We start from the raw sequence: 57,671 nt of genomic DNA on the forward strand, positions 1-57,671 counted from the left end.
TGATATCAGAATTTATATCCTTTTGTACTTAGAGAACTGTCTAGCTTTAGGTGCCCTAGGCTTTTCTTATGGTTTCGAAGTAAATTAGTACTCTGCAAATTGAGCGGTTTAGCGATTAAATTCAGCAAATAAGCGAAGAAATCTATAAACTAGCAAACACACTCAAAGTGTTGTATATAGTGAGATAATAATTAAAATCCTTTAATAGTCAAGGTGCTTGAAATTGAAAAATATTACTCATCTAAAAAAAGAAAAGAAAAAAGATAGTTTTAGCAATATAAATTTTCAGAATAGTCTAAAAGTACTATCCGACAGTCTCTTTAGATTGGAAGTTTTTAACTAGAACAGGACTTATGTGGTATAGACAACTATACTCAAATTCTATTAAGCTAAAAGTATGTAATGTAAACCTTTTCAAACGCAAAGGAGGTTATTGTATGGGCAAAAATCATAAGAATAAGGGAGGAAATATGAAAAAAACATATATGCATATTGCGCTTACTGCAGCAATTACCACATCACTCTTTATTCCAGCAGAATTTCCAGTAGCTGCGCAAGGCGGGGAAGGAGCTGGATCAACGATGGAAATGAGAGATAAAAAGAGTCCGCATCACAAAGTACATCCGGTATTTTCATGGGATCGCCCTGGACCGATTTCTCCAGTACTGCATCCTGGGTCTGCAACAGGTGCTGGAATGGTTCAGCAGCCGCTTAATAAAATCGATTCAATTATGGAAGGTATGATCGAAGATGGCGTCATGTCTGGGGCTGTAGCTTTTGTTGCAAGAAGGGGCCAAATCGTTAAACAGGATGCCTATGGGTATGCTTACCGTTATAAGGATGATAAATTCACCGAAGCAGAAAATCAAATTGAAATGACAGAAGATACAATCTTCGACCTGGCTTCGATCAGCAAAATTTTTACCACTACCGCTGCTATGCAGTTATATGATGAAGGTTATTTTAAGCTTGATGAACCTGTAGCAAAGTATATACCCGAGTTTGCTGAAAACGGCAAAGAGAGTGTTACAATTCGTCAGCTGATGACTCATACATCAGGTTTCACTGCCTGGATCCCTTTACATTCACAGGGCGGCAGCCGAAAGGACCGTTTGCAAATTGTCTTTAACTATCCATTAGCCAATGAGCCGGGACAAAAGTATTCATACAGCGATCTGAATATGATTACGCTGGGAGCCATGATCGAACGCCTATCAGGACAAAGACTTGATGAGTTTGTAAAAGAGCATATTACTAAACCGCTGGGCATGAAAGATACTATGTATAACCCGCCTGAATCTTTGAAACACAGAATTGCAGCAACTGAATATCAGCCTGCCATAAACCGCGGACTCGTATGGGGCGAAGTTCATGATGAGAATGCATGGTCACTCGATGGTGTCGCAGGCCATGCCGGTGTCTTTTCAACCGCCTCAGATCTTGCGAAATTCGCACATATGTATGTGAATAACGGGCGATATGGCGGAAACCAAATTTTAAAAGAAGAAACAGTTAAAATGCTTATTGAAAATCAAATTCCGCAATTTCCTGGAAATGATCATGGTCTCGGCTGGGAGCTGGGCCAGGGGTGGTTTATGGATGCATTGTCTGAAGGGAATTCGCTTGGGCACACAGGGTATACGGGAACTTCCATTGTAATTAACCGAAATAACGGCACAATTGCGATTCTCCTAACAAATCGTGTACACCCTTCAAGAAATACAGTTACAACGAATATTGCTAGAAGAGCCTTTGCGAGGCAAGTAGCCGATGCCATTCCGGTATCCATTCCTGGAAAAGGCGACGCCTGGTTCTCTGGATATGGTGATAAAGCCCAGCACCTTTTAACAGCTAAAGTGGATGTTGAAAAAGATGCGGTCCTGTCTTTCGAGACATGGTACAGAACCGAAACCAATTATGATAAGGGCTATGTAGAATTTTCTGAGGATGGCTTTAATTGGACAAAAGCTACAGAACCAATCACAGGAAGCAGTGTTGATTGGAAAAATGAAGAAGTGGAGATTCCTGCTGGAACAAAACATGTTCGATTCAGATACGAGACAGATGGTTCCACAAACGGACGAGGATGGTATGTTGATAACATTAAAGTGAAGAGTTCAGAAAGCCAAACAGTTGAACCAGAGTTCACAGGAAATGGCTGGCAAGAGAGAAATTACTAGGGTTCCATGAATTGGAGAAAGGTAAGCATAAGGGATTCGAAAAAATGCAGTTAGGAAGGTGTAAGAAATGATAAAAGCGCGGAAAGGAATCTTTCTTTCTCTTCTCGCCTTAATGCTGGCAGTCTCGCAGCTCTGGTTAGGTGCACAAATGAAGAAGGTTTCGGCGGAAGGAAACATTAAGGATCTAATCATCCTGCAAAATGTGCCGCAAATAGCCGCTGATGCGAGTGGCGAGAAAATTGAGTTAAATGCCATTCATGTCTTTAAAGAAGGACATTTCATGAAAGTCTCTTCTGGTGTTGAATGGAAGTCTTCCAATAAAAATATTGCGACCGTTGATCAGAATGGCCATGTGACCTTAACCGGTCACAACGGCAGAACGTTCATCAGTGTGAAGGATGGCCAGTTTAAAGACCGGATCGCTATTGATTACAAAGTGGATTCAAACCGAACTGTCAAAGGCAAGCCAGCTTCAAAAGCGACTGTGATCAAGCAACAGGGAGATCGTTATAATATTATCAGCCATGCAATCAGCAAACTTTCAATTGAAGAAAAAGTTGGCCAGATGCTGATGCCTGATTTCCGCAATTGGAAGGGCAACAATGTAACTGAAATGCTTCCTGAGATTGAACAGCTTGTACAGGATTATCATTTAGGCGGAGTCATACTATTCCGTGAAAATGTTGTTACAACTGAGCAGACAGCGAAGTTAGTATCCGGCTACCAAGCTGCTTCTGAAAAGTTCGGTTTGTTAATGACAATTGACCAGGAAGGCGGTATCGTTACTCGTCTTCAATCCGGAACAGATATGCCGGGGAATATGGCACTTGGAGCGGCCAAATCAGAAGAAATTTCCCGTAAAGTCGGGAAAACGATTGGTGAAGAGCTGGCTTCCCTTGGAATCAATATGAATTTTGCACCTGTCATGGATGTAAACAATAATCCGGATAACCCGGTAATTGGAGTGCGATCATTTGGTGAAGACCCTGAGCTTGTCGCAAAAATGGGTGTCGCCTATACAGAGGGACTGCAAACAGCGGGTGTAGCGGCAACAGCCAAGCACTTTCCAGGGCATGGAGATACAGCAGTAGACTCCCATCTTGGTTTGCCGGAAGTACCTCATGAAAAGGATCGCTTAAAAGAAGTTGAATTATATCCTTTCCAAAAAGGGATGGAAGCAGGAATTGATGCCATCATGACTGCTCATGTAACCTTCCCTAAAATCGATGATACAAAAGCGATCTCACAAAAAACAGGTGAGGAGATCGCGGTTCCTGCCACACTTTCGTATAAAGTGCTAACCGAATTAATGAGAGATGAAATGGGCTATGAAGGTGTCATAACAACAGACGCCATGAACATGAAAGCTATTGCAGACCATTTTGGTCCGATTGATGCTGCTATCCGTGCAGTAAAGGCAGGAACAGATATTGTACTCATGCCTGTGGGACTCGAAGAAGTTGCTGATGGTCTGCTCGACGCAGTGGAAAGCGGTGAGATTACAGAAGAACAGATTGAGGCTTCCGTTGAAAGAATTCTAACGCTGAAACTCAAACGCGGAATTATTAAAGAAGAAACACCCCTCCCGATTGAAGAAAAAATTGCACAAGCACTTGAGGTTGTTGGATCTCTAGAGCATAAGCAAGTGGAAAAAGAGGCAGCTGAGCGCTCCATTACATTAGTAAAAAATGAAGGAGCTGCATTGCCGTTAAAGGTTGAAGAAGCTGATGAGATTGTAGTCGTCGGGAATACGTACATTGCAAGCCTGGGGGAGGCAATTAGTAAGCGTCACAAAAATACAGCTGTTATGCAAACATCAGAATATATATTAACGGACGCTCAGCGTCAGCAAATAAAGGATGCCAGTGCAGTAATTGTTGGATCCTACACTTATAATGTATCGGGCCGATCACCGAACAGCGATCAAATGAAACTGATTAACTCCATTATAGATGAAACCGACGCACCGGTAATAGGTGTTGGCATCCGCAACCCATATGACATAATGGCATATCCGGAAGTTGATGCCTACCTTGCACAATACGGATTCAGAACAGCAAGCTTTGGGGCAACGGCAGCAGCCATCTTCGGCCAAGTCAACCCTTCCGGTAAATTGCCGGTGACAATTCCCGGGCAGGATGGCAGTGGTTTATATAAATTTGGACATGGGTTGCGCTATTAAAGTTTGAAGTTCTTTCTGTTTAGATCAGTGAAGAAAAGTGATATCAACGGAATTTCCAATATATCTATTAAATTTAGAGATATATCATCGAAACCGAAATGGACTGGACAAGCCTTTTTCAGGTTTTGTCCAGATCCCGTTTTCAAACACGGAGGGAAATCAAATGAAAAAGTGGTTTATGTCTTTCTTGACAATGATTCTAGTACTCTCTTCTTTATCTGTAGTGCTTGCAGACAATGGAAATGGCAAAGCGAAAGGCAAGGATAAAAAGTTCCAGCTGGGTGTTGAAGTGCTTTTAAAAGAGCAAAAGCATCTGATTGAAGGAAAAAAAGTAGGGCTGATTACAAATCCAACTGGGGTGGATCAGGATCTTAACAGCATTGTTGATCTCTTGCATAATGACCCGGATGTTGAGTTGACTGCTTTATATGGACCGGAGCATGGAGTCCGCGGAAGCGCACAGGCGGGGGAATATGTTGAATTTTATATCGATGAAATAACAGGCGTGCCAGTATACAGTTTATACGGGAATACAAAAAAGCCTACACCGGAAATGCTTGAAAATGTAGATGTGCTTCTATTTGACATCCAGGATGTAGGAACCCGTTTCTACACATACATTTATACAATGGCTAATGCAATGGAAGCTGCCGAAGAGAACGATATTCCTTTCATCGTCTTGGACCGTCCAAATCCCCAGGGAGGGACAAAAGTTGAGGGACCTGTGCTTGACATGAAATATTCTTCATTTGTAGGAAACTATTCAATTCCGCTTCGCCACGGCATGACTGTAGGTGAGCTTGCAGAGTTGTTCAATAAGGAATTTGGTATAGGCGCAGATTTAACGGTTGTAGAAATGAACGGATGGAAGCGCAATATGTATTATGACGACACGAATCTCCCATTTGTCATGCCTTCACCCAATATGCCAACAATAGAGACAGCGTTGGTATATCCCGGTGCTGCATTAATCGAAGGAACAAATGTCTCTGAGGGACGTGGAACAACTAAGCCATTCGAATTAATCGGTGCACCGTTCATCAATGCTGATGATTTGGCATCTCACTTGAACAGTCTGAATCTGCCTGGTGTGGCTTTCAGAGCTGCTTCCTTTATGCCGAGCTTTTCAAAACATGCTGGGAGACTCTCACATGGTATTCAAATCCATATTACACAACGCAATGCGTTCAAGCCGGTAGAGACAGGACTTCATATCGTCAAAGCGATTCATGATATGTATCCGGATCACTTCCAATTCCGTGCTGAAAATAATGCAGGCATTTCATTTTTTGATAACCTCATGGGGAATGGATGGATCCGTGCTGCAATTGAAGATGGGCAATCTGTAGAGGAAATCTCTGTCCGATGGCAACAGGAATTGAACGAGTTCAATCAAACACGTGAACAATACTTGCTCTACTAAACTAGCAAAAAGAAAAAAGAACTTGGTGAGGAACCTCACCAAGTTCTTTTTTCCTATTCTGTGACTTTCGACATATTTCGGGTGGTGCCTGGTTCTGAAAAATAAAGCCTGTTCATAGAAATTATAAAAATGTAAAAAGAAAGAGGTGTTTGGAATGTTGGAGTTTTTACAAAGGATTGGTAAGTCTTTGATGCTTCCGATTGCGATTATGCCGGCTGCGGCACTATTGCTGAGGCTTGGACAGGATGACCTTTTAGGAATTCCGTTTATCTCTGCAGCCGGGAATGCGGTATTTGGCCACTTGGCTCTTCTGTTTGCGATAGGGATTGCTATTGGGTTCTCGAAGGATGGCAGCGGAGCAGCGGCGCTTGCCGGCGCAGTTGGCTATTTCGTGTTGTCAGAAGGTGCTGTTGCTATTAATGACACAATCAATATGGGGGTTTTCGGAGGGATCATTTCCGGTATTATTGCAGGGCTATTATACAATAAATATCATAATATTAAACTGCCGGATTGGCTTGGATTCTTTGGCGGGAAGCGATTTGTTCCGATTATTACATCGCTTGTGATGCTAATCATCGCGTTCCTGTTTGGCTATGTTTGGCCGCCGGTCCAGGCAGGGATCAACAGCGTCGGGGACTGGATTATCGGCGCTGGAGCTGCGGGTGTAGGTGTTTTCGGCTTCATGAATCGCCTTTTAATTCCAATTGGTCTGCATCATATTCTAAACACACTAGTATGGTTTGAGTTTGGAGAATTTACAAATGCAGCAGGGGATGTCATTAAAGGAGACTTATGGCGCTTCCTTGCTAAAGACCCATCTGCCGGTATTTTTATGGCCGGATTCTTCCCAATCATGATGTTCGGATTGCCTGGAGCGGCGTTCGCAATGATTGCAGCAGCTAAAAAGGAAAGAAGAAAAGTGATGACCGGTGCATTGGCGGGCCTCGCATTTACCTCCTTCTTGACTGGTATTACAGAGCCGATTGAATTCTCATTTATGTTCTTATCGCCTGTTTTATATTTCATTCATGCTATATTAACAGGTTTGGCTATGTCTATAGCATATATTCTTGATATCCATCATGGATTTGGATTTTCAGCAGGGGCATTGGATTATTTTCTGAACTTTGGTATTGCAGAGAAGCCGATACTCCTGACTGGAATCGGCCTCATCTATGCACTTCTCTATTTTGTGATCTTCTATTTCCTTATAAAAAAATTAGACTTGAAAACGCCAGGACGAGAAGATGAGATAGAAGGCGAAATTGAAGAGAACTCCTCTGTTAAAGACAACTACGTGGAAGCAGCAAATCAGTATCTTGCTGCACTGGGCGGAAATGATAATCTTGTGGAGGTTGACAACTGTGTCACCCGCCTTAGGTTAAAGGTCAGAGATATGTCGCTGGTGGATGAAGCTCGATTAAAACAGCTCGGTTCAAAAGGGGTCATTAAACTGAGCAAAACCAGCCTCCAAGTCATTGTTGGGACGGATGTTGAATTCCTTTCAAATGAATTAAAGAAAATATAAAGTGAAAGCTGGCACTCTTTATTTAAGGGGCCAGCTTTTTGCATCCTAAGGGTAATACATAGAAGGAGTAAAAGTTCTTTTGGTTTAGTTACTTTCGTAAAATTAGTTGCTTTCGAACTAATATTAATCAGCGGTAAAAAATTTTTAAGTGAAAAAAGCAATCTACGAGAAAAGAGCCTTTGATTTTTAGCTAAATGGGAAAAAATTCTTGTCATTTTCTTCAGATGATTAATTAGAAATTTAATAGAGAAATAAAAAAACTAATGGACAAGCGCACTTTTTTACTGGACTATGATGTTCGCTTATGCATGTCCACACATTATACATAACATGACTACGTAAGGGTTCCCTTATTAAATGACTATAGAGGGGGGATATGACCATGCTAGCACCTTTAACAATTTTGGTTGTTATTTTATTGGCTGTCGTTTTATTATTAGCAAGTATTCTAGCACCTTCAACAGCAGGCGCGATCAGAAACGCAATCTGCTCACTCCTGGAGTGTGCCTAGGACAGAAAGGATATTTGCGAGAAACCCCGGAAGCACCGGGGTTTTTCCTATATTAGGGACATTCCCCCAATTCATAATCCAAATAGATGTTTGTCCACTGCCAATAGGGCGCAGATTCATAGAATGATAAGAGAAAACGAAAAGGCGGGCTTAAATTATGAAAGAAAAAAACAAGGAATATAGAAACAATAACAAAAAAATATCATCTGAGAAATCGGAAGCTGTGCAAAAGCTGGCGGCAAACTTAATTGAAGACGAGAAAAATCTTGATTTCGGGTCTATTTTCAAGATGGCCAACAAATTATTAAAGGATGATTCATTAAAGGAATTAGTAGAAGAAATCAATAAAGAGCCTAGGGGAACTATAAAGGATTTAGTGGAAGAGGCAAACGAAGATAACACTGATCTTACTAATTTGAGAAAAGAAATAGGTCAATTAAAGAAAGAACTCGAAAAAACACAAATAGAAGTAGCCGAATTAAAAAAGCAAAATGCTTCTCTATTAGGCCTATATCTAAAGGTAGTAAATGCTGCAAATCAAGATTTTAAAAAGGGTGTTGGGCTTATTACAGGATTAAGCAAACTGTTAAAATAGGAAATAAATAAAAGCAAAAGCCACGTATGAGATTGCAGATAAAAAAATCCCATAAGCCTGGTTTGTAAAGTAGAATTACTGTTAATTAAAAAGTTTCGTAAAGCGATAAAAAGGTATTGTGCATTGAAGAGAAATCAGTGATAATCTTTTAAAGATAGAGTATGACTCATCTATAATTTTGCTGATGAGGGGGAGTACAATTGAAAATTCGTGTTTCCGCAGTGCAGTATCATTTGCACACCATTCGTTCATTTGAAGACTTTGCAAAACAGTGCGAGCATTATATTAAAACAGCTCAGGAATTTAGATCGGAATTTGTTTTATTTCCGGAGTTTTTTACAACCCAGCTTCTGTCAATCGGGAGCGAGCAGGGAACCAGTTTGACAATAAATGAGCTGCCTGGATTTACAGATCAATATCGAACACTTTTCTCAAAATTTGCTCAAGAAACAAATATGCATATCATCGGCGGCACCCATGTTATTAATCGAGATGGCCGCTTGTTTAATGTTGCCCATTTATTTTATCCAGATGGCCGAATTGAAGAGCAGGCTAAGCTGCATATTACACCCACTGAGGTTCATGAATGGAATATGTCATCGGGTGAAGGGCTGCATGTCTTTGATACTGAAAAAGGCAGAATCGCCATTTTGACATGCTACGATATAGAGTTCCCTGAAATCGTCCGTATGGCTAAAGCAAAAGGCGCAGACGTTATTTTCTGTCCTTCCTGCACGGATGACCGCCATGGCTTCCATCGTGTCCGATACACAAGCCATGCACGTGCCATTGAAAACCAGGTGTATGTGGTGGTAACCGGGACAATCGGATCTCTTCCTACCGTTGACTTCATGCGTGCCAATTTCGGCCAGGCGGCTATTATCACACCTAATGACATTCCATTCCCGTCTAATGGGATTATGGTGGAAGGTGAGCTGAATGACGATATGATAGTAACCGCCGACCTTGATTTAGGCTTATTATATGAAGTTCGTGAACGCGGCTCAGTGACAACCTGGCGTGACCGCAGAACCGATTTATATATAGATTGGGAAAAAAGGAACATAGAAGGATAAAAAATGGGGTACAAAAGTGATTTTTATGTATTTGATGCAGATAACCGGTGCCTGTTACCATTCGAAGCTATACAAAGGCGGATTTTGATGACTTGATTGAAATTCAGTCTGAATGTTTTCCTCCTCCTTTTCCATCTGAACTTTGGTGGAATAAAGAGCAATTGAATAATCACACAGAACTATTCCCTGAAGGTGCACTATGCATTGAAGTGGATGGAATATTGGCTGGATCCTTAACAGGGCTGATAGTTGATTTTGATCCGTAACATCCTGCACACACATGGGAAGAAATAACAGATAATGGCTATATCCGAAATCACGACCCTCATGGAAACACGTTGTATATCGTGGATATCAGTGTTCCTCCAAAGTTCCGTAAGCTTGGACTTGGAAAACTAATGATGCAGTCAATGTATCAAGTTGTGGTGCAGCTAAGGCTTGAACGGATGCTTGGAGGGGCCGCATGCCTGGATACAGTAAAGCAGCTCAAAATTTATCACCACTGGAATATTTACAAAAGGTGATTGACGGGGGGATGAAAGATCCTGTTATCACATTTTTATTAAAATGCGGTAGAACCCCTGTGAGTATTGTTGAAAATTATCTAGAAGATGAGGAGTCACTTAATTATGCTGTTTTAATGGAGTGGAAAAATCCATTTAAGCAGTAAAAGGACCTGATTTCTGCTTTATGCCCTCTGACATCTTCAGAGCTAGTAATCAACTTCCTATCAGCATACTACGCCCTGCTTTCAACTAAACAGAAAGAATGGGTTACAAAGATTGATCGATTACAAAAAAAGAAAAGATTGGATTATTACTTTTATAAATTCCTCTCAGGCCTTTGTTTTTCAGAATCTATTTTTATGCAAGGTTTAGGCGGCCTCAGGGAAAGGTATAGATAAAAAAATACTGCAAGAGGAAGAGAGGATGTCCAATGGTTATAAAAAGATTAATAAAAGCATTTATTTTAAAAAATGGGGCCACCTTAGTAAAGCGGTATGTTGTCCCTGCAATAAAAAGAAAACTGAAAAGCAGAAGATAAAAAGTTTAAAGCATTTTCCGCAACAGGAAGATGCTTTTTAATTTTCATTGTTAACTGCAGGATGGAGATTTAACTTCAAGCATTAGGAGCAAAGGACTATCGGAGAGCAGTGAACGCCTTGATTGGTATCAACGAATTAAACCAGAAATTGTTTTTTTTATGATATCAGAATTTATATCCATTTGAACTTAGAGAACTGTCTAGAGCAAGCAGCCTGCCCCCTGGAGGTCACAAGCTTGTCTAGTTGCGGCTCCTAGGGACTCGGGATCATAAGCCAATCCCTTACAGAAGGAAAGAACACCTTCTTACAGGGCTTGTCTTATGCCTGTCGTCCCTGGGCAGTCGCCTCCACATTTCGGTTTGTCTAGTTGCGGCTCCTAGGGACTCGGGATCATAAGCCAATCCCTTACAGAAGGAAAGAACACCTTCTTACAGGGCTTGTCTTATGCCTGAGGCCCGCAGGACAAGGAAGGCTTCGTCAGCAAATCTTTTGGCACTAAGAAAAAAGCGGTAGCTTTTTTTGAGGATAAACATCGCACGACCGAAAGCGGCAGCTGTTGGGAGGATGCGGGTCATGAAGACGTTGCCACAGGACGTGGCGGTCTTAGTCTGCGTTCCTTCATGGGCAAGGCGCCCTGCGCTTTTCTTATATTAAATATCTTGGGCATATCTTTCATTTGGTATTTTAGAAAGCATCACATAGAGGCTTGCAGGTTCATCTCCATTGTTTTGAAATGCAAATTCTTCTTCTCCGCTTGCATGAATCACATCCTTTGCTGTCACTTCAGAGGGATCTCCATTTATGAATAGTGTTCCTTTTCCTTGTAGTACTAATAAATACACATCAGTGCCAGAGTGTTTATGGGCGGGTAGCTCTTGTCCAGGCATAAAATTAAGTACAAAAACGGTACTTTCTCCTTTATTAAAAAGAATTCGCTTTGTAAATTGTTTTTCATTATATTCAATTGATTGTGCAAATGATTTTTTCTCCATTTTAACAGCTTCCATTACTAGTGATTACACCTCAATGATAATGAATTTCATTCTTCCAGGTGATGATTGATATCACTTCCCCCACTTTTAAAGAATGAGGAGCTAAATTGGCCAATATCATATACTAAACGTTTAACTTTCTTATACACGGGTAGTCAAAACTTATGAAACTGAAATATTGAAAGGATGTTGATTGAGTTGCCAGGTCCTCTGAACATAAAAATAAATGGAGTAGAAATGAAAGCAAATGCGGGCCAAACCGTACTGCAATTATTAAATGACAGTTCAATTGAGATCCCTCAGGTGTGTTACCATCCGAGTCTGGGTGCGATTGAAACATGTGACACATGCATTGTTTCTGTAAACGGTGAACTGGTGCGATCCTGTTCTACAAAAATTAAAGATGGGGATGTTATTGATACTCTAGACTCTGATGTGAAAGAAGCGCAGACGATTGCCATGGACAAAATTCTTTATAACCATGAGCTGTATTGTACAGTCTGTGATTATAATAATGGGGGATGTGAAGTACATAACACAGTTAAAGCCATGAAAATCAATCATCAAAGCACCCCATTTGATCAAAAGCCATATGAAAAGGATGAATCACACCCTTTTTACAGATACGACCCTGATCAATGTATTCTGTGTGGCCGGTGTGTAGAGGCTTGCCAGGATGTTCAGGTGACAGAGACTCTATCAATTGACTGGGAACGCGGGCGGCCAAGAGTTATATGGGATAATGATGTTCCTATTAATGAATCATCATGTGTTTCATGCGGCCATTGTTCTACTGTTTGTCCGTGTAACGCAATGATGGAGAAAGGGATGGAAGGAGAAGCTGGCTTTCTTACAGGGATAGCGAAAGATACACTTCGCCCAATGATTGAAATTACCAAAAATGTGGAAACAGGCTATGGATCTATCCTGGCCATTTCTGATATGGAAGCAGCAATGCGTGAGGAAAAAATTAAAAAAACGAAAACGGTGTGTACTTATTGCGGTGTTGGATGCAGTTTTGATGTCTGGACAAAGGGCAGGGAAATCCTTAAGGTTGAGCCCCAGGCAGAAGCGCCTGCCAATGGAATTTCCACCTGTGTAAAAGGGAAATTTGGCTGGGACTTTGTAAACAGTGAGGAGCGCTTAACCAAGCCGTTAATCAGAGAAGGGGAATCTTTCCGTGAAGCTGAGTGGGAGGAAGCGTTGGATCTGATTGCGCGAAAATTCACTGAAATTAAACAAAGTCATGGGCCTGATGCCCTAAGCTTTATCACTTCTTCAAAATGTACTAATGAGGAATCTTATCTAATGCAGAAATTGGGCAGAGCAGTCATTGGAACAAATAATGTCGACAACTGCTCAAGATATTGCCAGACACCTGCGACGGCAGGATTGTTCCGCACTGTCGGTCATGGCGGGGATGCCGGGTCCATTGAAGATGTTAAAAACTCTGAATTAGTCCTTATTATCGGTTCAAATACATCTGAATCACATCCCGTATTATCAACACGGATCAAACGTTCGCAGAAGCTAAATGGCCAAAAGGTCATCGTGGCGGATTTGAGGGAACATGAAATGGCCGAACGTTCAGACCTATTTGTTCGACCGCGTGCCGGCACCGATATGGTATGGCTTTCTGCTGTGACAAAATATATCATCGACAAGGGGTGGGCAGACGAGAAATTTATAAAAGAAAAAGTGAATGGCTTAGACGAGTTTGTCACGAACCTTGAGAAATATACGATGGAGTATGCAGAAAAAATAACTGGCATTTCAAAGGAAAGTTTAATTAAAATTGCAGAAATGATCTATCAAGCAAATACTGTATGTGCCCTATGGGCGATGGGCGTTACCCAGCACCTTGGCGGCAGTGATACGAGTACGGCTATCTCAAACTTGCTTCTGGTAACTGGAAACTATGCTAAACCAGGTGCGGGTGCCTATCCTTTACGGGGCCACAATAATGTACAAGGTGCAGGAGACTTTGGAAGCAGCCCGGATAATCTGCCTGGCTATCAAAAAGTGACAGATCCTGAAGTGAGAAACAAGTTTGAAAGGGCATGGGGAGTAAAGCTGCCTGAGAAAGTGGGATTGAACAATCATGAAATGGTCGAAGGCATTCATGAAGGAAAACTCAAGGGCATGTACTTAAAAGGAGAGGACATGGGAATTGTTGATTCCAATATTAATTATGTGCAAGCCGCTTTTGAAAAACTGGATTTCTTTGTAGTCCAGGACATTTTCTTATCTCGTACAGCCGAGTTTGCAGATGTCGTTCTGCCGGCAAGTCCAAGTCTAGAAAAAGAAGGTACATTCACAAATACAGAAAGACGAATTCAGCGATTATACCAGGCAGTTGATCCGGTTGGAGAATCTAAGCCTGATTGGCAGATCATTATTGAAGTGGCCAACCGCCTTGGTGCAGGCTGGATATATACTCATCCAAGTGAAATTATGGCAGAGGCAGCCAGGCTGATGCCAATTTACTCTGGTGTAACTTATGAAAGATTGGAAGGATACAAGAGTCTGCAATGGCCGGTGGCAGAAGATGGAACTGACAGTCCACTATTGTATACAGAAGGTTTCCCGTTTCCGGATGGCAAAGCCAGGCTTTATCCTGTTGACTGGACACCTGCACTTGAGTTCCCGATAGAGTATGATATTCATGTCAATAATGGACGCCTGCTGGAGCATTTCCATGAAGGCAATATGACTTACAAATCAAAAGGAATTACCTCAAAAACACCTGAAGTCTTCCTGGAAGTCTCGCCTGATCTTGCGGCTGAACGCGGACTGAAGGATGGTACCCTTGTGCGCCTGACTTCTCCTTATGGAAATGTAAAAGTAAAATGCCATATTACGGACAGGGTTAAAGGCAAGGAAGTTTACCTGCCGATGAACGATAGAGGCGAAGCAGCTATTAACCTCTTAACAAGCAGCTATGCTGATAAGGATACGGATACTCCGGCATACAAGGAAACAAAGGTGAAAATGGAAATTCTAAGTGAGGAAGGAACCAATCCACTGCCAAAAATCAATCATCGCTATGGAAATCCTCAGCCGCAAATAGGGGTAAATGTTCAGAAAAAGTGGGCCAGAAAGGATTATGTCTTCCCTGGAGATCTGGTTAAAAAGGAGCGGAAGCAGCATGGCTAAAGCGATTAATAAAATTAAACGATTTGAGCTAAGTGCGGAGGATAAACGAAAGAAAGACCTGGAAGAGGTAGAGAACGCCCTTATAGACAATAAGGAATCTATTCTCGAACTTCTCTCTATCGTTAACCATATGCATGACCGAGGCGTGCTCAATTTATTAAATGGCTTATTTGGGCAGGGAGATAAAGTAATGAATGTACTGGTTAAAGCAGTAGATAAGCCGGAAGCGACGAATACGATTAAGAACCTCCTTCTAATGGTTGGAACACTTGGTACGATAAATGTCCAGCAGTTGGAGCCACTGCTGTTAAAATTAAATTCCGGTATAGCCCGAGTTGCGGAATATAAAGAAACAGAAGATAGAACGAGTTATTTTGATTTGGTCAGGGTACTGAAAGATCCTGAAGTAAATAGAGCTGTTACACTCCTGATTACTTTTCTTAAAGGAATGGGAGAAGACACAAGCGGAATGGAAAGAAATACACAGCTTCCTGAAGACCAAGACCTTCATAAAAGGGAAAAAAATGAAAGAGACGTTTCCCCTAATAAAAGAGAGTGAGATTAACCAGAGGCGAGCACAGCCTCTGGTTTTTAGGTCATTATAATCCTTTATTTGTAAAATTTAAAGGGTAATAGGTGTGGCTTTTGGCGAGTTTTTGAAGAAAATCACGGAATAAGCAAAATTTCTGTGGAAATCTGGAAAATCATGTACTAGAATGAAAATATAGACAAAAATGAAGCAAATGGCTTAAGAGATTCATATAGACTACACTGCAGAAGAGAAAGTTTTAGAAAGAGGGTAATAAGGTGGGCATTATAAATGAAGATAATTTCATTGAAACAGTCCACATGAAGGGATTGCAAATTTCCTTACTTGCTTCCGGGGACGGAACAGAGGTTATATATCATAAATTGGATCCTGGTACTAGATGGGGATTGGAGCCATTAGAGGGTGGAGAAGCTTTAGAATATCTTCATTTACTTTCTGGTGAATTACTCTTAAAAGACTCTACAGGGGAAAAGACTTTAAAGCCAGGGGATTCTTTTCATAGATGGCCAGTTAATGAGCATCATATATTTAAATCTATAGGCTCAACAGAGTTTCTGTATGTTACATCTCATCCTGTCTTTCACTATTACAGCCGCGTCACAAACGAACTAAGAGATTTAGTTGTCTCTATTGAAGAGAAAGATGGTTACACCAGTGATCATTGCGATAGAATTACTAAGATGTCCATGATAATGGCCGATGTTCTTGGTTTAGATTCTAAGCAAATTTTAAGATTAAATCTTGCTTCTTTTTTACATGATATAGGTAAAATTAAAGTGCCATTAGAAATTCTACAGAAACCGGGAAAGCTTACACTAGAAGAATGGGAAATTATGAAAAACCATTCTACATATGGTAGAGAAATATTGGAGAAAACAGGACTTCCTAGTTTAATAGAGGCTGGGAGAGTAGTAGAGCAGCATCATGAGAGATATGATGGTAAAGGGTATCCCAAGGGATTAAAAGGCGAAGATATATCAATTGAGGCAGCAATAATTTCTGTTGTAGATTCTTTTGACGCAATGACTACTGATAGGGTCTATCAGAAAAGAAGATCTGCTGAGAAAGCTATAGAGGAATTAATTAGATGCAGTGGAACAATGTACAATCCACATATTTTAAATACGTTTTTAAAAATAAAAAATAGATTAATAAAACTTTAAAAGGGGAGAGAACATGAAAAAGGTTGGATTCTTATTATTAAGCCTTCTGTTAGTACTTGTAATTAATGTAAAATCATCAGAGGCTGCATACTTATCAGAGTATGATAAGTATGTAGAAGTTTCCTATGAAGAAGCAAGATATATTGCAGATTTAATGGGTTTGCAGAAATATGAATTAGGAGAAGAAACTGCAAAACTATCATTTGAAATGCAGGAAAACCTAATCGCGAAAATTGAGAAAATTCTTAAAACGGAAATTGACCATTATTATATTTGGCTTACTGTTAATGGAGAAACGGTTTTAGGAATTGACCCTCCACATCCAATGTTCTAATTTATAGCAAGTTAAAGTGTAATAGCTTTAACTTGCTATTCTTATTTACTCCGTTAAATTGCTGATTAACCTTGGGTTTTTCGCTTCTAATATTAATGCGGAAATGGAAAAATATAGGCCGATTCATTTTCTCTACTGTATCCCCTATATCCGTAATTCCTTAATTTATTTCCTTCCGTTTCCTCTAAGACCATCATGTGATATCTTCATTAACCTCGCCTGCAACAGATTCTGTCCTGTTAAGAACGTCAAGGTCACGTAAAGAGACAATTCCAACAAGCTTGCCATCATCTAAGATGGGAAGGCGGCGAGTTTGAACCTTTTCCAAAATATCTCAATGCTAACTTGTTTTTTTCGATATAATTCTTTCCGGGTGAGAATATACATTGAAACTGTTTCCCCGAATGAAACCTACTGCTGTAATATTAAGATCATTTGCCAGCTTAATGGCAAGATTAGTAGGTGCAGATTTTGAAAGGATGATGCCAACCCCGATCTTTGCCGCTTTCAATAAAACCTCTGAAGAAATTCTTCCGCTAAATGCAATGACTTTATCCCTAACTGGTATGTGTTTTTCGATGCAATAGCCAAATAATTTATCTAGTGCATTGTGGCGTCCGATATCAGTTCTTCTAACAATTAATTCATCTGCTGAAAATAATGCGGCATTATGTACTCCGCCAGTTTCCTGGAAAGTTACACTGCTTTTTTGCAGCTGTTCCATAAATGAAATACATTGCTGCGGAGTCAAAGTAGTTTTAGAAGTTGATGTTTTCGCAGTGCGTGCATCATTATGAAAATAAAATTGCCTGCTCTTTCCACAGCATGAACCAATAAACCTTTTGGAATGGAACTCATGGCTGGGTGTTTCAGACTTTATATATAAATCTACATATGCAAACCCTTTGCTTTCGTCTATTTGAATGTTTTTGATTTCGTCTGATCTCCGGATAAAGCCTTCTGATGCAAGGAAACCAATTGTCAGTTCCATGATGTTTTCCGGGCTGCAAACCAGTGTGGCGAACTCTTCGCCATTAAGATGAATGGTTAATGGGTGTTCCGAAACAATCTCATCAACTATTTCCTGTAAAACACCATCTTGAAACCTAACAATTTTACTGCTCTGGCTGATTTGGCTGTCCATATAAGCCGCCTCCTAAATTCTGCTCAACTAAGAAAGATATTAGCATAAAAATTTATTAAGGCAAGAAATTAATACTGACATAGTGTTAATGAGGTTTGTGGTGCCAGGTACCTAGGCCTGTTGTCCGATTGGTCTAGATACCTGGCACCGGTTTTTTGTTTGACAATTATTCCGATTATTGCTTAACTTAGTAAAGCAATACTAGTATAGGTTTCGAGTTTTTTAAATTTTGTTTAGCTATTAAATGTGTATTTGAGGGTTGGAAGATGAATAAGTATGAGGCTGAATTTAGTAATTTAGTGCGCTCTTTCAGAAAAAAGCATATGGGCAAAGGGCCAAGCCAGGTTCGGACGACTTTTTGCAAAAACTGGGCAATTTGTGAAATGGAGGGCAATCTTTCCCCCGTTGAAAAGTTTATAGCCAGTGCAGATGAAGGAAAGCAAATGCTTAGGGCGGCCCGAACAGAAATGGTTAAAGAAATGTATAAGAAAAATCGTCCGGCAGAAATGGAAGAATTTCTGCAGGCAAAGTTGATAGACCTCTTCGTAGATATTGATATAGAACGTGACTTTGGAATGTCGGTCTTCGTATTTGACCAGAATATTCAAAGTAAATTTAATGATTAGCAACTAACCGGAAAATCCGTTTAGCGGTTAGTGTTAAAAAAGGCTGAAATCTTGTGGCTCAAGATTTCAGCCTTTTTTATTAAAAGAACATACAGGAAAAATGTCATATGCAACTGGCGAAAAATGTGGTTTAATGTCATGTTTGAAATACTTTTGTAATATTAATATTACAAGCCTGTTAAAAACGGGTGGTATAATCCTCCATGGATAGACAAATTTACTACGTCTTTTTAAAATCATTTTAAAAAAATATATACATAGTTCAATAGATCTATATTAAGCATATTGGCTTTTGATAGCCAAGTACATATAAGAAAGCAGGTAATGACATTGAAAAAGAGGCTGCTCGTTTTAAATACTACTATTATGCTAGGGCTTGGTAGTGCATTTTCGATACCTGGCGCATACGCAGAGTCTATTAATAAGCTGCAAAATCAGAAAAGTGAAATCCAGCAGGAGCGAACCGATTTACAATCACAGCTTGCTAAGGCCGACCAAGAGCTTGTTTCAGTATTAAAAGAAATTGCAGACCTAAATGTAAAAATACATAGAGTGGAGAAAGCAATCAAAGATAACAATAAATTAATAGAAGAGACACAAGCCAATATTGAGGATACTCAAAATGAAGTTGATCAATTAAAAGCTGAAATGGCTGTCATTGAAGAAAGGATTGAAAAAAGAAGTACTATCTTAAAACAACGTGCCCAGTCTTTCCAGGAGAGCGGTGGAACAGTTGCTTATTTAGATGTTCTTCTTGGTTCGACCAGCTTCAGTGATTTTGTTGACCGAGTAGGGGCTGTTACTACATTCGTCCAGGCAGACAAAGAATTAATGGCTGAACAAGAACGTGATAAACAAGCTATGGAAGATAAAAAGACTGCAGTAGAAGCAGAGTTAGCCAAATTAACCAGCATGATGACCGAATTAAAAGGCATGCAGGCCAATTTGGAAGAGCAAAAGCAGCAGAATAGCTCTTTAACTCAGCAGTTGAAAGAAAAAGAAAATGTGATTGCCGAAAAGAAGGCAAAGCTTCAAAAAGAAGATCGCGAATATGCAGCCGCGCTGGCTCAGATTGAACAAAGTATGGCGGCCTCTATAGTTTCATATGCAACTCCCTCAGCTGGTGGGGCAGCTGTTATGAATAATCAATCTTCTGTAAATAAATCAAAATCAAGCAGCTCCAGCAGTTCAGCACCGAAACAAACTGTAAATGGAAGCAGTGCAGTCAGCATTGTTACAACTGCAGGCAATAAATATATTGGCAATTCCGTTTATGTGTTTGGCGGCGGAAGAAATGCCTATGATATTGCAAATGGGCGATTTGACTGCTCAGGGTTTGTTCATTGGTCATTTGCCCAGGCAGGAATTACAGTAGGAGCAAGTACCGATTCACTTAAATATGCTGGGCGTCAGGTTTCTGCAAGCCAGATGAAGCCGGGCGATCTTGTTTTCTTTAATACATATAAAAAGGACGGACATGTCGGCATTTATCTTGGCGGCGGAAAGTTTATCGGCTCACAAAGTTCTACCGGTGTTGCCATTGCAAATATGTCTAGCGGCTATTGGAAATCAGTATTTAACGGGCGTGTAGTCCGAATAATAGAATAAAAGAATAAGAACGTAAAACCTGACCAACAAACGAACAGTATGATGGTCAGGTTTTTTTGCTGTCTAATGCACTATATGGAGTCAGCTTATTAAAAATGAAGCTGTTTAATAATTATAATCTTAAATAAATTCTAAATATTTTATTGATTATTGCAATTCATCATGCTTTAATAATAATTAACAATCAACTTATCAGATATGTGATATCTTTATGGAAAGGAGGCATGAAGATGAATGTGAAAAAGATATCTAACCGGAAAATTTCAGAATTGGCTGCTGAGCAAATTGAAGAGATGATCTCAAAAGATTCCTTTGAGCCCGGGGATAAACTTCCGTCTGTCAGGGAGTTATGCGAATTGTTCGGGGTTGGGCGATCTGCTGTCAGGGATGCACTTACTTCTTTACAGGGGAAAGGGATCGTCCAGATAAAACAGGGAGAAGGAACATTTATTTGCAGGTTTGATTCCTCGAAACTATTTAATAGCCACCACTTGCATCCAGGCATAAAAGACATACAGGAATTGTTTCAGGCAAGAAAAATGGTGGAAACAGGACTTGCTGAAATGGCGGCAAAAAATCGCTCAGAAAAGGATCTCGCCAAAATGAAAGAGCTGATTTCCGGTGCAGCCATCCATGGATGGGAGGAGGATTACCAATTCCACATGGCGATTGCCCATGCTGCAGGAAATGATATACTTATTCAATTTGTCCAGTTCATTTCAGAAACAATGAAAAAATCTATGATGGATTTCCATCAATATATCCAGACACAGGCTGAAATAGCAAAAAAAATAGAAGAGCAGCATATGGATATCTTTTTATCTATTAGGAATAAGCAGCCGGAACAGGCACATTATAGCATGATTGAACATCTGGATTTGGTGGAGCAGTTTTTGCAAATGAGTATACTACAGGAACAATAGTGTATTTTTTTGAAAAAATAAAGAAACATTGTTTGTTATTACAAAACAAAAGGCGGTGTTTGTTTTGATTGGAGCAGAATCGATGAGCGCATTAAAAAAGCTGCTCAATGAAGAGCAGATATTTAGGGATGAAGCAGTTTTCAATCCCTATGGAAACTCAGGCGAAGTAACGGTTTACCCAGAAACGGAAGAAGAAATTTCAGCCGTTCTAAAATATGCTAATTCAAATAAATTAACCATCAATATTACGGGCGGGGGAACTAAGCGAGGATTTGGCGGATTAATGGAAAAGTCGGGTATCCTCCTATCTCTTGAAAGGTATAAAGGAATTGTGGAACATACGCCTGGAGATATGACGGTGACCGTAAAAGCGGGGACACCATTTAACGACATACAGGATTATTTGGCAAAATATAATCAGAAAATTTCCCTTGACCCATTTTGGCCCCAAATGGCAACAATTGGCGGAATTATAGCCGCAAATGAAAGCGGACCCAAAAGATTGGGCTATGGATCCGCCCGAGATGCCGTTATTGGGTTAAGGACAGTTTACCCAGATGGAAAGGTCATACGATCTGGAGGAAAAGTCGTAAAAAATGTCGCCGGCTATGATATGAACAAGCTATTTATTGGATCTATGGGGACACTGGGGGTTGTTTCCGAAATTACATTAAAACTTAGGCCGCTGCCCAAATGTGAAAGTTTGGTTCTCGTTTCGTTCCCGCAAGGAAAGATGGAGAAGATAAAAGTCCTTGCAGTGAACATTTTAGATTCTATGATTGAACCTGTTACGATGGAACTATTAAATCCTGCACTGGCAAATAAGCTTGCCGGCATAAATTCCTATACACTTGCCTTGACTTTTGAAGATGTCGAGAGTTCTGTTAGATATCAGGAAGAATTTATAAAAAACATTCTCCCTGCTGACGCAGATTTGAGGATACATTCAAAAGAAGAGTCAGAATCATTTTGGTCCGAATTTTACCAGCATATTCCTAATACGGCAGCCAAAGAATTGCCGGCTGAAACAGAAGCTTCCCTTAAAATTGGATCGGTCAATATGTCCATCCTAAATGTAATGAAAGAAGCTGAACTTCTAATAGACCTATTAAATGTTTCAATCGAATCGCATGGAGGTCTTGGCCATGGATTGAGCCAGGTAACAATCAGGGGAGCTGCGGAAGATGTCGCCGATGCCGCTGCCAAAGTGAGACAGATTGCTGAAAGTACTGGCGGATACGCCATTGTTAAGCATATGACGTTTGAAATGCGAAAAGAGATAAGCGTCTGGGGAGAGAACCCTTCCTATTTCTTTTTGCTCCAGGGTATAAAGACAAAAATTGATCCACTGAAAACTTTGAACCCAAAAAGATTTGTAGGAGGGATATAAGTGAGTGTCCGGGAACTCGATTTAAAGCAAGATCCGCCATGTACCTCAGGATTAGGCAACTATTTATGGAGCGATCCGCCGGATGAAAAGAAGTGGGCTGATTGTGTCCACTGCGGCATGTGCCTTGAATCATGTCCGACTTATGAGCAGACAGGTCAAGAGCAGCATTCTCCAAGGGGAAGGGTCCATCTGATTAAATCAGTTGCTGAAGGGAAGCTTCAGGTGAACGAACAATTTATGGATCCGGTATTTCAGTGCTTGGATTGCCGCGCATGTACGACTGCATGCCCTGCCGATGTCGATGTGGGCGGCTTGATTGAGGAAGCCCGAGGCCAGATTCGGCAAGCTATGCCATTAACGGGGGTAAAGGGTGCAATCAGCAAGTTTTTCCTGCGTGATCTTTTTCCGCATCAAAGTCGTTTGAATACACTTGGAAGCCTACTGAAATTTTACCAAAAAAGCGGAATGCAAACAGTTGTCAGAAAGACGAAACTTTTAAATGTAATGCCTGAGCATCTGGTGGATATGGAGTCCATCATGCCGGAAGTGAAAGAACCGGTTAAAAAGAAGTATAAGGATGTAAAAGTAATCAAAGCAAAAGGGCAAACAAAACAGGAAGTTGCCATGTTAACTGGCTGTGTAATGGATGTCATGTTCAGCGATATTAACGAATCGACTATAAGTGTCCTTACACGTAACGGAAATGATGTTGTCATTCCTCAAAATCAGACTTGCTGCGGTGCTCTTCATGTTCATGCCGGTGACCGGGATATGGGAAGAAAATTGGCTAAGCAGAACATGGAGGCATTCAAAAATTTCGATAAAATTATTGTCAATGCAGCTGGATGCGGGTGCATGATGAAGGAATATGCCGAATTATTCAAGGAAGACCCAGAGATGCACGCAAAAGCAGAGGAATTTTCTGAAAAAGTAGAGGATATTTCAAAGTATCTTCACGATACAGGCTATGAAAAACCGAAGGCGGAGATTAATAAAAGAATTACCTACCATGATGCCTGCCATTTAGCTCATGGACAGGGAATCCGCCAGCAGCCACGTGACATATTATTGGATATCCCGGGTGTGGATATGATCCATATGCCGAATTCAGATCGCTGCTGTGGCAGTGCAGGGATTTATAACATTACAAATCCGGAGATGGCCAATGCCGTCCTTGAAAGCAAAATGAAAAATGTACCGGCTGATGTAGAAATGATTTCGATGGGCAATCCAGGCTGTATGCTGCAAATGGCAATGGGGGTCCAAAAATATGGGCGAAGCCAAAAAATTGTTCATACCGTACAGCTTCTTGATTGGGCTTATCAAAAGGAAGACCAAACTAAGGAGGGAGAAAAGTGAAGGCGAAGAATCAGATTAAATCAACTGATAAGCATATTGTAAACTTGGCTGAAATTGTTGGCGGCGCCCGCTCCATTCTTTATCTTAAAGAAGATTTGGTTGCCTACGACTGTGACGGATTTACCATTCATAAGCATTTGCCTAAGGCGGTTGTCTTTCCAAAAAATACACAGGAAGTTGCTGAGGTTGTTCAATACTGTTCAGAAAATAATCTCCCTTTTCTTGCAAGAGGAGCAGGAACTGGACTTAGCGGTGGAGCAATTCCGCTGAATGGAGAAATTATTATCAGTATGGTGCGGATGAAAAAGCTCATCAGTGTTGATCTGGAAAACCGCCGGGCTGTCGTGGAACCCGGGTTTGTTAACCTGATGCTGACAAATTCGATTTCAGATAAAGGCTATTATTATGCCCCGGACCCCTCAAGCCAATATTGTTGTACAATAGGCGGGAATGTGGCAGAAAATGCGGGCGGTGCACATTGCTTGAAATATGGTGTGACCACAAACCATATACTGGGTCTTGAAGTAGTCATGCCAAATGGTGAAATTGTCGAAGTTGGAAAGGACGGCATTCCGGATGCGCCGGGGTATGATTTGCTGGGTCTAATTACAGGTTCGGAAGGTACATTGGGCATTGTTACGAAAATAACAGTCCGAATATTGAAAAATCCGGAAGGAAAGCAAACAGTACTTGCTTACTTTGATCGTGTTGAAGACGGGAGCCAGGCAGTATCAGACATTATTTCTGCAGGGATTGTGCCGGCTGCACTTGAAATGATGGATAAGACAGCAATTGAAGGGGTAGAGGCAGCAGCCTTTCCGGTGGGCCATCCAAAAGATATAGAAGCTGTTCTGCTTATAGAAGTAGATGGAATCGCTGCAGGGATTGATGAACAAATCAATCAAATTCTTGAGGTTTGCAGAAAACGGAATGTCCGTGAGGTACGTGCAGCGAAAAATGAAGAGGAGCGGGCAAGATGGTGGGCGAACCGAAAAACCGGCTTTGGTGCCATGGGAGCAATCTCCCCGGATTATCTGGTGCAAGATGGAGTGATTCCTCGAAGCAAGCTTCCGGAAGTATTGAGCAAAATAAATCAGATTAGTGAAGAATTTGGATTAAGGATTGCCAATATTTTTCATGCTGGCGATGGAAACCTCCATCCGCTTGTACTGTTTGATGCCAGAATACCGGGAGAATCGAAAAAAGCGTTGGAAGCTGGAAGCCAGTGCCTGAAGGTATGTGCCGATGTAGGGGGAACGATTACCGGAGAGCATGGTGTCGGTATTGAAAAGCGGGAAGAAATGCGATTTGTTTTCTCCGAAGAAGAGATTGCTGCGCAGACTGATATCCGTGAAGTATTTAATCCTTATAATTTTCTTAATGCAGGGAAGCTCTTCCCATCTCCGGGACGATGTGTCGAGATAAAGAAAGAGTTAAAGGCTCAGGCAAAAATAGGGTGAACATTTTAGATTTGTAGAGCTTGTTGCTTTTGGAATGCAAAACTAAGCTTTACCATCTGAGCTGATTGCAGCAAGTGTGCAATTGACTCCTTAAAAATGCATCCGTATTTTCCTCGGGGAGTGTTTATCCTTGGATGTTTTTCAATGTTCAGCGGGAAGCATGTGAAGTGCGAGCCCCCAGGCTCCCTGCGGAAAGCAAGTGCCCGCCGGAAGTCAACAGGCTGAATGATCAGAGCAAATTAAAAAGGAAAAGAATCACAAATCACATGAAAATTATTGAAACTGATGTGAAAAGCATGCTATTATTTTTTTAGAGAAAATAAAAAAACGCTGTTTGTTAATAACAAACATTAAGTGGAAAGTGAAGAACCAAGGAGGAATTGATCAATGGGAAACTATGTGCAATCTGGAAAGCTGAAAGTCGCAAGCGAACTCTATGAATTTATTAATTCGGAAGCACTTCCGGAAAGCGGAGTCAATCAAGAGAATTTCTGGTCTGGATTGGAAGCGCTTTTAAATGATTTGACACCTAAAAACAAAGCATTGCTTAAAAAGCGGGATGAAATCCAGCAGCAGATAAATGCCTGGCATCGTGAACATCAAGAATTTGATTTTACTAGCTATAAAGCATTTTTAGAAAAAATCGGCTACCTTGAACCAAAAGCTGAGGATTTCAATATTACAACTGAAAATGTGGACGATGAAGTGGCTGTCCAGGCAGGCCCGCAATTGGTTGTACCTGTAAATAATGGACGCTATGCAATCAACGCTGCCAATGCACGATGGGGCAGCTTATATGATGCACTTTATGGAACTGATGCAATCAGTGAAGAGAATGGAGCGCAAAGAGGTGGCGGATATAACCCTGTCAGAGGGGAAAAGGTTATCTCCTTTGCAAGAGAATTCTTGGATAATACGGTTCCTTTAACAAACGGATCACATAAAGATGCTGTCCAATACAGGATTGAAGAAGGGAAGTTGGCGGTTGCTCAAAGCAATGGGGAAACTGCAGGCTTAAGGGATGAATCGAAGTTTGCCGGCTATCAGGGAGAGCAGGGTCAGCCGTCGGCAGTCCTCCTGAAAAATAATGGACTCCATTTTGAAATTCAGATTGACAGAAGTCACCCGATAGGTAAAACAGATGATGCTGGGGTAAAAGATGTATTGCTTGAAGCTGCAGTTACAACCATTATGGATTGTGAAGATTCTGTAACAGCCGTTGATGCCGAAGATAAGGTTCTCGTATATCGCAACTGGCTGGGACTCATGAAAGGTGACCTTTCTGCATCCTTTGTTAAAGGCAGCAAGAATCTGACTCGTACATTAAATCCTGACCGTTCGTATGTTTCTCCGGAAGGGAAGGAATTCGCGCTTTCTGGACGTTCGCTTATGTTCATACGCAACGTAGGCCATTTAATGTCAAATAGTGCGATTTTGGATGAAAACGGGCATGAAATACAGGAAGGTATTCTTGATACAGTTGTAACCAGCTTGATCGCGAAGCATACATTGCTCGGAAATGGCCCTTACCAGAATTCTTCCGAAGGTTCAATCTATATTGTTAAACCTAAAATGCACGGTTCTAAAGAGGTAGCTTTTGCCAATGAGTTATTTGACCGTACAGAAGATTTGCTTGGACTGGAACGCAATACAATAAAAATTGGCGTGATGGATGAAGAACGCCGCACTTCCTTAAATCTTAAAGCTTGCATCCGTGAAGTAAAGGATCGGATCGTATTTATTAATACTGGGTTCCTTGACCGCACTGGGGATGAAATGCATACATCCATGGAAGCTGGCCCAATGATCCGCAAAAATGATATGAAATCAACTGCATGGCTTAAAGGATATGAAAGGTCCAATGTTAACACTGGACTTGAAACAGGATTCCAGGGCCGTGCACAAATCGGAAAAGGAATGTGGGCTATGCCGGATATGATGGCAGATATGATGGAGCAAAAAATTGGCCACTTGAATGCAGGAGCGAACACTGCCTGGGTTCCATCTCCTACAGCTGCAACCCTTCATGCATTGCATTATCATCAGGTTGATGTGTCACAAGTTCAAAATAAGCTGATGGAGAAAATCTCTGATCTTCGCGATGATATCCTTCAAATACCGGTCGATGACAATCCACAATGGAGCCTGGAGGAAATCCAGGAAGAGCTGGACAATAACGCACAGGGTATTTTAGGGTATGTTGTCCGCTGGGTTGAACAAGGGATTGGATGTTCAAAAGTTCCTGATATCAACAATATTGGCTTGATGGAAGACCGTGCGACATTGAGGATTTCCAGTCAGCATGTAGCGAACTGGCTGCATCATGGCATTTGTACAAAGGAACAGGTACTCGAAACTCTTAAGAAAATGGCCAAGGTTGTAGACGAGCAAAACGCTGGAGATGAAGCTTACCGCCCAATGGCTGCAGATTTTGATAACTCTGTTGCATTCATTGCCGCTTGTGATCTTGTATTTGATGGATATGACCAGCCAAATGGATACACAGAACCAATTCTTCACCGCCGCCGTCTTGAGGCAAAAACCAAGTTTGCAGTACAGCAATAATTTCTTTAAAGGGAAACAGGGCATTTTTATGCCCTGTTTTTATAAGAATACTTATCCAACAGTCAAAGTTAACCGAGATAACAGAATAGAAGGGAGACCGTTTTCATGAAATTTACAAGATTTGAAGTTGAATCAACGGTACATACAGGTGTAATGGAAAATGAAACAATTAAAGAGATTAAAGGTAATATGTTTGGAGAATGGGAGTTTACGGGCAATGCATTTGCCAAAGATGAGGTTAAGCTGCTTGCTCCGATAGTTCCCAATCAGATTATAGGCATCGGAGCAAACTATGTGTCGGCAAAAATAGATCTGCCGGAAGAGCTCCCTGCAATTCCTGTTTTCTTTTTTAAGCCTGGTTCCTCAGTTATTGGACCAGAAGAAAAAATTGTTATACCAAAAGACATAGAGCAGGTGAAGTTTGAGTCGGAATTAGCTGTTATCATAGGAAAAGATGCAAAGAGTGTACCCGAAGAGGATGTGCTTGACTATGTCTTCGGCTATAGTGTAGGGAATGATGTTACAGCACCTCAGTTCTTCCATAGTGACGGACATTGGACGATAGGAAAAGCATTTGACACTTTTACTCCGCTGGGACCAGTTATTGAAACAGAACTAGATCCTTTCAGCGTGCATGTAGAGGCAAAATTAAACGGAGAAGAAAAGCAGAACAGCAATACAGATTTGATGATAATTTCTATCCGTAAAATGATTTCCTACCTGACTAATGTCATGACGCTAAAGCCGGGTGATGTAATCCTTACAGGCAGTCCGGTTGGAGCTGAAATGGTCGGTCCAGGTGATGTCATTGAATGTGAAATAAAAGGAATTGGGACTCTCCGCAACACGTTTGCAGCAGCGCGTGAAAGCGTCAAGTCCGTCTAAACCTAAACTCTTTAGGGCTTGTATGCTATAATGTTTTGGAGATAAAGGTTTTACACCAGAGGTGAGCGATTTGGAAAGAGAGAATATGGTTAAATCTGTTAGCAGGGCCCTGGATATCATTACACTGGTGAGCCTGAAAAAAGGCGGTCTTGGAGTTACAGAGATAGCTAAACAGATAGACATTAATAAAAGTTCTGTATACAGAATCCTATCTACCCTGGTGCAATATGGGTATATCGAACAAGATGGCGATACAGGCAAATACAAGCTTGGCTATAAGTTCCTAGAAATCAGTTCAAAACTTCTTGACTCCATCGATTTAAGGGCGGAGGCAAGGCCGTTTTTGCAGGAACTTGAAAATGAGACTAACGAAGTTATTCATTTAGTTGTATACGATCAAGGAGAAGTTGTATATATCGAAAAGCTGGAAGGAAATGAAACCTTGAGAATGCACTCTAAAGTAGGGAAAAGGGCGCCTATGCATTGCACGTCAGTAGGAAAAGCCATCCTTGCGCACCTGCCATCAAGTGTCGTCATTGATATTTTGGATCGGAAAGGAATGCCTGTTCATACGGATAAAACAATCACAGATAAAGAAGAATTCCTTAAGGAACTCAGCCACGTCAGGCAAAGTGGCTATGCGCTGGATCTGGAGGAAAATGAATATGGGATTACATGTGTAGCAGCTCCCATTTTTGACCACCTGGGAAAGGTAGTTGCGGCAGTCAGTATTTCAGGCCCTACTATGAGAATGACCGATGATCGGCTTAAAATGCTTAAATCGATTATGGTTAGGAGAGGGAAAGAAATATCTTCCCGTTTGGGTCATGTTACCCCTATAAGTTAGTTGGATTTGCCCGATAAATCTTTTATTAAAGATATATCGGGCAAATTTTTTTGTATATATATACTAAATTTTTAATCAAAATGTATAAACTAAATTTTAAGAAAATTATTGAAATTACGAAAAAGGTCTGTATAATTAAGGATAGCACGAACCATTGTTGTATAACAAGAACGTTATAGTTGTATAACAGTGTTTCGTTGTTCGCAACAAATTGCAATTATTGTTCGCTATTACAAAACAAAGGAGGAAATGTGTTTTATGGGTACAGGGATGTTATCTTTTTTATCTCTATTGCCGATTATTGCAGTGGCAGTGTTCCTTGTGGGACTGAGATGGCCGGCAAGTAATGCGATGCCGATTTCTTACATCGTTGCAGTTGGCCTGGCCTTGTTTGTCTGGAAAGTGCCTGGTGCAAATGTCGCAGCTGCATCAATTAATGGCCTTGTTGTAGCTGGGACTCTTCTTTACATTATTTTTGGGGCAATTCTGCTTCTCAATACCCTACAGGAAAGCGGAGGTATTAAAACGATCCGCCAGGGTTTCACTGATATTTCAGGTGACCGCAGAATACAGGTAATCATCATAGCATGGCTATTCGGTTCCTTCATTGAAGGGTCTGCCGGTTTCGGTACTCCTGCGGCTGTAGCAGTACCACTGCTTGTTGGCTTGGGATTCCCTGCAATGGCAGCTGTTGTAGCCGGAATGGTTATTCAAAGTACGCCAGTTTCTTTTGGTGCAGTGGGTACCCCAATGCTTGTTGGTGTACAAACGGGTTTATCTGCAGATCCGGCTATTACCAATGACTTCCTTGCTCTTACTACATTAATTGCAGGTAAGGTTGCAATTCTCCATATGATCGCCGGTACGCTTGTTCCAATATTTGTTGTAGCATTAATGACAAGATTTTTTGGAAAGAATAAGTCGTTTACAGAGGGCATCAAAGTCTGGAAATTCGCCTTGTTTGCATCCTTCTCCATGACTATACCTTATGTAATTGTTGCAAATGTTTTGGGGCCAGAGTTCCCATCTATGATTGGCGGACTTGTCGGTCTGGCAATCGTCGTTTTTGCTGCGAAAAAAGGTTTCTTAATGCCTCCTAAAGATCAGGAGTGGGATTTTGAAGAGAAATCCAAATGGGATCCTGAATGGATAGGATCGCTGGAAATCAAAGATATTGCTCACAAAAGCGGCAGCATGAGCATGTTTCGTGCCTGGGCTCCTTATATATTAGTGGGCTTGTTCCTGGTATTAACTCGTTTGAAAACGCTTCCTTTAATGGAGTGGCTTCAAGCATGGACTGTAAAGTTTGAAAATATTTTTGAATCGGGCATAACTGCAAGCTTCCAGCCTCTGTATTTGCCAGGAACCATTTTCATTGTCGTTTCACTCATCACTTATTTTATTCATGGAATGAATGCAAGCGGTTATAAACGTGCATGGTCGCAATCTGGAAAGACAATGATTGCAGCCTCAACAGCACTTATATTTACGGTTCCAATGGTACAGGTTTTCTTGAATTCTGGTGGCGGTGCTGCTGGATACGATAAAATGCCAATTGAATTGGCGAATGGTGTAGCAGCCCTGGCTGGAGAATATTGGCCGTTTTTCTCTACCTTTATTGGTGGAATTGGCGCTTTTATCGCAGGAAGCAATACGGTAAGCAATATGATGTTTTCGCTATTCCAGCATGATGTAGGATCTCAGATTGGCGTTGATGCAACATGGATTGTTGCCCTTCAGGCAGTTGGCGGGGCAGCTGGTAACATGATATGTGTGCATAACGTTGTAGCCGCATCCGCCGTAGTTGGCCTCGTTGGAAAAGAGGGAGCGGTAATCCGGAAAACGCTATTCCCATTCTTCTATTACGCCCTATTAACAGGTTCTGTTGGCTATTCGATTGTATGGTATTCACAAAAAGGCATCTTCAACCTTGGATCTTTCATTGCTGTCGGCATTGCTGTAGCAGCAGTATATATTATTGCTACGAATAACAGACGCTCCAACATGATTTTGCCTCCACCTTCAATGAATGTAAAGTCAGCTAAATAGATATTTTTCTGAACTGGCTCAGCTCTTATGCTGAGTCAGTTTTTTAATGGATTTAAAATTTTACAAAATAATGTCTAATGCCCCTTCTCTTTTCCAAATCCTTGTAATATAATCTAATTGTATTAACTGTACTATGAATGATAGTACACTATATACAGTTGGGAGGGTTAGCATGTTTGAATTAGACGTAAGGAGCCGGAAGCCTATATATGAACAATTGGTTGAACGGTTAAAAGAGCTGATCATTACAGAGGTTTTAAAGGCTGATGAACAGCTCCCTTCCGTTCGAATGCTGGCCCAGCAGCTGACAATCAATCCAAATACCATTCAAAAGGCATACAGAGAACTTGAATCTCAAGGGTATATTTATTCTATTAAAGGAAAAGGAAGTTTTGTCAGTCCTGCAACTCCCAACCAAAATAGTGAAAAAATTATAAAAGTGAAAACAGAACTATCGAAACTCATCTCAGAAGCACTCTATCTCGGCATCACAGCCGATGAATTATTCAAGATGATAAAAGAAATTGACACAATCGTAGGGGGAGGGATTGAAAATGATCAAAATCAGTAATGTCCGGAAATCTTTTGAGGAATTGGAAGCGATCGAAAAGATCAGCATTCATGTGAACAAAGGATCAATTTATGGGCTGCTGGGGTCTAACGGGGCAGGCAAAACAACACTTTTGAAATTATTGACGGGCATTTATGTACAGGATGAAGGATCCGTTACGATTGATGGCCAGCAGGTTTTTGAAAATGCATCTATAAAAGAAAAGATTTTTTTTATCCAAGATCATCCTTATTTTCTTCCCCAATATACGGTAAAGCAAATGGCACATTTCTATAAAAGTATTTATAGCGGCTGGGATCATGTCCGTTTTAAAGAGCTGGCAGCTATTTTTGAATTGGATATAAATAAAAAAATCCATAGATTTTCAAAAGGGGTTCAGAGACAGGCAGCCTTTATTCTTGCATTATCTGCCAGACCTGAAGTATTAATCCTGGATGAACCTATGGATGGACTCGACCCTGTTATGAGGAAAAAGGTCAAAAACCTGATCATAGACGAAGTCGCTGCTAGAGAAATGACTGTTTTGATTTCTTCTCATAATTTACGTGAAGTGGAAGATTTGTGTGACTATATAGCTATTATGCATAAGGGAAACTTAATCATTGAAAAAGATCTAGATGACCTTAAAACGGATACTCATAAAATTCAAGTAGCTTTCAAAGGCTCCATGCCCGCCATCTTTGATTCTATGAAAATACTACATAAAGAAAAAAGGGGCAGCGTCATGATCTGTATTGTCAAGGGAGAGGCAGGGGAAATCTTGGAATACGTTCAGCGATTTAAGCCGGTCATTTTCGATTTGCTTCCCCTGACACTTGAAGAGATTTTTATTTACGAAATGGGGGATGTTGGATATGCAGTCCAAAATATCCTTGGTTAATAAAGAAATAGGGAAAACCATTGCAAGGAGTGTTGGCTGGGTTTCCATTGTTTACTTTCTTGTTCTTTTTTTCGCAGTTCCACTTGAGATTATAATGACTTCTTCAGCGGAACAACGTAAATTCATTGATATTGATAACCTGTTCCAATATCACTTTCAGCTGCAAATTATTTTAAATATAGCCATTCCAGTCGTTATGTCTGTTTTCTTATTCCGGTTCCTGCAGGTAAAACAGTATAGCGATTTAATTCATAGCCTTCCGGTTAAAAGAGAATCTATTTTTCATCAATATGCAATCGCTGGATTTTTTCTACTGGTTTTGCCCGTTTTCCTGATTTCTATTATTGTCCTTATTCTATATCAGCCCTTGTATTTGAATGAATTTTATTCTCTAGGCGAAATATTTAAATGGCTGGGAATTACGATTTTGTATAATGCCTTCATTTATTTTGCTGGAGTTTTTGTTGGTATGGTTACAGGGTTATCTGCAGTCCAGGGGACCTTGACATATATACTCCTGCTGCTGCCAGTCGGCCTTATCATTTTGCTAGCTTTTAATTTGCCTTTCTATGTATATGGTTATCCTAGCCAATATTATTTGGAGAGCAAGTTTGAGAAGTTTTCGCCTCTGGTTTCAATAACGCAAATGAGTCACCGTAGTCTTTTGGCTACCGAGATTATTATTTACCTTATCTTGTTATTCTCACTTTACTGGCTAAGCTTGTGGATCTATAGAAAAAGAAAGCTGGAGGCTGTGTCGCAGGCACTCGTTTTTCCGATTACAAAACCTATCTTTAAATATGGAGCAGCATTTTGCAGCATGCTTCTTGGTGGAATGTATTTTGGAGAAATGCGAAACGGGATGGGCTGGCTTATTGCCGGATATGTGTTTGGTGCATTGCTAGGCTTTGTGATTGCTGAGATGGTTCTGCAGAAATCATGGCGAGTAAGTATTCATATTAAAGGCTTGGTGATTTATACAGCTGCTATGGCAGTGTTGTTCATATTGTTCCAATTTGACTTAACACAATATGAAAAAAATATACCAGCGGCCAATGAAATTGAACGGGTTCATTTCAGCGAGAGTTTTTACTTATATAGTGATGCTGATCAAGATGAACCTATATATCTTAAAGATTACGCAAATATTGATTTAGTCAGAAGGCTTCATAAGGAGATTGTCGGAAATAAAGACATGAATAAACTGCAATCCAATAACCAGAATACTGCCTTTATCGTGTATGAGCTGAAAAACGGGGAAAAACTTGTTCGCAATTACAGAATCGATAAGTCGAAATACCATCCATTTTATAAGCTTATTTTTGAATCAGCTGAATATAAAATGGCGACGAATGAAATCTACAATGTAGCTGCCGATGAAACGACTAAAATTACGATTACTCCGTCTGGCCCTGTTAATAAGCAGGCTGTGATTACTGATCCTGAAGATATAACTGCAACGGTGGAAATACTGACTGAAGAAGTTGATTCTGCTGCCTATGATGATAGCCAAATCCAAGTTGAACCATATGCGTATATAGAAATTTTCTATAGTGATAATAAAAAGGCCTATATGCATTGGGACCCGTCCTATATCAAGTTTGAAAAATGGCTTAAGGAAAAGTCATTGCTTGATAAGGCAAGGGTGACAGGAAATGATATTTCATATGCATTGGCCGCAAAAGCAGCGGATATTGATATTGACTATGCAAGGGGATATTCATACGAGGAGATTTTTGAGGAAATGAATGAGAACCCGTTAACTCTGAAAATAACTGACAAAGACCAAATAGAGAGCAGCATTAAGAACGCAAAAGGTTTTATTGATGGAGACTATATTATCGCTTTCTACTTTGATGAACAAAGGTCGATAGATATTAAGAGCTTTAATGAAAAAGATGTACCAGACTTTCTCAAACGCCAGTTTGAATAGCAGGCAAGGATGCCAAAACAGAGAGGGGGATGAGAGTGAGTATCCATTTAGATATGAGAGAAATTTACCATTTGTATTATAAAAAGCTTTTTCATATTGCTATTTGCATCACCCGAGATCATTATCTCGCACAGGACGTTGTCCAGGAGACACTGATCAAGGCATATAAAAAGATGGACACTATTGATGATCAGGATAAATTGGGTGCATGGCTATCAGCAATTGCGACTAGAACTGCCATTGATTTCGTCCGAAAAGAAAGAAAGACAAATGAGAGAATCCTAGACTCCGTAGATTTTGAAAAATGTCTTGAAAGAAAGCATAATGATGCAGGACAAGAAGCTGAAATCAACATGCTGCAGGAACAGATATACAAATATGTCGATTCTCTCTCCCCTGATCAAAAGAGAGTCTTTCTGCTCAAAACAAAACATGGATTAAAGGAAAGGGAAATAGCAGAAATCCTCCATTTAAACCCAAACACAGTGAAGACAAAATTATACAGGATCAGACAACAGCTGAAAGAAATGCTTTTAGCCCGTAATTTAGCCTGATAAAAATGCAGCCTTCATCATGAGGCTGCATTTTTATCAGGCTAACAAAATATTGAGAATGTGAACATTTAATGAAAGTTACTTAATAGACAAAAACCAAAGATAGAAATCAAGATTCAGTTACGAAAACCATTTAAAATAGCCGTTTTTCAAAAAAAAGAGCATTATATACTTAAACCTGCAATCATGTCAGTGATATTTATCATTATAAATTTTGTCAGATTATGATCTTGAAAAATTAGTGGAAAACTATAGAAAAATATTTTTACATTTAATAGAAATCATAGGTATAATATTTTTAAAAGTGCAGAATTTGCCGTTCATTTTAATCATTTTAACGGATAAACCACCTTGAAAATCCCCCTCTCAGCATCTGCTTCCAAGTATCCTTATTCAATTGTTTTATTGGCAAAATAAATTAAAACGCTTTTTCGTAAAGGAGGTGTTAATAGTATGAACCCTCTCTTGGATTTAGCCTGGAGGACTCACACAAGAGAGAGAATTGAAAGGGGTATACCTTTCTATTTAAGTATACTCCTTTTTGTAAGAATGTGAAATATGTCACAAAAACTTTAAAAAGGGGAATATATATGGTTGTGAGTATTAATGAAAAGTTTGTAATTAGAAGAAATACTATGGCAATCTTACCTGGTTCTTCATCCAGGGGCAGCTATTCGAAAATAATGGAAGTTGGCCAGACATTTTCATTAGAGCTTCCCCCTTTTGAGGTAATGAATGATAGCTTATTGCATTATTGTTCAGATTTAAAAGGATCGATTAGGGGAACAAAAGCCATTCTTGGTTCAACGAGTACCCCGCCGGTATGCATTAATGCAAATCTGGATATGTACTGGTTTCCGCACAAATCTCCCTTTATGCCAGACTGTGTCTGGATTGCTCTGCATCATGTTAAAGATTTAAGATTTGAATCGAATAGCCAAACGAGTTTGTTTTTTTCAAATGGGCAGAGCATTTATTTGGATATTGGCATAAGGCATATTCAGTCCATTATTGATTTGGCTGAGGAGCTAAGGTACAAAATGATAAAAACAAGAAATAGGACACGGAGCTTTACTTTTGACTCAAAAAATGGCTTACAGCTTGTTAGCGAAGAATCGAACAAATATAAATAAAATGATTTTTAAACAAGCCGGCAGGAAAAGCAGTCCTTTTAATGGAAATGAATTTCTGAAAACGTATTTTAAATAGGAGGTTCAATATGGAAATAAAAGATTGCAGGGCCATTATTACAGGAGGTGCCTCAGGGCTTGGTGAGGCAACTGTGAGGCATATAGCAGCCAGAGGCGGAAAAGTTCTTATCGCAGATTTGGCAGAAGATCGCGCAAGGAAGCTCGCAGATGAAATAGGGGAAAATGTTCAATTTTTTAAAACCGATGTGACAAAGGAAGAGGATGTGCAGAAAGCAATGGAATTTGCTGAAGATCAACTGGGTTCATTCAATACAGCAGTCAACTGTGCGGGAATTGGCATTGCTGCCAAATTGCTCGGACGAAAGGGTGTCCATGCACTGGATATGTTTTCAAAAGTGATCTCTATTAATCTCATAGGCACTTTCAATGTAATTAGGTTAGCAGCAGACCATATGTCAAAAAATAATCCAAATGAACAAGGTGAGAGAGGCGTGATTATTAATACAGCTTCTGTTGCAGCATACGAAGGCCAAATTGGGCAGGCCGCGTATAGTGCTTCAAAAGGCGGTGTAATCAGCATGACTTTGCCGATTGCCAGAGAGCTTGCTGCTTATGGAATTCGTGTTATGACAATTACGCCGGGATTATTTAATACACCTATGTTCGAATCACTTCCTGAAGAGGCCAGAAATTCTTTAGGCAAGATGGTTCCATTCCCTTCAAGACTGGGATATCCCGAGGAATATGCGAAGCTCTCTGAAAGCATATTGGAAAATCCAATGCTTAATGGTGAAACAATACGTCTTGACGGCGGGATTCGCATGCAGCCAAAATAAAATTCAAAACCTAACCTTATGATTATTGAAAAGGTTAGGTTTTTTTTATGGATTTATAATTCTAAATGTTCTAAAAATAATGATAATTATTGTACAATATATATGTAAGCCTTCGCATAAGTAAGGTGAAGTAATATGAGGTATCGCGAAAAAATTTTACAGGTTCGGAGGGGAAGGGATGGCTGTATCGTACATAAAGGAAGAACATGAAATTTTTCGAAAGTCATTACGGAAATTCCTGGAGAAGGAAGCATATCCGAATTATGAACAATGGGAAGAGGACAGGATTATACCGCGGGCGTTTTGGAGGAAGATGGGGGATCAGGGATTTTTATGTCCGGATATTGAGGAGAAATATGGCGGCAGCAATGTAGATTGGGGATTTTCAGTTGTGATCAACGAAGAACTGGAACGTGTAGGTTCTGGTTTGGTAGGAATAGGCCTGCACAATGACATAGTAGTGCCGTATATCACAGCTTATGGAACCGAGGAACAGAAACAAAGGTGGCTGCCAAAATGTACTACAGGTGAAATCATTACTGCCATTGCCATGACCGAACCGGGAGCAGGTTCAGATTTAGCCGGAATTAAGACGACGGCGAAGCTTGAAGATGACCATTATGTTGTGAATGGGGAAAAAACCTTCATCACAAATGGAATTCATTCCGATTTAATAATTGTGGCCTGCAAAACAGATCCGAATGCGGTTCCGCGGCATAAAGGAGTGAGCCTGCTTTCGATAGAGAGGGATACGTCAGGCTTTTCAAGAGGAAGGAAGTTAAGTAAAGTCGGCCTGCACTGCCAGGACACAGCTGAGCTGATATTCGAGGATTGCAAAGTCCCAAAAGAAAATTTAATTGGTGAAGAAGGAAAAGGTTTTTTCTATTTGATGGATAAACTGCAGCAGGAACGGCTTGTTGTAGCGGTTGCCGCACAAGTGGCAGCAGAAGAAATGCTTAAATTAACCATCGGTTATGTCAAAAAACGCGAGGCGTTCGGAAGACAAATCAGCCAATTCCAAAACACACAATTTAGAATAGCTGAAATGGCTACTGATATCGAAATGGGGAGGGCGTTTCTTGATAGCTTGATTGAGGAGCATTTGGAGGGCAAAGATGTAGTGACAAAAGTATCCATGGCTAAATGGAAGCTCACAGACAATGCACGGAAAATTGCATCCGAATGCATGCAGCTTCATGGCGGCTATGGCTATATGGAAGAATACGAGATTGCCAGAAGGTACAGGGATATTCCGGTCGCCAGCATTTACGCTGGCACCAATGAAATTATGAAAACGATCATAGCAAAAAACATGGGGCTATAAGGAGGAAAAATTGATGCTCGAAGCAGTCATTGTAGAAGGGGTTCGAACACCTGTAGGAAGAAAAAACGGCTTGCTGAAGGAGGTCCGGGCGGACGACCTTGCGGCAGAGGCTTTAAAGGCACTAGTTGAGCGTGCTGGCATAGACCCTGCCATTGTAGATGATGTCATTCTGGGCTGTGTTTCGCAAATTGGCGAACAAACAGGGGATATTGCCAGGGTGGCATCCCTGATTGCCGGTTTTCCAATTGAAGTTCCAGGAACGACCATTGATCGCCAATGTGGTTCAAGCCAGCAGGCTGTCCATTTTGCTGCACAGGCCATTTTAGCTGGAGATATGGATGTGGTCATCGCCGGAGGAGTCGAGAGCATGTCACGTGTTCCAATCGGATCGAGCTATCAGGGTGTTGGCTTCAGTGAAAAGCTGACAAGCAGGCATGAAATTATCCATCAGGGCTTATCCGCAGAACGTATTGCCGAGAAATATGGATTTACAAGGGAAGAACTGGATCAGTACTCCTATGTAAGCCATCAAAAAGCACTGAAAGCTCAGGCGAAAGGATACTTTGATAAGGAGATCGTCCCGCTTGAAGTGACTTTGGATGATGGGAAAACAGTAACTGTCTCGGAAGATTCCGGTCCGAGAAGAGAAACGTCAGTAGAAGCGCTCGGAAGCCTGAAAACGGTTTTTAAACAAGATGGAGTGATTCATGCTGGAAACTCAAGCCAGATCAGTGATGGAGCAGCAGTCTTATTAATCATGTCCCGTAAAAAAGCAGAAGAGCTTGCCCTTAAGCCGAGATTTAAAATCCTTGCCCGGTCGGTAATAGGGTCAGATCCTACTTTGATGCTGACAGGACCTATACCTGCAACAGAAAAAGTACTAAAAAAGGCTGGATTAACAATTGATGACATTGATGTTTTTGAAGTAAATGAAGCATTCGCTCCTGTCCCGCTTGCCTGGCTGAAAGATACGGGGGCCGATCCTGCCAAGCTAAATCCAAATGGCGGTGCCATTGCACTGGGCCATCCTCTTGGTGGAAGCGGAGCCCGCTTAATGGTCACCATGATGCATGAACTCGAAAGAACAGGCGGGCGTTTCGGACTGCAAACCATGTGCGAAGGCCATGGAATGGCAAATGCGACAATTATTGAACGATTAGATTGAATAAATGGGGAGGAATGGGAATGACAACTACTATTGGAAAAATATTTGATTTAACAGCTGGCAAGTTTCCAAATAAAGAAGCTTTGTATGATGTCAGAAAAAATCTGCGTCTTACGTATAAGGAATGGAGCCTTGAAATTAATAAATTGGCAAACGCTCTTCTAAAAGCAGGTGTCAGGAAGGGCGACAGAGTTTCAACCTATTTATTCAACACAGAGGAACTTGCGACAGCCTTCTTTGCATGTGCGAAGATAGGTGCAGTTTTCAATCCGATCAACTTCAGGCTTATGTCAGAGGAAGTAGCTTATATCCTAAACGATGCAGAACCAAAAGTAGTGTTAATTGAGCAAATGCTTACAACAGGCATTACACCAATAGCCCAGCGTTACCCCCATATTTCATTCTGGTATATTGATGAAAATGAATCGGATTATGCAGCATCTTACCGTGAGAAAGTCGATTCAGCACCCCACACTGAAATTGTTGCAGATATTGATGAAAACGATCTGTATGCCATCATGTACACCAGCGGCACAACAGGAAGGCCAAAAGGAGTCGTCCATCGGCATAGGGATATGGTCGAACAAAGCCTAATCGTAATTGGAGCGACAAAGCTGGAAAGCAGTGATCATGGTCTTGTAGCAGCACCAATGTTCCACTGTGCCGAACTTCATTGTGCCTTTTTGCCCCGAGTGCATGTAGGGGCAAAAAATACGATCCTTCATCACTTTGAAGCAAAAGAAGTTTTGCAGATAATTTCCGAAGAAAAGATTACAAAATTTTTTGCAGCCCCGACGATGTGGAATATGCTTCTTCAGGAAAAACTGAATAAATATAACCTGGAAAGCCTAAAGCTAGGGCTTTATGGAGCAGCTCCAATGGCCCCGGCACTTGTTTATGCCTGCCGTGAAAAACTAGGCATATCCCTTGTGCAAGCATACGGAATGACAGAAATGGGTCCAGCGATTACATTTTTAGCTGAAGATGACCAGATCAGGAAAGCCGGTTCCGCGGGCCAAGCCTGCCTAAACCATGAAATTCGAATTGTAAGGCCGAATGAAAATGGTCCTTCTAATCCTAATGATAGAATTCCAGCGGGAGAGACGGGAGAAATCATTGTTAAGGGGCCATGCATGATGAGTGGTTACTTCAACCGTGAAGAAGCAACTGAAAATGCCATGTATGGGGGCTGGTATCACTCAGGGGATATTGGCTTCCTTGATGAGGAAGGGTTCCTCTATGTAAAAGATCGTGTCGACGATATGATCATAAGCGGTGGAGAAAACATTTATCCCCGTGAAGTGGAAGATGTTCTATACACTCATAATGGAGTTCTTGATGTAGCAGTAATGGGACAGCCAGATGACCGCTGGGGAGAAACGGTAACAGCTTTTGTTGTAAAAAAAGATTCTTCTCTAACTGAAGCCGAACTCGATGAAATATGCAAGAATAGTGTTGAACTTGCCAATTATAAGCGTCCAAGAAAATATGTATTTTGTGATGTTCTTCCAAGAAATGCAAGCGGGAAGATTCAAAAATTCATGCTGCGCAAACAGCTCGAAGATTTATTTGCAGACGGGAAAATCTAGTCGGGCAGAAAGGAATTTAAAATGTTAAAAGGAATACGAGTAATCGACTTTTCAAATTATCTTCCAGGTCCATATGCCTCACAGAGGCTTGCAGAGCTGGGAGCCGAAGTTATAAAAGTAGAGCCGGTAAATGGAGATCCCAGCAGGCATCTGGATATCAAAATTGAAGGTACGGGTGCTGTCTTTTCAGCCAATAACCGCGGCAAAAAAAGCATTGCGATTGATCTAAAAAGCATTGAAGGCAAAAATGCTGCTCTAAAGCTGATATCAATGAGTGACGCAGTCCTTGAGAGTTTTCGTCCAGGGATCATGAAAAAGCTGGGGCTGGATTATGACTCTGTTAAAAGTCATAACCCGAATATTGTCTATTGTTCTCTTACTGGCTACGGCGAAAAGGAAGGCTATCAATATCTGGGCAGCCATGATTTAAATTATATGGCTGTAAGCGGTGCGCTTGCCCAGTTAAAGGATCGCAGCGGAACGCCTATCCATCCTTCCAATACGATGGCTGATTATATGGGAGGCATGGCAGCGAGCGAAAGGATTCTGGCTGCTCTGCTCTCCTGTAAGCTAACCGGACAAGGAGGATATCACTGCATTTCAATAGCTGAAGTGATGGTTGGCATCATGGGGAACCATCTGCTGATAGAAAATGAGACTGGATACCCAAATGGGGTTTCTGTTTTAAATGGGGAAATTATAGCTTACTCCATTTATGAAACGAGAGATGGAAGATTTGCTGCACTTGCCGCACTCGAGCCAAAGTTCTGGATAAACTTCTGCCAGGCGGCCGGGAGGGAAGATTGGATTAACTCCCAGTTTACAAATGCCTCTGGGAGCAACCCTGCTTATATAGAAGTGACTGAATTATTTAAAAGCAAAACATTAAAAGAATGGACTGAGTTTGGGCAAAAAGTTGACTGCTGCTTGAGTCCTATATTGGAAACAGGGGAACTAATGGACTTTCCTCTTTTTAGGGGTATTATTGAAAACAGATTAAACGATCCCTATATAAAGATGCAAGGGGAGAGTAACACAGCTTTGGCAAGGCCTCCAGCATTAGGAGAGCACACTGAGGAAGTTTTGACAAAGATTGCGGGATTGCCGGCGAAGACAGTTGAAACGATGAAAGATGATCGAGTCTTTTAGAAGAAAACGAGAATGAATCAAGGACAGGGGTGGGCTTTTATGAGAAATTCCATATTCAGACACCGGAAGCAATTATTTATTGCTGGAAAGCATTCGAAAGGAATTTTTCCAGCAATAAAGTGGACGTTACATAGATTACATCAAAGTTTTTAAAATTAAATGTAGTTTGGGTACTAAACTACATAATCGAAACATTTGAATGGAATTGGACAAGCGTCTAACTAGTGTTTCTTTGCTGCTTTTATTTGAGTAGAGGCTGTTTATAAGATTAAATGGTATAATGGATGGGAATACATAAAAAATATACTTTTTCATGATTTGGAGTGTGATGGTCAGTAGTGCGTTTTATTAAAACGATCCCAAACATCGTGACATTGGGGAACTTATATTGCGGCTTTCTGTCTATTGGTTTCGCAGCCAATGGACATTTCAAAAATGCTGCCATTCTTATTTTGATTGGCATGATGTTCGATAGCATGGACGGCAGACTAGCAAGAATGCTTAAAGCAGACAGTACTCTCGGCAAAGAGCTGGATTCACTGGCAGATATTGTGACGTTTGGAGTTGCCCCATCGTTTTTGGTGTATTATACATATTTTTTTCAATTTGGATTTATTGGTTTAATTATTTCCGGCCTATTCCCGTTGTTTGGCGCCTACCGGCTGGCAAGGTTTAATATAAGCACTCCCAAATCTTCCTTAAATTATTTTGTCGGAGTGCCAATTACCGCAGCAGGTGGGATTATGGCAATCCTGACACTTTTCGGTGACCTTATTCCCAATATAATTACGACAGTAGTTTTCACGGCACTTTGTTTTTTAATGGTGAGCAGAATTCGAATTCCCAGCTTCAAGGAAGTTCCTCTTCCAAAATACGGAACAATCGTCACAATCTTTTTAGGGAGTGTATTATACGTAATTTACAGGGGCTCCTATGGCCCGTTTCCCAATCTGATTTATATAGCGATTCCGCTTTATATTGCGTATTTGGCTTATAGGTTCATTAGAGGAAAAAATAAAAAAGAAATCGATTAACAGACTCCATCATAAGGGTCTGTTTCTTTTTTAAAAAAAGGCCTAGGCCGGCCTTTTTTATGCTATAACAATTTATATCCTTTTGTACTCATGCAGACGTTGTCACTGGACGTGGCGCTTTTAGTCTGCGTTCCTTGAATGGGCAGTCACCTCCACATTTCAGGCAATCCTCCCAAAAAGGCAAAGGACGCCTTTCAGAGAGGCTCGTCTTGTGCTTGTCGGGGGTGGTCAAGGCGCCCTGCGCTTTTCTTATTTATAGAAGACTTTGTCTACATTATATTTTGCTTGTAATTCATTAATGATATAGGTCTCATAAATTTCCCGCTCCATGCTGTCTTCTACAAAAATAACGGCAATCTTATAGACTTCATCCCGGTGGTTTTTGATTGGCGATACATTATCTTCAAAGTGCTTTTTAACGCGCTGTCTTAATTTGCGGGCCTTCCCCACAAATAAAAGATCTTCATTTGCATCAAAAAACAAAATCATGCCGCCTTTATCTCTCGGTATTTTATGATAATCAGTGAAACCATAAACACTGCTAAGGTCGCTTTCGACTGCCTGCCCCATTTGCCTGCTTTTCGTAATAACCAGATTGGGTTGAGGAATCTCAATTTTAATCAATTTTATCACTTCCTATTCTGAACTAAGAGTAACATAACATAAACATGCCAAGGAATCTACAATCCGGAAAAAGACCGATAATTTGCATTTTATTTATTTATAATGACTTGCAGACTAATTCATAATTTTCCTTTCTTTTGATAAAAGTACACCCTTAAACCCCGTGGTGCACTTTGAAAATCTTCTGAATTCCTCCTGCACTTATCGTGTAAAACACATTTTCATAAGGAAATAGTCATATCAAAAATTCAACTTACATAAAAATGAGAGATAGCTCGGGACGAATAAAAATATATTAAAAAAAAAAGGAAAAAAGTATTACATAAAGAATATTAAAACTATTCATAATTTTATAAAATTTATTTCATTTTCCGAAAAATGGGGGCTGATCGTTTGGGTATTTTAGAGATTAAAGATGTGACATTAAGATTTGGCGGAGTAGTAGCACTGGATCATGTCTCGTATGAAGTTAAAAAAGGTGAGATTTTTTCCCTCATTGGGCCAAATGGTGCAGGCAAGACGAGTATGCTGAATTGCATCAGCGGACTCTACCGGCCGGCTTCAGGCTCGGTCAATTTTAAAGGGGAGGATATTTCCCGCTATAAGCCTCACAAAAGAGCCAGCTTAGGCATTGCCCGAGCTTTCCAGAATATTGAGCTTTTCCCGCATTTATCTGTATTGGACAATCTTATGCTTGGCAGGCATGTGAGGATGAAAACAGGAGTCCTATCAGGCGGATTGTATTGGGGAAAGGCGCAAAGAGAAGAAGTCGAACACCGTGAAAAAGTTGAACAGGTGATTGATTTCCTGGAGATTGAGCATATTCGCAACACGCCAGTAGGCACACTCTCTTATGGCCTGCAGAAGCGGGTTGAAACTGGCCGGGCTCTTGCTTTAGAACCGGAAATGCTTCTGCTGGATGAACCTATGGCAGGCATGAACAGCGAGGAAAAGGAAGACATGGCCCGTTATATCATGGATATTCATGAAGAAATGAATACAACTATTATCCTGATTGAGCATGATATGGGAGTTGTTATGGATTTGTCCGATCATATTGCCGTACTGGATTTTGGCAAGCTGATTGGCTTTGGAACACCAGAAGAAATACAAAACAACCAGAAAGTAATTGAAGCGTATCTAGGCGAAGAGAACGCCGTATAAAAAGCGGCTGAAAATCTATCGAAATGTAAGAGGGAGGGGAGAAATTCTATGAGCATGACGTTTCCGCAGCTATTAATTGAAAGGGCTTACAAGAACGGTTCTCAGGTAGCATTGCGAGAAAAAGAGTATGGAATTTGGAACGAGTTCAATTATGAATCTTTCTTGGAAAAAGTTAAACTTTTCAGCCAGGGTTTGGCTGCATTGGGGCTTGAAAGGGAAGATAAGGTCGCAATAATAGGTGATAACAGAATCGAGTGGATTATCAGTGAATTGGCAGCGCAAAGCCTAGGGGGCATATCTGTCGGTATCTATCAGGAGTCATTGTCCACTGAACTCAAGTATATTATCAATGATTGCGATGCAACGATTGTGGTTGCTGAAGACCAAGAGCAAGTGGATAAACTGCTGGAGATCAAAGATGCCATTCCGAAAGTAAAGACAATCATCTATTACGATCCCAGGGGAATGAGGAATTATCAGGAGGAATTTCTTCTTAAGTTTGAGGATGTCCTGGCGATTGGACAATCGTTTCAATCAAAGGAACCTGAATTTTTCCAGCTTGAAGTTGACAAAGGTACTGAAGATGATGTAGCCATTCTCTCCTATACGTCGGGTACAACAGGCAATCCAAAAGGTACTATGTTAACCTATCGAAATTTGGTGAACATGGCTAAGAATCTGTCATCGATTGACCCGCTGACAGATAAGGATGAGTATGTTTCTTTCCTGCCCCTGGCCTGGATTGGCGAACAGATGATGACACTGGCGATGGGGCTGTATAACGGCATGACGATTAATTTCCCTGAAGAGCCGACAACCGTTTTGGAAGATTTGCGGGAAATAGGTCCGCAGGTGATATTTTCGCCGCCGCGAATCTATGAAGATATGGTTTCCCGTTTTCAAGTGAAAATTCAGGATAGCGGCTGGCTCAAACGAAAGATTTATAACTGGTGCAAGCCAATTGGAGAGAAAGTGGCTAAAGCTCAATTTGAAAATATACCAGTCAGTTCAGGAACCAAGATTCTATATAAAATTGCTGATTACCTAATATTTAGTGCCATACGCGACCATCTCGGCTTGCTCAAAATAAAGCGAGCATATACAGGGGGCGCTCCGCTTGGACCAGATGTGTTTGAATTCTTCCATAGCATTGGAGTGAATGTCAAAAGCATATACGGCCAGACGGAAGTTTCCGGCATATCCATTGTACATAGGGATGGCGACATCAAACTTGATAGCGTTGGTATCCCCATTCCGGGAACAGAAGTGAAAATTTCTAATGAAGGAGAAATCTTAATCAAGAGTTCCAGTGTGTGCAAAGGATATTACAAAAATGAAAAAAGCACAAAAGAAACAATCCAGGAAGGATGGCTGCATACAGGAGATGCTGGCACGCTGGATGAAGAAGGGCATTTGTATATTATTGACCGGATTAAAGATGTTATCCGGCTTGATACAGGAGAGATGTTCTCTCCGCAATTTATTGAAAACAAACTTAAATTCAGCTCCTATATCCAGGAAGCAGTAGCAATAGGAAAGGAGCGGCCTTATGTTGTAGCCATGATTAATATTGACATGAAAAATGTTGGCCGCTGGGCTGAGAAAAATCAAATCAGCTATACAACCTATACAGATTTATCATCCAAGCCTGAGGTTTTGGACTTGATTGAAAAACAGGTTCAGAAAATTAACCAGTCACTTCCTGAAAAAGCACGTGTAAAGAAATTTGTTCTGCTATACAAAGAACTGGATGCAGATGATGAGGAACTAACAAGAACAAAGAAAGTCCGCAGGCAGTTTGTCGCTAAAAAATATCAAACATTGATCGACGGCCTGTATACCAAAGATACAAAAATAGAGGTCAATGGAACGATTAAATATCGTGACGGTTTGGAACAAACCATCCAAACGACACTTCAAGTCATTTTTATGGATAAAGGTGAGGGGGCAGCTTAATGACTTTTTTCTTGCAAATGCTCGTTACAGGAATTGTAGTAGGAAGTGTCTATTCACTGGTTGCATTGGGTTTTGTTCTTATTTATAAATCCAGCGATGCCATTAACTTTGCACAGGGAGAGTTCCTCCTTATTGGAACATATGTATGTTTGACGCTTATTACAGCTTATAACATCCCATTTATCGCAGCACTGATGATTGCATTGATTTTTAGTGCCGTGCTTGGTTTTGTTATTGAACGAATTGTCCTGAGGCCTTTTATTGGAGAGCCTGTCATATCGATGATTATGGCGACCATTGGTTTATCCAGTGTACTCGCAGGGATTGTCCATATTACTTGGGGCCATGAAACTAGAGTTTTCCCCAAAGTGTTCTCAGAGCAGCCGATCCATTTAGGGGAAATTGTCATTGCGCCGGTGTATCTCTGGTCTCTATTAATCGTTGTCATTATGCTTGTCATTTTTACGCTCTTTTTCAAGTATTCGAAGCTTGGGATTGCCATGAGGGCAACAGCGGATGATCAGCAGGCAGCGATGTCGATGGGAATCAGCGTCAAAATGATTTTCGCCGTAGCCTGGGCAATTGCCGCAATTGTCTCTGCAGTTGGGGGTATCCTGCTTGGAAATATCAATGGAGTGAACGCTTCTTTGTCTGCTATCGGATTGAAGGTATTGCCTGTTGCCATTCTTGGCGGGCTTGATAGTATTCCGGGCGCTATTATTGGCGGGCTTATTATCGGCATACTCGAAAGCTTAACTGGAGGATACCTGGATCCATTGGTTGGTGGCGGTCTGAAAGAAGTTATGCCGTTTGTCATCCTCGTATTGATCCTAATGTTCAAACCATATGGTTTGTTCGGCAAAAAAGAAATCGAGAGGGTGTAAACGATGAGAAATCCTTTTGTAATGGATTGTGGAGAATTTCATGTGAATTATAAACAAGATATGGCCATCTGGAAAATTTCCAGAGTCAGGATGCGTGTTTTTATTCTGCTGGCTGTCTTTGCTGTATTTCCAATGTTTGCATCCGATTATATCATTGGCCTGGCAACGCTTTGCGGAATCGCAGCGATTGGAGCTATTGGGCTAAACATTCTAACAGGTTTTACAGGACAGATTTCCATAGGGATGGGTGCTTTCCTAGGTGTAGGAGGCTATACCTCTGCTATTTTAACAGCAAAGCTTGGGCTTAGCTTCTGGATTGCCATGCCGACAGCTGGCATTGTCACGGCCATTGTAGGAGGCCTGTTCGGGTTACCATCTCTAAGGCTGAAAGGGTTATATCTAGCAATCGCTACTTTGGCAGCCCAGGTGATCATCCTGTTTGTGATATCACGCTGGGATTCACTGACTGGAGGAACAGCCGGAATGGTATTATCCAGACCTGAATTAGGCAGTTTCGTTTTTTACAGTGAGCAAAGCTATTATTATTTAATGTTTGTTGTGCTTGTAATTACAACGATCTTTTCCCTGAATCTCTTCCGATCACGGGTTGGCCGCGCATTTATTGCAGTTCGTGACCGTGATGTGGCAGCGGAAGTAATGGGGATTGATTTATTTAAATACAAGGTATTAGCATTCATTGTAAGTTCCTTTTTCGTGGGAATTGCCGGTGCTTTGCTGGGTCACTACACAATGGTTGTAAGTCCGGAATTGTACAGCATTACAGTTTCAATTGAATACTTGGCCATCATCTTAGTAGGGGGATTAGGCAGTGTATTCGGTTCCATCTATGGAGCGGTGTTTATCACATTGCTTCCGGTTTTACTAAGGTCAGGGGTAGAAATGCTGAGCGGTGTTTTTCCTGATTTATCAGCAGTCTTAATAGGCATGAAGGAAGTCGTTTTCGGTCTGGTGATTATTTTGTTCTTAATATATGAACCTCAGGGATTAGCGAAAATATGGAAAAACATTAAAGACTACTTTAAATTGTGGCCATTTTCCTATTAATTCCCGGGAAATAATTTCTGAAAATTTTGAAAGTATTCTATTTAAAAGAAGATACTTTCAATTTTTAATAAAAATGAGGTAATAAAGGGGGAGCATTATGAAGAAATTTTGGGCAGGCTTATTTGCGGCAACACTAATGACTGGGATGCTGGCTGGCTGTTCAGGAGGCGGCGAACAAGCAGCGGGTGATCAGAAAGGTACCGTAAAAGTCGGTGGTATTTTTGACCTGACAGGCGGAACTGGTGATGTAGGAACACCATATGCAGAAGGGGAAAAAGCATTTTTTGAATCTATTGCAGAAGAGAGGATCAATGGCTATAAGCTGGAACTAATCGGTGATGACTATGCTTACAAAATTCCAGAAGCGCAGAAACTTTATCAAAAATTAAAATCCAAAGATAAAGTAGCGGCCATTTTAGGATGGGGGACAGGCGATACTGAAGCCCTTCGCCAGCAGGTAGCTGCCGACAAGCTCCCTTTCATTTCAGCTTCTTACTCAGAGAACATAAAAAATATTGATGAAAGTCCATATAACTTCCTGGCAGCCGCTTCTTATTCAGATCAGGCAAGATCTGTATTGAAGTGGATCAAAGAAAACCATAAAGAGGGAGAGCCGACTGTTGCTTTAATCTACAATGATACTGCTTTCGGCAAATCACCTGTCGAAGATGCGAAGAATTTTGCCAAGGAAATAGGCATTGAAGTAGTTGATGAGCAAATTGTGGACCTTCAGGCGCTTGATGCGACTTCACAGCTTTTAAATATGGAAAAGAAAAACCCTGATTATGCGATTATTCAGCAAACGTGGGGAGCAACAGCAACGATTTTGAAAGATGCGAAAAAGCTTGGACTTGATACACAGTTTATCGGTTTAAACTGGGCAACCGGCGAAGGGTTGCTTCCAATTGCTGGAGATGCAGCGGAAGGCTTCATTGGTGTCGTAACACATGCATTCCCATACGAAGATCTGCCAGGTATGGAAGATGTTAAGAAGTTTGTTGAGAGCAAGGGCGAAAAATTGGAAGATAAAAACCAGAAGTTTATCCAAGGCTGGGTGTCTGCCAAGATTATGGTCGAAGGGATAAAACTTGCTGAAGATCCAACAACAGGGGAAGGCATTCGAACCGGACTTGAAAAGATTTCAAACCTTGATCTTGGCGGATTGGCTGCACCAGTAACCTTCACATCTGACAACCATGCAGGAACTAACCAAATTCGCTTGGCCGAAGTAAGGAACGGCAAGTTTGAAGCGTTTACAGATTATATCGGCTACTAAAAAAATGGGGGGCGAGGTTTTATACCCGTCTCCTGTTATTTTTTTATTTGAATGCCAATGATGTTGGCTGCTGAATTGTGAACTTAGTGAATAAATGACGGAATTAGCGAACAAAGGATTACATCAGCGAATAAAGCTATGAATCTAGCTAAGAAAATGTCGGATTTAGCGAATATACGACGAAAATTGGAGAATAAACTTGGAGCGATATGATAAAAAGAGAATCAACCAGTTTGGGAAATGAGGAGGACAAAGCATGCTGACTATTAACAATATCGAAGTAATGTACGACAAGGTCATCCTTGTTTTAAAGGGGATGTCGATGGTTGTTCCCAAGGGTAAAATCGTTGCCTTGCTAGGAAGCAATGGAGCTGGGAAAACAACTACACTAAAAGCCATTTCCGGATTGTTAAAAAGTGAAAACGGCGAAGTGACAGATGGATTTATCGAATTGTACGGGGAAAGAATTGATGTTAGCGACGCCGAAACAATCGTAAAGAAAGGCATCTTTCAATGCATGGAAGGCAGGCGTGTTTTTAAGCATCTTTCTGTGGATGATAACTTGGTTGCGGGAGCACATACAAGAAAGGACCGAAAAAATATTAAGAGCGACATCCAGAAAGTTTATCATTATTTTCCGAAGCTTGAAATACTGAAGCATCGCCAGGCAGGATATTTGTCAGGCGGGGAGCAGCAAATGCTCGCCATTGGAAGAGGAATCATGGCAAAGCCAAAAGTTCTTCTTCTGGATGAACCTTCATTAGGTTTAGCACCCCTTTTGGTAAAAGAGATTTTTGGCATTATCAAGAAAATCAATGAGGAAGAGGGAACGACTATATTGGTGGTCGAACAGAATGCAAATGTTGCACTATCCATTGCAGACTATGGATATATCATGGAGAATGGCCGGATTGTGATGGATGGCTCGGTGGAACGATTGCTTTCCAACCAGGATGTGCGCGAATTTTATCTTGGAATGGGTGATAAGGGCCGGAAAAGCTATAAAGATATTAAATCGTATAAAAGAAGGAAGAGGTGGCTGTAGTGAAAAACCTGCAGAATGTGATCCAGCATGCATATGAAAACGCCAGTGGATTTAAAAGGCAGATGGATGCGGCAGGCATATCTCCATCAGAAATAGAATCTGCGAGTGACCTTGAAAAAATTCCAGTACTTAAAAAAGATCGTCTGCCGAAACTTCAATCCGACAGCCAGCCTTTTGGAAATTTGGCAGCGATGGAGCCGAGTGAAATGGCAAGAATTTTTATGTCGCCTGGCCCAATCTATGATCCGCAAACGCATGATAAGGATTTTTGGCGTTTTTCAGAGGCACTTAAAGAAGCCGGCTTTGGGAAAGGGGACATTGTCCAAAATACTTTTTCCTATCACTTATCACCAGCCGGCTTTATGTTTGATTCGGCTCTTCGCGAAATTGGTGCGACTGTCGTCCCTGCAGGAACAGGCAACCGGGAGCTGCAAATTCAGCTGATGAGGGATGTAAGGGTGACCGGATATGTGGGAACACCAAGCTTTTTTAATCTATTGCTGGATGCCATTGAAGATAAGGGATGGAAAATCGGAAAAGAAATCTTGATTAAAAAGGTTTTCTTTACCGCAGAAATGTTGACTGTAGAGATGCGCAAAAGATGCGAAGACAGTGGAATTACAGTATATGAAGGGTATGGTACAGCGGATTGCGGGTGCCTGGCTTTTGAAGATAAGCAAGGTCCAGGGTTAAAAGTAACAGGCTCCGTCATTGTGCAAATATGTGACCCGCTTACCGGAAAGGATGTTTCAGGCGAAGAAGGAGAGATCGTTGTTACTCTTTTTGATAAAAGTTATCCGCTCATCCGGTTTGGGACAGGCGATCTATCCCGATGGGTTCAAGGATATGAAGGGAAGCGGATCGCCGGAGTGCTCGGGCGTGTTAGTGATGGAGTGAAAGTGAAAGGAATGTTTGTCCGGGAAGAACAATTAGCTCAAGTAATGGAAGAAGCAGGCTATCCATTTTTCCAGGCCATTGTTTCAAATGAAAGCGGGACGGATGAATTTAAGATTTTGGTAGAATTTGATGGGGAATTGGAACCTGGTCTAGCATCAAAAATCCAGGATATAATCAGGGTGAAACCACTCCTTGAAAAAGCAGCAGCGGGTACCCTGCAGCAGGATGATAAAAAACTGGCAGATAAGCGGAATTACGAATTAAAGAAGGTTTAAGTAAGAAGGGCTATTAAAGCCTTCTTTTTTATGGATTGAAATAACGACGAAAAAGTGGGAATGAGGTGTAAAAAGGTAGTTAATGAGCTGGATTAGCGTCGAAAAGGTGATAGTGAAGAGTAGAAAGGTAGTCAATAAGCGAGATCAACTGTGATATTGGAATACAAAGATAAACATGGCCGCTATAAAAATAAACGACCATATTCATCAATTAATCTTATTCTCGCTTTCGATCTCTAAAAACAAGCCTTTATAATGAGAAGTTACTTTTATAACCTGCAATCCACAATCATGGATCGTTTTCAGTGTATCACGATTCAAGTGGCAGCCATCGCAAACACGTTTCCAGACCGGATTCAAGATTTCTTGAGCAAAAGCAAGGGCTGGCTGGTCTATTTTTACATGTTCGAAGAATAGAATTTTTGCATTTGGCTTGCTTACTCTTAAGATTTCCCTGAGTGCTTTTTCAGGATTGGGAATTGTACAGAAAACAAGTGTAGCCACAACGGTATCAAATGTGTTGTCAGGGAAATCAAGATTTTCTGCTGATTGCCGGTGGATTTGGATGGGAACAGCGGCAGCTGCCTTTCTTGGCTGGGACTGTTCGATCATTCCCTCATTTGGTTCTATGGCGTCAACATGTTCAGCGTGCTTATATAATGGGAAGTTAACTCCGGTGCCTGCCCCGATTTCCAGTACACGGCCAGTAGCCTTGGAGAGAATCCCTTTTCTTATTTTCTGAAATTTACTTTTTTCCAGCGGCTGCATGGCCAGGTCGTAAATGGATGGAAAGAAGTTGACCAATTGTCATTCATCTCTTTTCTCGTTTCTCGTTTGCGTTCTTTACTCTATTGTACCTTTTAATAAAAGCGAAACAAGCCGGAATTTCCGTTTAGGAGTCCCGGCCAAAAGTATTTAAAGGTTGCTGTCGAACATATCATTCAGTTTCTCATAGGTGTCCGGATATTTTGCTTCATACTGAAGGTAAGTAGGAACAGGGTAGCGGACACCGCCTTTGTGAGTCTGCTGTAATCCTTCAATGAACGCATCTGCCATGGCAAAAGGGATGGTAAAAGCCATTTCATGGTCATGGGTTTGTCCAAACACCCGATCACCATAGCAAGGCAGGATGACTTGAGGCTTATTCGTCTTAATGGTTTTTATGACGATATCTGCACAGTCGGCACGGGCGGTAAAACTTGAAGTGATTTCTCCGCCAGTATGATAGAGGGCCCCGGCAACCATTCTCATTACTTGTGCTGAATTTGCATAAACAGTGATCACTTCCGGTTCAAATGAAGCCCTTCCCAGTGGGGCAATCAAAACAGTCCCAGCTTCGTCTTTTGTAAACTTCGGAACAGCCGCTTCCGTTAATTCACCAAGATTACAGGTTTTAGTGTACATGCCATCTGTCAGGCTGCCTTTTGTATAATAATCAAGTTCTTCTTCAAAGCCAAATGCAATTTTAGCAATCGGACAGGATAAATCCTCTCCTCCCATGGCAAGGGCCCAGCCGTATCTCCTGGCCATCGTCACCCCCTGGCAAATGCTGAACGTTTTTCCAAAATCCTTGGCAGGGCGCTTTACCCATTCAGGCAGGACTTCTTCTTTTTTCATAACACGAATTGCAAGCGGAAAGGTGTCAGGGCGCACGTATGAATGAATTGCTGTTTCCAAATCTGACAGCTTTTGTGCAGGTCTTGTTTGCTCCATCGTTATACCTCCAAATAACAACTAATAGTTAGTAAGTATTCTGTAAATTATATGGTTTAACCTGCATATTTAAGTGTTTATTTTGGGAACAGTTATAAAGCACGGTTGACATGAAACCAAAAGGTTATATATAATAATTAATGAAACCAAAAGGTTGTATTTTATCTATAAGGAGACTTTTTAATGCAAACACTGCAGGATATTAAACAAACTGTAATACTGAATGCGCCAATTGAAAAAGTTTGGAAAACAGTTTCTACCTCTGAAGGAATTGAAGCTTGGTTTATGCCAAATGATTTTAAGCCGGAACTGGATTACGAGTTTCATTTGCAATCCCCTTTTGGACCGTCACCATGCAAGGTAACTGAATTGGATGAGCCAAATAAGCTTTCTTTTACATGGGATACAGATGGCTGGTTTGTTTCATTTATTTTAAAAGACCTTGGCGGAAAAACAGAATTTACGCTAATCCATGGGGGATGGAAACAGCCTGATGAAATTGTTGCGAAAGCAGGACAGGGCAGTGCGGTTATACGGGAAAGAATGTCTCAAGGATGGACTGGAATTCTCGAAAAGCTTGGCAAGGTTACAGAAAAGTAATGAGCTCATCTGCCAGGAAGCATGATGTGTTTCAGGCAATTGCCGATCCGACGAGGAGAGAGGTCCTAAGGCTGCTGGCAGAAAAAGAACGTCCTATCTCTGAGATCAGCGCTCATTTTCCGATAAGCCGTACAGCTATTTCAAAGCATCTCTACATCCTAACAGAGGCTGAATTAGTTAGCGGAAGAAAGGTTGGAAGGGAAAAAATCTATCATTTGCAGCCCGAACCGCTGACTGAATTGAAGCAGTGGCTCTCGTTTTATGAACAATTCTGGAATAATAAGCTAATTAAGCTTAAACACCTTGTTGAAGATGGCGATGAGAGGTTGAAAATCGTAGAAAATAATGAAAAATATGAATGAATCTTAGAAAAAGGGTGGGGCTCTTTTTCTTTTTTTGTGAAATAATAGCTCCAAAATATGATAGGTTTTAGTCGAAAACAGAGGTTTTCAGCAACTTCTTAAGTTTTATCATCATCTTACTCAATATATCAGCAACAAAACGAAGGCATCAACATTTCCAAACGATCAGCAACTTCTGATTCAACTGCTGGCTGATAAAAAAGTTAGGTCTTTCCGCTAAAAGATGTAATATAATAAAACTTGTGTTTACTATTTTTAAGGAGATCTTAGCGATGTATCAGACATTCACTTTACAGGAGAAGATCAGGCAAATTTCGATTATGCTGATCCCAATATTAATTACGCAGCTGGGCATGTTTGCAATGGTCTTTTTTAATACAATTATGTCTGGCAGGTATAATGCTTCCGATTTAGCCGGGGTTGCGATTGGTTCTTCTATCTGGAACCCTGTCTTTACTGGGCTTAGCGGGATTTTGATGGCTGTATCACCGATTGCAGCACAGCGATTCGGCGAAAAGAAGAATAAAGAAGTTACTTCTGTTGTGAAAAATGGAGTATACCTGGGCTTTATCATTGCGGTGATCGTGATTTTGGCTGGTTCACTTTTGCTGAATCCTCTATTGGACAGCATGAATTTGCCGGGAAATGTGGAAGAAACGGCAAGGGGCTATTTAGTGGGGCTCAGCTTTGGAATTATCCCTTTATTTATTTTTAACGTATTAAGATCTTTTATTTATGCACTAGGAAGGACTAGAGTGGTTATGGTGATTTTATTTTGTTCACTGCCATTCAGTTTCATTTTGAATTATGTCCTGATCTTTGGCCACTGGGGTTTTCCTGAGTTAGGAGGAGCGGGGGGAGGCTATGCCACGTCTTTTACGTATTGGTTCATACTGGCCATGACAGCTCTTATTATTAAAACGAAAGAGCCATTCTCGGCTTACAATATTTTTAGCAGCTTCAATGATTTTTCATGGGAGCGCTGCAAAGAGCTTTTAAAAATTGGCGTGCCTATGGGGCTGTCAATCTTTTTTGAAACGAGCATGTTTGCAGTTGTGACCATTTTAATCAGTAAATTCAATGTAACCACGATTGCTGCTTACCAGTCGGCATTAAATATCGTATCCTTCCTTTATATGATTCCGATCAGCATTTCGATGGCACAAACTGTTTTAGTTGGGTTTGAAGTAGGGTCAGGAAGATACAAAGATGCAAAGGTTTATAGCTGGCTCGGTATTTACCTGGCAATCTTTATTGCCTTGTTAACCGGTTTGCTCGTTGTTCTCTTCCGTTATGAGGTAGCAGCACTTTATTCCAATGAGAGTGCAGTTATCGCCCTGACTGCCCACTTTCTTATATATGCTTTGTTTTTTCAGATTTCCGATGCCATTCAGGCTACCACACAAGCCGCTTTAAGGGGATATAAAGATGTCAATATTTCCTTTATCGTGACACTGATTGCCTACTGGCTAATCTGTCTTCCCGTAGGCTATGTCCTGGCCCATTATACAAGCATGGGAGCAACAGGCTATTGGATTGGGCTGACAATTGGGCTGCTTGCTGCCGGTATTTGTCTGTCCATAAGGCTGATTTACATTCAGAAACGAAAGTTTGTTAGGAATGAAGTAGAAGAAGCAGTATAAAAAATCGCCTGGCCGAAATTGGCCAAGGCGATTTTTTTTGACTGACATCTTCCTGACATAAAAGGCCTATATAGTAAAAGCAGGGCATGATAATGCTCTGTCTTAGAATAAAAACCTAGTAGGGTATAAGATTAAAAAAGACAGTATAGTGAAAAGTTGCAGGAAGTGCTTGAGGAACGTATCCAGCTGTTTGGCATGAGTGGAAAAGGCATGAAAGGCGGGCATGGTATGGGATTTAAGGATCCAGGCAAAGGCCATGGCCATGGCGGTAAATTCCAGGAAAGCACAACAGATCAGCCAATCACCGATGGGCAAAGTGAAGCCGAGCAGATTTCTGCAGGCATACTATAAAGAATTAGTTAAATTCCCGTATATACAAATTCGGTT

Annotated in this window: 48 protein-coding genes and 1 pseudogene; 43 read left to right on the forward strand and 6 right to left on the reverse strand. The window is 41.0% G+C overall.

Annotated features, from left to right (window positions below):
• Window positions 1-470 precede the first annotated feature (470 nt).
• The 7 genes and pseudogenes from NCCP133_RS08335 to NCCP133_RS08365 all read left to right on the forward strand — a co-directional run bounded on the left by NCCP133_RS08335 (window position 471) and on the right by NCCP133_RS08365 (window position 10,168).
• Window positions 471-2,180: a serine hydrolase gene (locus tag NCCP133_RS08335; RefSeq protein ID WP_442874251.1), complete on the forward strand. Its 1,710-nt coding sequence runs from the start codon at window positions 471-473 to the stop codon at window positions 2,178-2,180.
• A gap of 67 nt (window positions 2,181-2,247) precedes the next feature.
• Entirely contained in the window at window positions 2,248-4,362 is a 2,115-nt protein-coding gene (locus NCCP133_RS08340) for a glycoside hydrolase family 3 protein (RefSeq protein ID WP_264804468.1), read from the forward strand.
• Between the two features lie 163 nt (window positions 4,363-4,525).
• A complete protein-coding gene (locus tag NCCP133_RS08345) occupies window positions 4,526-5,785 on the forward strand; it encodes an exo-beta-N-acetylmuramidase NamZ family protein (protein ID WP_264804469.1) in 1,260 nt (419 codons plus the stop codon).
• 154 nt (window positions 5,786-5,939) lie between these two features.
• Entirely contained in the window at window positions 5,940-7,316 is a 1,377-nt protein-coding gene (nagE, locus tag NCCP133_RS08350; protein WP_264804470.1) for an N-acetylglucosamine-specific PTS transporter subunit IIBC, read from the forward strand.
• A gap of 668 nt (window positions 7,317-7,984) precedes the next feature.
• Window positions 7,985-8,422, forward strand: a complete 438-nt coding sequence (locus NCCP133_RS08355) for a hypothetical protein (protein WP_264804471.1) — start codon at window positions 7,985-7,987, stop codon at window positions 8,420-8,422.
• Window positions 8,423-8,622: 200 nt separating this feature from the next.
• On the forward strand, window positions 8,623-9,498 hold the full coding sequence (locus NCCP133_RS08360; protein ID WP_264804472.1) for a carbon-nitrogen hydrolase family protein: 876 nt from the start codon (window positions 8,623-8,625) through the stop codon (window positions 9,496-9,498).
• A 3-nt stretch (window positions 9,499-9,501) separates the two neighbouring features.
• Window positions 9,502-10,168 (forward strand): annotated as a pseudogene (locus NCCP133_RS08365) (GNAT family N-acetyltransferase).
• 1,025 nt (window positions 10,169-11,193) lie between these two features.
• Here the strand turns inward: NCCP133_RS08365 and NCCP133_RS08370 are convergent.
• On the reverse strand, window positions 11,194-11,550 hold the full coding sequence (locus NCCP133_RS08370) for a cupin domain-containing protein (protein ID WP_264804473.1): 357 nt from the start codon (window positions 11,548-11,550) through the stop codon (window positions 11,194-11,196).
• A gap of 171 nt (window positions 11,551-11,721) precedes the next feature.
• On the opposite strand from NCCP133_RS08370, the gene fdhF reads away from it, so the two are divergent.
• The 4 genes from fdhF to NCCP133_RS08390 all read left to right on the forward strand — a co-directional run bounded on the left by fdhF (window position 11,722) and on the right by NCCP133_RS08390 (window position 16,738).
• Entirely contained in the window at window positions 11,722-14,691 is a 2,970-nt protein-coding gene (gene fdhF, locus NCCP133_RS08375) for a formate dehydrogenase subunit alpha (RefSeq protein WP_264804474.1), read from the forward strand.
• Window positions 14,684-15,250 carry a DUF1641 domain-containing protein gene (locus NCCP133_RS08380; RefSeq protein WP_264804475.1) on the forward strand — a complete coding sequence of 189 codons (567 nt, stop codon included), beginning with the start codon at window positions 14,684-14,686 and terminating at the stop codon, window positions 15,248-15,250. The genes fdhF and NCCP133_RS08380 overlap by 8 nt, the downstream gene beginning before the upstream one ends.
• A gap of 248 nt (window positions 15,251-15,498) precedes the next feature.
• Window positions 15,499-16,404: an HD-GYP domain-containing protein gene (locus NCCP133_RS08385; RefSeq protein WP_264804476.1), complete on the forward strand. Its 906-nt coding sequence runs from the start codon at window positions 15,499-15,501 to the stop codon at window positions 16,402-16,404.
• A gap of 13 nt (window positions 16,405-16,417) precedes the next feature.
• Window positions 16,418-16,738 carry an 8-amino-7-oxononanoate synthase gene (locus tag NCCP133_RS08390; RefSeq protein WP_264804477.1) on the forward strand — a complete coding sequence of 107 codons (321 nt, stop codon included), beginning with the start codon at window positions 16,418-16,420 and terminating at the stop codon, window positions 16,736-16,738.
• 193 nt (window positions 16,739-16,931) lie between these two features.
• Here the strand turns inward: NCCP133_RS08390 and NCCP133_RS08395 are convergent, their stop codons facing one another.
• Both NCCP133_RS08395 and fdhD read right to left on the reverse strand, forming a co-directional pair.
• Window positions 16,932-17,066, reverse strand: coding sequence for a CBS domain-containing protein (locus NCCP133_RS08395; RefSeq protein WP_264804478.1), 135 nt, complete (start codon window positions 17,064-17,066; stop codon window positions 16,932-16,934).
• 12 nt (window positions 17,067-17,078) lie between these two features.
• Entirely contained in the window at window positions 17,079-17,882 is an 804-nt protein-coding gene (gene fdhD, locus NCCP133_RS08400; protein ID WP_264804479.1) for a formate dehydrogenase accessory sulfurtransferase FdhD, read from the reverse strand.
• A 266-nt stretch (window positions 17,883-18,148) separates the two neighbouring features.
• Between fdhD and NCCP133_RS08405 the strand changes: the two genes are divergently transcribed.
• The 21 genes from NCCP133_RS08405 to pssA all read left to right on the forward strand — a co-directional run bounded on the left by NCCP133_RS08405 (window position 18,149) and on the right by pssA (window position 43,780).
• The gene (locus NCCP133_RS08405; RefSeq protein WP_264804480.1) at window positions 18,149-18,508 is read left to right on the forward strand and encodes a DUF2294 domain-containing protein; all 360 of its coding nucleotides are present in this window, start codon (window positions 18,149-18,151) and stop codon (window positions 18,506-18,508) included.
• A 330-nt stretch (window positions 18,509-18,838) separates the two neighbouring features.
• Window positions 18,839-20,116 (forward strand): coiled-coil domain-containing protein, encoded by a 1,278-nt coding sequence (locus NCCP133_RS08410; RefSeq protein WP_442874248.1) that lies wholly within the window; start codon window positions 18,839-18,841, stop codon window positions 20,114-20,116.
• Between the two features lie 230 nt (window positions 20,117-20,346).
• Window positions 20,347-21,039: a FadR/GntR family transcriptional regulator gene (locus NCCP133_RS08415; protein WP_264804482.1), complete on the forward strand. Its 693-nt coding sequence runs from the start codon at window positions 20,347-20,349 to the stop codon at window positions 21,037-21,039.
• A 64-nt stretch (window positions 21,040-21,103) separates the two neighbouring features.
• Window positions 21,104-22,429 carry an FAD-binding oxidoreductase gene (locus tag NCCP133_RS08420; RefSeq protein ID WP_442874249.1) on the forward strand — a complete coding sequence of 442 codons (1,326 nt, stop codon included), beginning with the start codon at window positions 21,104-21,106 and terminating at the stop codon, window positions 22,427-22,429.
• On the forward strand, window positions 22,430-23,788 hold the full coding sequence (locus tag NCCP133_RS08425) for a (Fe-S)-binding protein (protein WP_264804484.1): 1,359 nt from the start codon (window positions 22,430-22,432) through the stop codon (window positions 23,786-23,788).
• The gene (locus NCCP133_RS08430; protein ID WP_264804485.1) at window positions 23,785-25,248 is read left to right on the forward strand and encodes an FAD-linked oxidase C-terminal domain-containing protein; all 1,464 of its coding nucleotides are present in this window, start codon (window positions 23,785-23,787) and stop codon (window positions 25,246-25,248) included. The genes NCCP133_RS08425 and NCCP133_RS08430 overlap by 4 nt, the downstream gene beginning before the upstream one ends.
• A 387-nt stretch (window positions 25,249-25,635) precedes the next feature.
• The gene (locus NCCP133_RS08435; RefSeq protein WP_264804486.1) at window positions 25,636-27,813 is read left to right on the forward strand and encodes a malate synthase G; all 2,178 of its coding nucleotides are present in this window, start codon (window positions 25,636-25,638) and stop codon (window positions 27,811-27,813) included.
• Between the two features lie 105 nt (window positions 27,814-27,918).
• Window positions 27,919-28,698, forward strand: coding sequence for a fumarylacetoacetate hydrolase family protein (locus NCCP133_RS08440; RefSeq protein WP_264804487.1), 780 nt, complete (start codon window positions 27,919-27,921; stop codon window positions 28,696-28,698).
• 70 nt (window positions 28,699-28,768) lie between these two features.
• The gene (locus tag NCCP133_RS08445) at window positions 28,769-29,545 is read left to right on the forward strand and encodes an IclR family transcriptional regulator (protein ID WP_264804488.1); all 777 of its coding nucleotides are present in this window, start codon (window positions 28,769-28,771) and stop codon (window positions 29,543-29,545) included.
• A 258-nt stretch (window positions 29,546-29,803) separates the two neighbouring features.
• Complete coding sequence (locus NCCP133_RS08450; protein WP_264804489.1) at window positions 29,804-31,594, forward strand: L-lactate permease; 1,791 nt, start codon at window positions 29,804-29,806, stop codon at window positions 31,592-31,594.
• 172 nt (window positions 31,595-31,766) lie between these two features.
• Window positions 31,767-32,165, forward strand: coding sequence for a GntR family transcriptional regulator (locus tag NCCP133_RS08455; RefSeq protein ID WP_264804490.1), 399 nt, complete (start codon window positions 31,767-31,769; stop codon window positions 32,163-32,165).
• Complete coding sequence (locus tag NCCP133_RS08460) at window positions 32,149-33,045, forward strand: ABC transporter ATP-binding protein (RefSeq protein ID WP_264804491.1); 897 nt, start codon at window positions 32,149-32,151, stop codon at window positions 33,043-33,045. Before NCCP133_RS08455 ends, NCCP133_RS08460 begins: the two co-directional genes overlap by 17 nt.
• Entirely contained in the window at window positions 33,020-34,978 is a 1,959-nt protein-coding gene (locus tag NCCP133_RS08465) for a DUF6449 domain-containing protein (RefSeq protein WP_264804492.1), read from the forward strand. The genes NCCP133_RS08460 and NCCP133_RS08465 overlap by 26 nt, the downstream gene beginning before the upstream one ends.
• 35 nt (window positions 34,979-35,013) lie before the next feature.
• Window positions 35,014-35,532 (forward strand): RNA polymerase sigma factor, encoded by a 519-nt coding sequence (locus NCCP133_RS08470; RefSeq protein ID WP_264804493.1) that lies wholly within the window; start codon window positions 35,014-35,016, stop codon window positions 35,530-35,532.
• A gap of 590 nt (window positions 35,533-36,122) precedes the next feature.
• Complete coding sequence (locus NCCP133_RS08475) at window positions 36,123-36,665, forward strand: competence protein ComK (RefSeq protein WP_264804494.1); 543 nt, start codon at window positions 36,123-36,125, stop codon at window positions 36,663-36,665.
• Between the two features lie 86 nt (window positions 36,666-36,751).
• Entirely contained in the window at window positions 36,752-37,519 is a 768-nt protein-coding gene (locus NCCP133_RS08480) for a 3-hydroxyacyl-CoA dehydrogenase (protein WP_264804495.1), read from the forward strand.
• A 178-nt stretch (window positions 37,520-37,697) separates the two neighbouring features.
• Window positions 37,698-38,843 carry an acyl-CoA dehydrogenase family protein gene (locus NCCP133_RS08485; protein ID WP_264804496.1) on the forward strand — a complete coding sequence of 382 codons (1,146 nt, stop codon included), beginning with the start codon at window positions 37,698-37,700 and terminating at the stop codon, window positions 38,841-38,843.
• A gap of 13 nt (window positions 38,844-38,856) precedes the next feature.
• Entirely contained in the window at window positions 38,857-40,008 is a 1,152-nt protein-coding gene (locus tag NCCP133_RS08490) for a thiolase family protein (protein ID WP_264804497.1), read from the forward strand.
• Window positions 40,009-40,028: 20 nt separating this feature from the next.
• Complete coding sequence (locus NCCP133_RS08495) at window positions 40,029-41,597, forward strand: fatty acid--CoA ligase (RefSeq protein ID WP_264804498.1); 1,569 nt, start codon at window positions 40,029-40,031, stop codon at window positions 41,595-41,597.
• A gap of 21 nt (window positions 41,598-41,618) precedes the next feature.
• A complete protein-coding gene (locus NCCP133_RS08500; protein WP_264804499.1) occupies window positions 41,619-42,746 on the forward strand; it encodes a CaiB/BaiF CoA transferase family protein in 1,128 nt (375 codons plus the stop codon).
• Window positions 42,747-43,084: 338 nt separating this feature from the next.
• The gene (gene pssA, locus NCCP133_RS08505; protein WP_264804500.1) at window positions 43,085-43,780 is read left to right on the forward strand and encodes a CDP-diacylglycerol--serine O-phosphatidyltransferase; all 696 of its coding nucleotides are present in this window, start codon (window positions 43,085-43,087) and stop codon (window positions 43,778-43,780) included.
• Window positions 43,781-44,029: 249 nt separating this feature from the next.
• Here the strand turns inward: pssA and NCCP133_RS08510 are convergent, their stop codons facing one another.
• A complete protein-coding gene (locus NCCP133_RS08510) occupies window positions 44,030-44,350 on the reverse strand; it encodes a nucleotide excision repair endonuclease (protein WP_442874252.1) in 321 nt (106 codons plus the stop codon).
• Between the two features lie 432 nt (window positions 44,351-44,782).
• Between NCCP133_RS08510 and NCCP133_RS08515 the strand changes: the two genes are divergently transcribed.
• The 7 genes from NCCP133_RS08515 (at window position 44,783) to NCCP133_RS08545 (ending at window position 52,966) form a co-directional block, all read left to right on the forward strand.
• Entirely contained in the window at window positions 44,783-45,568 is a 786-nt protein-coding gene (locus NCCP133_RS08515; protein ID WP_442874250.1) for an ABC transporter ATP-binding protein, read from the forward strand.
• A 48-nt stretch (window positions 45,569-45,616) separates the two neighbouring features.
• Window positions 45,617-47,524, forward strand: a complete 1,908-nt coding sequence (locus tag NCCP133_RS08520) for an AMP-binding protein (protein WP_264804503.1) — start codon at window positions 45,617-45,619, stop codon at window positions 47,522-47,524.
• Complete coding sequence (locus tag NCCP133_RS08525) at window positions 47,524-48,408, forward strand: branched-chain amino acid ABC transporter permease (protein ID WP_264804504.1); 885 nt, start codon at window positions 47,524-47,526, stop codon at window positions 48,406-48,408. The genes NCCP133_RS08520 and NCCP133_RS08525 overlap by 1 nt, the downstream gene beginning before the upstream one ends.
• Before the next feature lie 3 nt (window positions 48,409-48,411).
• Window positions 48,412-49,473, forward strand: coding sequence for a branched-chain amino acid ABC transporter permease (locus tag NCCP133_RS08530; protein WP_264804505.1), 1,062 nt, complete (start codon window positions 48,412-48,414; stop codon window positions 49,471-49,473).
• 97 nt (window positions 49,474-49,570) lie between these two features.
• Complete coding sequence (locus NCCP133_RS08535) at window positions 49,571-50,749, forward strand: ABC transporter substrate-binding protein (protein ID WP_264804506.1); 1,179 nt, start codon at window positions 49,571-49,573, stop codon at window positions 50,747-50,749.
• Between the two features lie 256 nt (window positions 50,750-51,005).
• Window positions 51,006-51,794, forward strand: a complete 789-nt coding sequence (locus tag NCCP133_RS08540; RefSeq protein ID WP_264804507.1) for an ABC transporter ATP-binding protein — start codon at window positions 51,006-51,008, stop codon at window positions 51,792-51,794.
• Window positions 51,794-52,966 (forward strand): phenylacetate--CoA ligase family protein, encoded by a 1,173-nt coding sequence (locus NCCP133_RS08545; RefSeq protein WP_264804508.1) that lies wholly within the window; start codon window positions 51,794-51,796, stop codon window positions 52,964-52,966. The genes NCCP133_RS08540 and NCCP133_RS08545 overlap by 1 nt, the downstream gene beginning before the upstream one ends.
• Before the next feature lie 207 nt (window positions 52,967-53,173).
• Here NCCP133_RS08545 and NCCP133_RS08550 read toward each other — a convergent pair whose 3' ends face one another.
• Window positions 53,174-53,770: a class I SAM-dependent methyltransferase gene (locus NCCP133_RS08550; RefSeq protein WP_264804509.1), complete on the reverse strand. Its 597-nt coding sequence runs from the start codon at window positions 53,768-53,770 to the stop codon at window positions 53,174-53,176.
• Between the two features lie 111 nt (window positions 53,771-53,881).
• The gene (locus NCCP133_RS08555) at window positions 53,882-54,679 is read right to left on the reverse strand and encodes a DUF169 domain-containing protein (RefSeq protein WP_264804510.1); all 798 of its coding nucleotides are present in this window, start codon (window positions 54,677-54,679) and stop codon (window positions 53,882-53,884) included.
• 183 nt (window positions 54,680-54,862) lie between these two features.
• Between NCCP133_RS08555 and NCCP133_RS08560 the strand changes: the two genes are divergently transcribed.
• The 4 genes from NCCP133_RS08560 to NCCP133_RS08575 all read left to right on the forward strand — a co-directional run bounded on the left by NCCP133_RS08560 (window position 54,863) and on the right by NCCP133_RS08575 (window position 57,635).
• On the forward strand, window positions 54,863-55,279 hold the full coding sequence (locus NCCP133_RS08560) for an SRPBCC family protein (protein WP_264804511.1): 417 nt from the start codon (window positions 54,863-54,865) through the stop codon (window positions 55,277-55,279).
• On the forward strand, window positions 55,279-55,641 hold the full coding sequence (locus NCCP133_RS08565) for an ArsR/SmtB family transcription factor (RefSeq protein ID WP_264804512.1): 363 nt from the start codon (window positions 55,279-55,281) through the stop codon (window positions 55,639-55,641). Before NCCP133_RS08560 ends, NCCP133_RS08565 begins: the two co-directional genes overlap by 1 nt.
• Before the next feature lie 272 nt (window positions 55,642-55,913).
• Window positions 55,914-57,284, forward strand: coding sequence for an MATE family efflux transporter (locus tag NCCP133_RS08570; protein ID WP_264804513.1), 1,371 nt, complete (start codon window positions 55,914-55,916; stop codon window positions 57,282-57,284).
• Between the two features lie 165 nt (window positions 57,285-57,449).
• Window positions 57,450-57,635 (forward strand): hypothetical protein, encoded by a 186-nt coding sequence (locus NCCP133_RS08575; RefSeq protein WP_264804514.1) that lies wholly within the window; start codon window positions 57,450-57,452, stop codon window positions 57,633-57,635.
• The last annotated feature ends 36 nt before the right edge of the window (window positions 57,636-57,671 follow it).

The organism is Cytobacillus sp. NCCP-133 (genome assembly GCF_026011715.1).
In the GTDB taxonomy this organism is placed as follows: domain Bacteria; phylum Bacillota; class Bacilli; order Bacillales; family Cytobacillaceae; genus Cytobacillus.

Coding starts and splice junctions, on each gene's coding strand:
- NCCP133_RS08335 (WP_442874251.1), top strand. CDS start 471: ATGAAAAAAACATATATGCATATTGCGCTTACTGCAGCAATTACCACA.
- NCCP133_RS08340 (WP_264804468.1), top strand. CDS start 2,248: ATGATAAAAGCGCGGAAAGGAATCTTTCTTTCTCTTCTCGCCTTAATG.
- NCCP133_RS08345 (WP_264804469.1), top strand. CDS start 4,526: ATGAAAAAGTGGTTTATGTCTTTCTTGACAATGATTCTAGTACTCTCT.
- nagE (WP_264804470.1), top strand. CDS start 5,940: ATGTTGGAGTTTTTACAAAGGATTGGTAAGTCTTTGATGCTTCCGATT.
- NCCP133_RS08355 (WP_264804471.1), top strand. CDS start 7,985: ATGAAAGAAAAAAACAAGGAATATAGAAACAATAACAAAAAAATATCA.
- NCCP133_RS08370 (WP_264804473.1), bottom strand. CDS start 11,550: ATGGAAGCTGTTAAAATGGAGAAAAAATCATTTGCACAATCAATTGAA.
- fdhF (WP_264804474.1), top strand. CDS start 11,722: ATGTTGATTGAGTTGCCAGGTCCTCTGAACATAAAAATAAATGGAGTA.
- NCCP133_RS08380 (WP_264804475.1), top strand. CDS start 14,684: ATGGCTAAAGCGATTAATAAAATTAAACGATTTGAGCTAAGTGCGGAG.
- NCCP133_RS08390 (WP_264804477.1), top strand. CDS start 16,418: ATGAAAAAGGTTGGATTCTTATTATTAAGCCTTCTGTTAGTACTTGTA.
- fdhD (WP_264804479.1), bottom strand. CDS start 17,882: ATGGACAGCCAAATCAGCCAGAGCAGTAAAATTGTTAGGTTTCAAGAT.
- NCCP133_RS08405 (WP_264804480.1), top strand. CDS start 18,149: ATGAATAAGTATGAGGCTGAATTTAGTAATTTAGTGCGCTCTTTCAGA.
- NCCP133_RS08415 (WP_264804482.1), top strand. CDS start 20,347: ATGAATGTGAAAAAGATATCTAACCGGAAAATTTCAGAATTGGCTGCT.
- NCCP133_RS08435 (WP_264804486.1), top strand. CDS start 25,636: ATGGGAAACTATGTGCAATCTGGAAAGCTGAAAGTCGCAAGCGAACTC.
- NCCP133_RS08440 (WP_264804487.1), top strand. CDS start 27,919: ATGAAATTTACAAGATTTGAAGTTGAATCAACGGTACATACAGGTGTA.
- NCCP133_RS08450 (WP_264804489.1), top strand. CDS start 29,804: ATGGGTACAGGGATGTTATCTTTTTTATCTCTATTGCCGATTATTGCA.
- NCCP133_RS08455 (WP_264804490.1), top strand. CDS start 31,767: ATGTTTGAATTAGACGTAAGGAGCCGGAAGCCTATATATGAACAATTG.
- NCCP133_RS08460 (WP_264804491.1), top strand. CDS start 32,149: ATGATCAAAATCAGTAATGTCCGGAAATCTTTTGAGGAATTGGAAGCG.
- NCCP133_RS08465 (WP_264804492.1), top strand. CDS start 33,020: ATGCAGTCCAAAATATCCTTGGTTAATAAAGAAATAGGGAAAACCATT.
- NCCP133_RS08475 (WP_264804494.1), top strand. CDS start 36,123: ATGGTTGTGAGTATTAATGAAAAGTTTGTAATTAGAAGAAATACTATG.
- NCCP133_RS08480 (WP_264804495.1), top strand. CDS start 36,752: ATGGAAATAAAAGATTGCAGGGCCATTATTACAGGAGGTGCCTCAGGG.
- NCCP133_RS08485 (WP_264804496.1), top strand. CDS start 37,698: ATGGCTGTATCGTACATAAAGGAAGAACATGAAATTTTTCGAAAGTCA.
- NCCP133_RS08490 (WP_264804497.1), top strand. CDS start 38,857: ATGCTCGAAGCAGTCATTGTAGAAGGGGTTCGAACACCTGTAGGAAGA.
- NCCP133_RS08495 (WP_264804498.1), top strand. CDS start 40,029: ATGACAACTACTATTGGAAAAATATTTGATTTAACAGCTGGCAAGTTT.
- NCCP133_RS08500 (WP_264804499.1), top strand. CDS start 41,619: ATGTTAAAAGGAATACGAGTAATCGACTTTTCAAATTATCTTCCAGGT.
- NCCP133_RS08510 (WP_442874252.1), bottom strand. CDS start 44,350: ATGGGGCAGGCAGTCGAAAGCGACCTTAGCAGTGTTTATGGTTTCACT.
- NCCP133_RS08515 (WP_442874250.1), top strand. CDS start 44,783: ATGGGGGCTGATCGTTTGGGTATTTTAGAGATTAAAGATGTGACATTA.
- NCCP133_RS08520 (WP_264804503.1), top strand. CDS start 45,617: ATGAGCATGACGTTTCCGCAGCTATTAATTGAAAGGGCTTACAAGAAC.
- NCCP133_RS08525 (WP_264804504.1), top strand. CDS start 47,524: ATGACTTTTTTCTTGCAAATGCTCGTTACAGGAATTGTAGTAGGAAGT.
- NCCP133_RS08530 (WP_264804505.1), top strand. CDS start 48,412: ATGAGAAATCCTTTTGTAATGGATTGTGGAGAATTTCATGTGAATTAT.
- NCCP133_RS08535 (WP_264804506.1), top strand. CDS start 49,571: ATGAAGAAATTTTGGGCAGGCTTATTTGCGGCAACACTAATGACTGGG.
- NCCP133_RS08540 (WP_264804507.1), top strand. CDS start 51,006: ATGCTGACTATTAACAATATCGAAGTAATGTACGACAAGGTCATCCTT.
- NCCP133_RS08555 (WP_264804510.1), bottom strand. CDS start 54,679: ATGGAGCAAACAAGACCTGCACAAAAGCTGTCAGATTTGGAAACAGCA.
- NCCP133_RS08560 (WP_264804511.1), top strand. CDS start 54,863: ATGCAAACACTGCAGGATATTAAACAAACTGTAATACTGAATGCGCCA.
- NCCP133_RS08565 (WP_264804512.1), top strand. CDS start 55,279: ATGAGCTCATCTGCCAGGAAGCATGATGTGTTTCAGGCAATTGCCGAT.
- NCCP133_RS08570 (WP_264804513.1), top strand. CDS start 55,914: ATGTATCAGACATTCACTTTACAGGAGAAGATCAGGCAAATTTCGATT.